This window comes from Streptomyces sp. ICC4 (assembly GCF_003287915.1).
Classification (GTDB): Bacteria; Actinomycetota; Actinomycetes; order Streptomycetales; family Streptomycetaceae; genus Streptomyces; species Streptomyces tritrimontium.
This window is the reverse complement of sequence record NZ_CP030286.1, coordinates 6,037,725-6,094,308: the sequence shown is the minus strand read 5'-3', so window position 1 is coordinate 6,094,308 and position 56,584 is coordinate 6,037,725. Positions and strand designations below refer to the sequence as shown.

Genomic DNA, 56,584 nt, shown 5'->3' with positions numbered 1-56,584 from the left:
GGCACCGCACACGGACGTACCGCGGAGCGGGCCTCACCCGTTCTGCGGTACGTCCGTTTCCACGCCGCCACCGGCCCGCGGACTACCAGTAGTGGCGCCGGCCGCCGACCGCGTGTCCCACCGAGCCGAGGATCCACAGCACTGCCCCCACCACGAGCAGGATGATCCCGATGGTCCACAGGATGGAGATTCCGGTCAGGAATCCGATGAGCAAGAGGATGAGTCCGGCGAAAATCATGATGCCCTCACTCGTCTGTCTGGATACGGCGGAACGGGTTGTTCCGCCGCGGTGCCTCCGCTGGCGTCTACCCGCGAGTCCCGTCCTTATCTCTGCCGCGACGCTGTTCTTCGGGACCGCCCCGGTGGACCTTTCCGGTCGAAGCACTACGCTCGGGCCATGGGCAGAACCGACCGCGCCGGCCGGACGATCGCGGCGCCACCGGCGGACGTCTACGGCGCCCTCCTCGACCGGGAGGCCCTGGAGGCCTGGCTGCCGCCGGACGGCATGAGCGGGCGGGTCGAGCGGTGGGACCCCCGGCCCGGCGGCGGGTTCCGGATGGTGCTGACCCACCTCGACCCCGCCGACGGCCCCGGCAAGACCACGGCCGCGACGGACGTCGTCGAGGTCGGCTTCGCCGAGCTGGTGCCGGCGGAACGCGTGGTGCACCGGGCGGTGTTCGAGGCCGACGACCCCTCGTACGCGGGCACCATGACGATGACCTGGGACCTCGCCGCCACCGGCGACGGGACCCGGGTGACCGTCACCGCCACGGACGTGCCGCCCGGCATCGACCAGGCGGTCCACGAGGCCGGGATCGCCTCCTCGCTCGCGCACCTGGCCTCCCACGTCGAGACCACCGCGCACCTGGCGTGACGGGACCGGCCGACGCCCGGCCCGATGGACTTCAGCGGGTGCGCGGGGCCTCTACACGGCCCGGGAGAAGGGCAACATCTCGGGATGGGCCGAGGGCGCGGCGGGCGAGCGGGACCGCGGCAGGGCCCACGGGGAGTGGGACGAGGTGATCTCGCCGGCCCCCGCGGTCCTCCACCCGGACACGCCCGTCTCGTTCCGCTTCGGCTGACGGGCCCGCCGGCGCCGGTCACGGCCGGGCGAACCGCGCCCGGGCCGCTTCCACGATGTCGTGGCCGCCGCCGGTCGCACCCGGCCGAGCGGCGACCGTCCACGTCCCGCTGTCGAACGCTTCGAGGAACACGAGGCACCGGGAGTAGTCCTCGGCCTGGAGTTCGGCGCCGACGAGGTCGTCGGCCGAGGCCGCGGCGACGACGGTGAGCCAGTGGTTCTGCTCCAGGTGCACGGCGAGGTCCTTCAGCCCGGGCCAGCCCTGGACGTACCCCGTCGGGCTCGCCCGCACCAGGTCCTCGAATGCCGAGGCACTCATACCGTCCGGCGGCGCGACGACTCCGTCGGCTCCGGGGACGCTCCAGATTCCGTCGATCTCCAGGATGCTCCAGGTCCAGTCGTTGTCCGGGATCAGGGGCAGGAGGTCCGCCAGCCGGATGTAGCGGCCCGGGCCCTGCATCCGAAACTCCGTGGAATCCATCGCGCCGAGGTCCTTCCGCTCGCACCGGCCGGCCCCCGCACCGCGCGGCCGGATTCTTCCGGGACACCCGCCGGCGCCCCGTCGAAGGTATCGGTGAACCGGGCTCCCGCCCTCGGGTCCTCGGGTCAGCCCAGGTGGGCGGCGACGAGTTCGGCGAAGGCTTCCGGGGTGAGGACCGTGACGCCCAGTTCCTCGGCCTTGACGGCCTTGGAGCTCGGCTTCCCGCTCGCGGAGGCCGCGCAGACCAGGTAGGTGGTCTTGGAGTTGACGCTGCCGCCCGCCCTGCCGCCGGCCTTCTCGATCAGGGTGTTCATCTCCGAGCGGCCCATGTTCTCGAGCGGGCCGCTCATCTTCCCGGTGACCACGACGGTCTTGCCGGAAAGGGGGCCTTCCGCGGCCGTCCGGGGCTGCTGCGGCTCCGTCATGTTGACTCCGGCCGCGGCCAGTTTGTCGATGACCTGGGCCAGGGAGGCGACCTGTTCGACGATGACCGGGGCCTTCTCCCCGCCGATGCCGTCGACCTCCTGCATGGCGGAGGCATCCGCCTGCCGGACGGCGTCCATCGTGCCGAAGTGCGCGGCGATGCGGCGGGACATGCTGCGCCCGGTGCCGAGCACGCCCAGGGCGCAGAAGACGCGGCTCAGGGGGCGGGACTTGGCGGCCGCGATCTGCTCGGCCAGCTTGGCCCCGCGCTTGGCGCTGCCGGAGGCGGCGGCGAGCTGTCCCTCGGTCAGGGTGAACAGGTCGGCGACGTCGGCGACGTCACCGGACTCGATCAGGGCGTTGACGTACGTCTTGCCCAGGCCGTCGATGTCGAGGATGTCGCGGCCGGCGGCGTACTCGATCAGGGCGGGCAGCGCGCAGCCGGTTCCCTTCGCGCAGCGCCAGCGCTCCTGGTCCTTGTTGATCTCCCCGCCGCAGTTGGGGCACCGCGTGGGCAGCGGCACCTCGAGCGCGCCGGCCGGGCGGTGGCCCACGAGGGCGGCCTGGACGCGGGGGATGATGTCGCCGGCCTTGTACACCGTCACGGTGTCGCCGAGGTGGAGGTCGCGTCGGCGGATGTCCGCGGGGTTGTGGAGGGTGGCCCGGGTGACGGTGGATCCGTCGATGTCGACCGGTTCGAGGATGGCCGTCGGGGCGAGCACCCCGGTACGGCCCACGTCCCACACCACGTCCTTCAGTACGGTCTGGCGCTCGACGGCCGGCAGCTTGAAGGCGATCGCCCAGTACGGGAATCTGCTGCCGAGCCCGGCCGCGGCCTGCTCGGCCGCGTCGTTCGCCTTGATCACGACCCCGTCGATGCCGAACGGCAGGTCCGCGCGCTGCGCGGCGATCGCGTCGACCTCGCGCTGGGCCTCGGCGAGGGTCGGGACCACGTGCAGGCCGGCGGGCGTGTCGGCCGTGGTCCGTACGCCGGCCCCGGAGACGGCGGCCAGGACCTCGGCGTGGGTGGCCCCGGACGGCGCGAAGGCGACGCCGTCGAGCTCGACCGCTCCGTACGCCCAGAACGTCATCGCGAGCCGGTAGGGGCGGTCCTTCGCGCGCAGGGTGCCGGCCGTCCCGTTGCGCGGGTTCGCGAAGGGCTGCGCGCCGTGCGCGACGCGGACCTCGTTCGCGGCTTCGAACTGGCTCTGCGTGAACAGGACCTCCCCGCGGACTTCGAAGGTGGCCGGCACGGGCAGCTGCTCGGGCAGGCCCTCGATGGCGCCGATGACGTGGCTGACGTCCTCGCCGTGGGTGCCGTTGCCGCGGGTGATGACCTGCTCCAGCCGACCGGCGCGGTAGCGGGCGGCGACGGCCGCTCCGTCCATCTTCGGCTCGACGGTGAACCCTCCGGCGGGCTCGTGGCCCAGACGGCGCTGGAGCGAGGCGCCCCAGGCGACCAGGCCGGCCGGGTCGAAGACGTTGTCGAGGCTGAGCAGCCGGACGGTGTGCTCCATGTCGCCGACCGGGGCCGCGCCGTCCGCGACCAGGCCGGTCACGGAGTCCGGGGCGGCCTCGTCCGGGTGCTCCGCTTCCCAGGCGAGCACGGACAGGCGCAGCCGGTCGTAGGCGGCGTCGTCCAGCGCGCTGTCGGCGCCGCCGTAGTACGCCCGGGAGGCCTCGCGGAGCCGCCGGAGCGCGGCGCTGTAGTCGGCACGGCTGAACACGCTGGACAACGCCTCATCGGCGGAAAGGATCGTCATGTCAGTGATCCTCTCCCGGACCACTGACAATGCCCGGCGGCCCGTTCCCGGGCGCCGCGCCCGTTCTCGGGCGCCCGCCGGTCCGTGGGAGACCGCCCGGCCGGGAGGCCGGCGCACCCATCGGCGGGTCTGTCAAGTGACGAACAGCCGGGGCTACGGCTCCGGGGCTCCTGCGGGCACCGTGGAAAAACGGCCGCCGACCGTCCGCGGCACCACGCCAGGGAGAGTCTCATGACTGACATCGCCATCACCGGGCTCGGCTGCCGCTTTCCCGGCGCCCCCGACATCCGCGGCTACTGGGACCTCCTGCTGAGCGGGGAACGGCAGTTCTCCACCGTGCCGCGCGAGCGCTGGAACCACGAGACGTTCCACGAGCCCGGCAACCGGTCGGCGCCCAACGCCGCCTACACCGACCAGGTCGCGTTCCTGGCCGACGTGGACCGCTTCGACGCCGTGCACTACGGGGTGCCGCCGGCCCGCGCCCGGGCCATGGACCCGCAGCACCGGCTGATGCTCGACGTCACCCGTGAGGCCCTCGACGACGCGGGGCTGGGCCGCGGGGACTTCGACCGGGAGAACACCGGGGTCTTCTTCGGGTTGTCGGTGTCCGACTACAAGGACCTCATGACGGCCCACATGCGGGCCATTTCCCTGGCCGACGCCTCGCAGGCGGCCGACCGCCGCGAGGTGCTCGACGCCGCCAAGGAGCGGGCGGGACGGCTCGGCACCATCGAGGCCTTCACCCTGCCCGGGAGCCTGCTCAACATGGCGTCCGGCACCGTCAGCCGGCACTTCGACCTCGGCGGCCCCAGCTTCGCCGTCGACGCCGCCTGCTCCGGCTCGCTGGTCGCCCTCGACCAGGCGATGGCCCACCTGCGCCAGGGCACCTGCCGGATCGCCCTCGTCGGCGGGGTGTACCTCAACCTCACTCCCGACAGCCTGGTCGGCTTCTCCCGGCTCCGCGCGCTGTCCCCGACCGGGGTGTGCCGCCCCTTCGACGAGGAGGCCGACGGCTTCGTCCTCGGCGAGGGCGCCGGTGTCGTCGTCCTGCGGCCGCTCGCCGACGCGCTCGCGGACGGCGACCGCGTCTACGCCGTGATCAAGGGCATCGGCTCGGCCAACGACGGCGCGTCCCCCGGCCCGCTGGTTCCCACCTCCGAAGGCCAGCTGCGCGCCATGCGCCGGGCCTATGAGGACGCGGGGGTCGCCCCCTCGTCCGTGGGCTTCCTCGAGGCGCACGGCACCGGGACCGCCGCCGGCGACCGTGCCGAGGCCGAAGCGTTGCGCCGGCTGCGCACCGAGTTCCCCGACGACGACCCCGGCCTGTGCTACGTCGCCTCGGGCAAGGCCCTCATCGGGCACTCCCTGGCCGCGGCGGGCGTCGCCGGGCTGATCAAGACGGCCCTGGTCGTCCACCACCGCACGATCGTGCCGCAGCCGGCCACCACCCCCCACCCGGACCACGGCATGTCCGCCGCGGGGCTGCGCTTCGCCGACACCGCACGGCCCTTTCGCAGCTCCGGCACCCCGCTGCGCGCCGCGGTCAGCTCGTTCGGGTTCGGCGGCACGAACGTCCACGTGGTCCTGGAGGAGCAGCGGCCCGAACCCGCCGAAGCCCCCGCGGGCACCGAGGGCGGCGGCCCCCATCTCGTCCTCCTCTCGGCCGGCAGCCCCAAGCTGCTGGACCGGCACATCGGCGAGGTACTCGAAGCACTCGACACGGCGCACCGCCCCCCGTTGGCCGCCGTGGCCCACACCCTGGGCTCCCGCAAGCCGCTGACGACCCGGCTAGCCGTCGTGGCCACCGACACGGACGGGTTCCTCCGGCGCCTGCGCCACGCCCGCGAGCAGCTCCTCGCCGGCACCCGGGGCGACCTCGGCGACGGCGCCTTCGCCGCCGACGCGCCCCTGCCGGCGGCCCGGCGCCGCATCGCCTTCGTCTACCCCGGCCAGGGCAGTCAGCGACCGGGCATGATGCGGGACCTCCACGAGCGGTTCACCGGCTTCCGGTCGGCCGTCGGCGTCCTCAGCGCCGTGGCCCGGCGGGACCTCGGCTTCGACCTCGCCGACCTGCTGTACGGCGAGGCGGCGTCCCGGGGCGACGCGGAGGCGCTCAGGCAGCGGCTCGCCGCCACCGACGTGTGCCAGCCGCTGCTCGGTACCGTCCAGATCGCCGCCACCCGCGTCCTCGCCGACTGCGGCGTCGCTCCCGACCTCGCCCTCGGCCACAGCGCCGGCGAGTTCGCCGCGGCCGCTGCCGCCGGAGCCCTCACCCACGTGGACACCATCAGGCTGCTGGTCCACCGGGGGGCGGTCCTCCGGCGGGCCGAGAACGGCTCCGGGGGCGGGATGCTCGCCGTGCAGAGCGACCAGGAGACCTGCCGCCGGCTCGTCGAGGGCATCGAGGACGTGTGGCTCGCCTGCTTCAACCAGCCGCGGCAGGTCGTGGTCAGCGGTACGCCGCAAGGCCTCGCCGCCCTGCGGCAGGCCTGCGCCGAGGCCGGGGTCGTCACCGCGGCGCTCGACGTGTCCAACGCCTTCCACTCCCCCCGGCTGGCCTCCGCCGAGGAGAGCATGCGCTCGGGTCTCGCCACGCGCCGCATCAGCGGTCCCGTCCTGCCGTTCGTCTCCTCCGTGAACGGGGAGGTCTGCACCGACCCCGACCGGCTGCGCGCGCTCTGGGTCCGCCACGCGTCCACGCCGGTCCACTTCAGCGATGCCGTCCGCACCGCCTACGACCAGGGGGCCCGCGTCTTCCTCCAGGTGTCCGGCGGCAGCTCGCTCCTCACCTCGGTCCGCCGCAACCTGACCGGCCACGGCGACGTCCATGTCGTCCCCCTCGGCGGGGAGGCGCCCGACGGCGGGCGCGGCTTCGTACTGGCCCTGGCCCGTCTCGCGGTCCTGGGCGCCCCGGTCGATCCGCGCGCGCTGGTTCCCCAGGAGGACCGCCGTCTGCTGGACCTGCCGGTGGCGAGGCTGGACACCCAGTCGTACTGGGTGGCCGGCGGGCGCCCCGCACAGCGCGGCCCCTCGGCCGCCTCCGCCTCGTCCTCCGCCTCGTCCTCCGCCACTCCTTCTCGGCCTTGCGCAGCCGGCCGAGCTCCGCCCGCAGCCGAACCAGCTCCTCATCCCGGCCTTCGGCCGCCTCGCCGCCAAGGGCGGGCCCGCGGCCGGCCTGCTCGTCGGCCTGCCGCACCCAGCTCCGCAGCGTCTCGCCGGTCACCCCGACATCCGCCGCGACCGCCGAGTACGTACGCCGGCCAACGGCCGCACGCCACAACGCGACCGCGTCGTTCCTGAACTCCTCCGGATACGGAGACCTACGTCCCACCAGGACACCCTTCCTCGGACCCACAAGATCCATTGTCAGAGTGTCCACACCCCAGGGGTCACCTCATCAGGCTCGTGCACCAGCGCGTAGGACCAGCAGCCCATCTCCCGGCACATCGCCTCGGTCGCCGAGAACTTCACCGCGTCCTCCGGGCCGACCCGGTCCGCCGGCCGGACATCGACGACCAGGCCCGAGCCGTCCTCCAGCCGTGCGAAGTAGTCCGGCGTATGCGAGATCCGGCGCGTCGCCCCCGGCCATGTCACCCGGAACGGCTGCGAGGCCAGCCCCACCACCCTCCGGTCGTGATCGAGGAGCATGGCCCGGTCCCGCTCCAGCCACGACTCGAACCCCACCAGCGACTCCGTCGTCGCCGCCCAGTACCAGCCCGTGAAGTGCCGCTGCCCGCGGTACGACGTGAACCGCCGCACCGGGAGCACCGACTCGAACGGAACCCGCGATGCCGCCTCCAGCATGGACTTCCGCAGCCCACTGCCCTCACCCTCAGCCCACTCGACATCGACCAGACCCAGATCCATCGCCACCCCCGGCTCCGCGTACCTGCCGAAACGACCGTGACAGGTACAGCGAGAACCGGACCAGAGAAATGAGATCAAACCCCACGTACGGGGCAAACGCCGCCGCTCACCACTTGGTGCAGTGAGAATCCGACAGCTCAAACGAGAAGCACTGAGAATCCGACAGCCTCAGTGCGACAGGACAACGCCTTCACCTCGGCAGGGGGAAGGACGACCGCTCTGCCCGCCAACTCAAGCGCCCCTTCGCCAACTGAGATACTCAGTCACACATGTGCCGAAGCATGAAAGCTGTCACCCAGGTCGGTAGCGACCTGGGTTTCACCTGCTCGAAGCACGGCAGGTTTCACCAACTCGGCATACTGCTTGTCACTTCGCCCGGGACAGCACGCTTGGTGTCACTCGAAGTTCGGCTGAGTGTGCGGATTCCGCTACCCCGTCGTGAGGGCAGCACTCAGAGGCGGGGGCACCCCGTACGTTCCAACGCCTTGCGGGCGGCAAGATAGCCAGCGATCTTGAACGCCAGTTCGTGAGAGCCGAACGTCGCGGCGCGGGCGCGCCGCAGCACCACCCGAGTGGCAATCACGACTCCGTGCTCGGGCAAGCTCAGCTGCTCCTCGATCCCCACAGCGGCAGCCGCGAAGAAGCGCGACACAGCCTCGGCGGGTTCGTAGTCCACCGTCAGGTCTTGAGCCACCTCGAAGGCGAAGCCCTCAGCTGCGGGCTCGAAATCGACCTCAATCTCGGCGAAATGCGGCGCGCAGTTCTGCTTCTGATGCAGTATCCGTACGCCCCGGATCGGATGCGGCGGGAACCGGGGCGGCGCTGACGTCATACGGGAACGCTACCCCTGCCTGGCACCTCGCTCGCTTCCGCCGTCGGCTTGGTGACAGCAGACCTGCACATCGCCCATCACCGCGAGAGGTGCGCACCCCGGCACGGCCACGCGCTGCACGGTCATCCCGCAGACGCCCTACCCCAGTTCGCCCAGCGTCTCGGCATCGTCCGCCAGGCAGAGCAGCGGGTCATCGACCCCGCCGGGGTGCGCCCACCCACGCCCCGGGCGCGCACGTTGGCGGCGGGCGGGGTCGTGGGGATGTGGAGCTTGCCGTGCTCCAGGCGCCAGGCGACCACCGCGCGCCGGTCGAACACCGGACTCCGCGTGCCGCCCGCCAGGGCCGGGAAGCCGGGCAGGCTCCTGCGCCAGGACGCGTGCTTCTCGGCCCCCCGCGGCGCGCAGGGCAACGCCACCGGCAGGACCCGGGAAGCCGTCACCCACGCCTTCGAACTCCTCGAACACGGCTGGACGGCAACCCGGCCCGGCGCCTGAAGGGGTCGTGCGTGGCACGACGCGTCACGTGCTCAGCAGGTGATGGTGACTTCGTGGGCCACCGGGTTGGCCGGGCGGGGGAACGAGGCCGCGCCGAAGGTGCCGTGGATGGTCGAGCCGCACGGGACGGTGGTGACCAGACCGTGCACCTCGAGGTTCGACAAGGTGAAGATGACCGACTTGGTCTGGGTGCTGGGCGTGGCGGTGCTGCCGACGACCTCCGCGGACAGGGTCGTGATCAGTTCCTTCGGGGCGGGCGCCGGGCTGCCCGGGGAGGGCGGGCCGGCGAGGCCGACCGTGCCGTAGAACTCGACGGAGTTGCCGGTGACCGCGGCACACACCCGCGTGGACAGGCCTGCCTGGAGACCCGAGTGGCCGCAGGAGATGACGGTCGCGACGGTGGAGGCCGACTGCGCGGTGGCGCTGGCGGGGGTGATCGCGAAAACGGCCAGACCTGCGGTGCCGGCGGCGAGCAGAGCTAAGCGGTTCATGGTGGTCCTCCTTGAGGTGAAGCGCCGTCCAGGGGTTCCCGGACGATGTGCATGACATGTGATATTTCACATGTCATCAAAACGCAAGTTGATCAAGACCTGAACTCTCCCCGTCCACCCCATGGCCATCTCGCCCCGGGGCACGGCGACTTGGGCCCGTGCCCTCAGTCGTGCGTCAACACCCCATGCTCCACCCACGAGATTCCCACGCACGGGCTGCGGCCACCACAGAAGCGCCTGGAGCTCCATCCGGACACCTCCCACGAACACCGACAGCACGGGGTAGAAGTCGCCGTCATCTACGGCCCTGGCGGTCACGTGGACGGTGACGGGTGCGCCGGGCGTTTTTCGCCGCATCGGTCAGAGCTTCCTGGACAGTGCGGTGCCCGCGGCCTGGCGTACCGGCTCCGCCAGCCCGCGGGTACCGCCGGTGGCGGTGTAGGAGATGGGGCTGCCGCACGCCCTGCGGGTGGCCTCGATCAGGTCGGGGAAGCCGTCGGTGCCGACCGGCACTTCGCAGGGGTCTGTACCGCTGTCGGTGCGAGGCCCGGTGAGGACGCCGAGGATCTGCCGCAGCTCCAGCAGCGCGTGCCGGCTGGTTCGGTGGATCAGCTCCACGTCCCCGGCAATGTCAGGCCGGCCGGCCATCAGGGCGTCGGCGGTGATCGAGACCTGCCCCACCCGGGCGCGCGACCGTGTCGTGCACCTCCCGGGCGATCCGGCCCCGCTCAGGAATCCGCGCCCGCCCCACCCGCAGCTCCGCCTCACGCACCAGCGCCGCCTGCGATCTCCCGCGTTCCTGTCAGTACGTGACCTGCACGTCCACCGCCCCATGACAGTGACGACCGCCCCGAACACCACCCCCGTGTCAGTGGCGACCACGCCTCCTCGCCCGGTGAATGGTAGGCCGCTGCCCGCGACACCCGCGAGCGGTTCTTCACCTACTACAACACCGTCCACCGGCACTTCGGCATCGAGCTGCACATCCCCGCATTCCTCCACGACTACTCGGGCGCCGCCCGTACGGGCGGTGCGTTCAGCGGTGTCCATGAAGACGGGCCCCGGCTCCAGCAGCCGTAACGGCAGCGGTCACAGGACGGTGACGTGCAGCTGGCCGCGCTGCTCGAGGCGGTCTCGCACTGGGCGGCCCGCTGCGGGACCCCGCGCTGATGATCGCGGCCTTCCCCCCGCCCGCCGGACTGGGGGATGCTTGTGAGGGGTGGCGTCGGACGGCGGGGAGGACCGGGCATGGGCACAGAGGAGCGGCAGCGGGCACACGGCCGGCACACCCCGCGTACCTGGCTGGCCAATCGGCGCTTCCGGCATCTGGATCGGCCGGACTCCCTGTCCGGGGCGCGGGCTCAGCAGCAGATCGACTACCTGGCCCGGAAGCTGGGCTCCAGGCATCCGGACACGCTTCGGGCCCGGGAGACACTGGCGTTCTGGCTCTCCCGGGAGGGCTTCCCAGCCGTCGCGTTGAGCCTCACCGAAGCGGAGGTGGCGGACCGCACCGCGGAATCCGGTCCCGGGCACCCGGACACCTTGCGGGCACGCGGCAACCTCGTCCGGTACCGCCGTGCGACCGGGGACCTGCCCGGAGCGATCGCGGACTTACAGGCCCTGCTCGAGGACACGACCCGGTTCCTGGGCGCCGACGACCAGGAGACGCACCGGCATCGGCGCCATCTCGCCGAACTCCTGGGCGAGGCCGGGGACACGGACGAGGAGATCGGGCGGTTGAGAACCCTGCTCGCCGAGGAGGAGACGCTCGGTGCGGCCTGGGAGGAGGCGGCCCGGATCACCCGGAGCCCGCTGGCCAGGGCGCTGGAGCGGCGCGGCGACTTCGTTGAGGCCCTCGCCCTCGTGGAGCAGCTCGTCGCGGCCGAGCGAGTGAAGATCTACGGCATCGACGAGAACCTCACCCAAGCCCCGCTCCGCTGGCTGATCGAGTGGCGGGACCGACTCGCCGCCCTCGTGCGCCGCGCCGGGCAGTCACCGTGACCGTACGTCCGCTCCGATCGTCCAACCGGCGGCACTCCCTGCACCGGGCCGGCCAGGCGCTCTCAGGCTGGCGGGTGCAGGGCCGCCGGCGCCCAGCGGTGAGCGACCCGGCCCCAAAGGCGGCGCCCGCCCGGGGAGGCCGTCGCCGTCGCTCTCCGCCAGCAGCGGCGAGGCGTCGGCGAGCAGGGCGGGCGGGGGTCCCGTACCGTCTCGACGGGGTTCTCCGCCCTGCTCTTACAGCCATGTGGGATACCGGGCGCTCGGAGCGGTAGCCGAGGGGATCGCGGAGGAACGGCGGGAGCGGGTACCGACCTAGACCGTCGCAGCGCAGAACTGACCGCCTTCGTCTTCCTCGCCGCCTGCACGAACTTCTGCCTCAGGTTCCCGCACGGCACCTCGTACGTGGCGGTATCCGCTGCCGCGGGCGCCGGGTCGGTCAAGGCGTCAGCCAGTACCGCCATCGGCGCCCCCACGAGAACAGGACGCATGGCTGTTCCTGTCCGCTCACCCCGACCCCGGCGGGGGTCGGGACCCGAGTTCAGGATCCGATGAAGCGGGTGGCACCCACGAACGGGCGGTTCGCCATGGGCTCCTCCCTCACGCTTTCCCCTGTCCTGGGCGAGTTGATCATCATCGGTTCGCCCTTGTCGTTCCTCCCGATGTAGATGCCCACATGGCTGACGTTCGAGGTGCTGCTGCCGAAGCCCAGGACGTCGCCGGGCAGGAGGTCGGTCGGCGAGGTGATCCGCTCGCCCTCGGCCGAGCCCTCGGGCGCCGCGCCGCCGCCCGCGTCGAACTGCGGCTGGCTGTCGCGCGGGATGGTGATGCCGAGGGCGGAGTACACCTGGCTCGTCAGGCCGGAGCAGTCGTAGCCGAACCCGGCCGTGCCGGACCACAGGTACTCCAGACCGAGGAACCTGCGGGCTTCGGCGACCACGTCGTCGCCGGTCACCCCGGACGCCGGGACCTTCGCGAGGTCGCCGCGCTTGAAGTAGAGCGGGCTGCCGTCGTTGGCACGGGCCTCCACCACGGAAGGGGCGCCCACGACGGGCTTCACGGCGAACTCCGTGTTGAAGGAGTACTCGGTGCCGCCCTTGGACGGCGCCCCCGCCGCCAGTGCCTGACGAGAGCCGTAGCCCCGGGCCGTCGGGTTGGTGACTCGCTCCGCGGTCGTGCCGGGCGGGGCCTTCTTACGGAGCTTGGTCAACTGCCGGTCGGGCACCCAGCCGGGGTAGCCGGCCGTATCCCTGGGCGTGGGCTGGCCGTGGACCGTCACCTTGTCCCAGAGCACACCGTCCTTGGTCATCGTGTCCACCACGGTGACCCGGCCCCCGTACAGGGCCTGCGTCTCACCCGGAACGTCGCGGCGCAGGTTGATGTCGTGGGCCATCGCGGCGAACCAGCCCCGGATGTCGACCGGGTTGGTGAGCGCCTTCGCGTCCACCGTCCGCACCTTGTCGGGGCTCTCCCAGATCTGGGCGACGGACACGTCCACGTAGCAGGTCCTGGCGCCCTTGCAGGCTGCCGAGGCCGTCGAAGGGGAGCCCTCCGAGGCGGAGACGTCATGCGCCGGGGGAATCAAGGCGAAGACTGCGCTGACGGCGACGGGAAACGCCAATTTCGAGAGGGGCATACGACGATTGTCCTGCGCGAGCCGCAAGGAACCAGGGACCGATCGGCCGACCATGCGGCTGATATCGGACATGCCGGTCGCCCTGCCGCGCCCGCAAAGGCTGCCGACGGGCCCGCGCTTCACCCTCGTCACTGGACTCCGGGCGGCATCCGGCCCGACCGCAGCACCGGTCCCCGCCTTCGCGGTCGCGGTCCGGCGTCCGCGCCGGGCAGGGGGCGGGCGCCGCAGCGGATACGCCGGCGAGCCTTCAGCCATCCGCTGGAACCGACCGTCACGAGGCCCGGACGGCTCAACGGCCACCTGCCACGGCTGCCAGCCGTCCCCGCGGGCATCTCGCAACTACCTGACCCAGTGGCCTCAAACCCGAGGCGGCAGGACCTCGATGATCTCGGCGATGCCGCTGACAAGTTGGCCTTCGTGCATGAAGATCACGTCACCGGGCCGCAGCCGCTGCCACTGCGCGGGCTTCACGGGAGCAAGGCGAACGTCGGCTGTCTCTCCAGGGCCGAGCTGCGGCTCGAACTCCACCCACAGCCTTGCGATGCTGAGCGCTCGTTCTTCGTCCGTGGTGTGACTGCCGATGTCCCACATCGGTCTGAGCCGACCGTCACCGGAAACGACGGTTCGACGTCCGCCGTCCGCCGTCCGCCGTCCGCCGGATCCAGCAGACTCAACGTTGCCCGGACCGTGCCGTGCTGGACTTCCCAGCCCCGCCACTGACACCAACGGCGGCTGCGGTCGAGCCTCATCTGCCGAGCGGCTTCGGCGAGAAGCTCCCAGAAATCCACGGACACCGGATGGACGTCCCCGATCTCTTCGAGAACGCCGAGCACCATCTCCCACTCCTGGCGCCTGACGTCCTCGCGGACATCCCCGACCGTCTGACCGTTCTCTGCCACGGCGTCCTCGGGCAGCAGACCGACAGCTCGCCGAAGGGGTGTGAACGCATCATCCATGCCCACAGTCTCCTTTGCCGCGTGCGCCCCGCTCACGGGAGCCCCGGCAGGCCACGGCGGCGTGACGGGCCCGGATGCACGTAATGCCCGTCATGCCCGTCGGGCCGAGCGCGCTTCCCAAGTCCGCCCTGCGTCTGTCGAAGCGCGTCAGGAACGGCTGGGGAGGACAGGACCATGTCCTCGGCGGAGCCCGCTCCTGGTGGAGTCGGGTGCGAGACGTCGTCGGCAGGGCGGCCTGGGGTCCGTTGCGTGTTACCCGGCAGGGGCGTCGGGGTGTTTCCGGAAGTACCGGAGCATCCGGTGCCGGTAGTAGAACCGGACGCCCAGGACGCTGATTGCCACGGCCGAGCCCGTCAGGAGGACGATCAGCCACGCTGGATGGATGTCGAGGAAGGACATCGCACTCCACGGCGCCACGGCGGCCACGACGACGATCCACACAGTCGGTTTCCCCTCAGGAGGAGTCTGAGGTGTCACGTGTCCTCCCTCGCGAGCCGATGGTGACGGACTGGCACCACCGTGGTCAGCAGTTCTTCATCCCGACCACGGTGCCGGCCACAGCTCCGCCTACGGCTCCGGGGCCGATGGCCTCAGGGCCGGCCAGGGCTCCGCCCGCAGCTCCGTAGATCGCCCCGTCCTGGCTCTGGCCGGCGACGCACTTGATGGTGTCCCAGCTTTCCCACGAGGAGGGTCGTACCAGGGGTCGGCGACAACGGGGAAGGCGGTGGACCCAGTGGTCTGCACCGACTGGACGAGGACATTGCCCTCGATCCGGTAGTCGGTGGGCAGCTCCCTGCCGTCCGCGCCCTTGGCCCACGGGGCGGCGAAGGCGCCGAGGACCTTGCCGTCCCTTCCGACCGCGGCGACGGCCCCGGTGCCGGCCTTCACCAGGCGGGTGCCGTCGGGCAGTCCGATGGCGTACCGCTGCTCGCGCGGTGCGGTCTTGTCCTTGAGGACGGCCAGAGCGCGCACGCCGCCTTCGGGGGTGGCTTGTACGGCCAGGTCCGTGGAGGGGGCGGCGCCCGGGTAGACGGTGGTTCCCCTGCCCGCCTTCGCACCCGGAACGTTCTTCGTCTGAGGCAGGCCGATCGAGACCGACCCCCCGTCGGCCGTCCTCGCCTTCACGGCGCCGGCCGCGCTGGGCGGGACGCTCACGCCCTTCCCCGGGGCCCGGGCCACGGCCCCGGTACCCGTGGCGGACTCCACCACCTGCGCGGTCCGATCCGCATCCGTCGCTTCACTCGCCGAGGCGGCGCCTGCCATGCCGAGCACGACCGCGCCTGCGGTCGTGCTCGCGCAGACAGGCAGAGCGGTGGATATTCGCTGACATACGTTCATGGAGTCCTCCCGAGAACTGTGTTCAGGTATCGGCGCAGGCACCGGCTTTCCGGTGCGCGACGCCTGGAATGACTCTGTCAGCGAGATCGGCGATACAAGGCGCACCATATGGATCTTGTCGTGAATCCCGGGTGATACGTCCTTATCGGCAGCCGATGTTCCCCGGCCTGACCAGCCCGCCGGGAAGCACGTCAGTACACACAGCGAGCCGTTCAAAAACCAGACCGGTGGAAACTCCCCCGAGGAAAGAGGCCCCGGCCTGTTTCGGAGTACGGCCCCATCCGCGCTTTGGCCCGCCGCCGCGGGACACCTCCCCCACCGCGCCAGCGTCCACACCTGGCGGCTTCGGCGGACACGGCGGCCGGCCGGTGGGCGGGGCCGGCTTGTTCCGCGGGCGGCGCCTACGACGTCCATGTCGGAGAGGGGCGCAGCGGATTCCAGGCCAGCGTTGAAGCCCTCGCGCAGCACCGCTTTCGATCGCCGTCCGGTTCACGGGCACGGGTAGCCGTGACCGGCAGGCGGGCGCACCGCGTGGCGAGGGGCTGAACCAGGTCGCGTACGGATGGCCTGCGTGGAGTTCCGTGGTGGTCTTCGAGCGCTGCTCGGGACCACCTGCCAGAGGTCGGGCGGGTCAATCGGAGGAGCCGAAGCCGGCTGACTGGTCGAGGTGGAACGGTGAGCCGGGGCTGCCGGGCATCCAACCGGTGGTGAGTGCGGTGCGGATGCTGTCAGCCACTTGGGCGGGCACGATCGGGCTGCCTTGTGCTCCCACCCAGTTGCTCGGGTGCGGTTGGTTGGTGGTGATCACCAGTGTGGTGCCGGGAGTCTCGGCGTGTTCGACCGCGTAGGAGAGGGGGGACCAGCCCAGCGCCTGGCCGTAGGTCGGCCGTCCGCGGAGCCGCCACCGGTAGGTTGTGTCGCCCACCGTGATGAGCCGCGATCCCCTTTTGGCCAGTGCCATGTCCACACCCCTTCCTATGTGACGGTAGTAAACCGTGGTCAGCCGGTGCGCAGTACCGTGTGGGTCGGGTCGTCCGCCAGGGCGAAGACGACGGTGTGCGTTCCGTCGGCCAGCAGGTAGGCGCGCAACTGGTCGCGGGCGTCGGCGATGGCCGCTTTGCCGGCCAGTTGATCCACGATCAGGCAGCTGAACGGGGAGGCCGCGCGCAGCTGATCTTCGGACAGTTCGTAACCGGCCTCCACCAGGGCGGCGTGGCGGTTCTGCTGGAACAGCTCGCGGAAGGCGTCGTCGGTCGCGAGCAGATCGAGCAGCCGATCGGCGACCCTCGGCGGGATCTGCAGCTTGGTTTCGGACATGGTTGACGGCATGGTGTCCCCTCCCCCAGCAAGTAAGTGCGGCGCGTCAGTTGTGGCGTAGCACCGCGTGCATCGATCCGGCCTCCAGGGCGTGCGGATTGCTGTACGCCGCGTCGGCGAGCAGGTGCGCGCGCAGTTCTGCGCGCGCACCGGCGATGGCTTCCTTGCCGGCCAGCCGATTCACGGCAAGACAGCTGAACGGCGAGGCCGCGCGCAGTTGGTCCTCGGACAGCGCGCAACCGGCCTGGGCCAAGGCCGCGTGGCGGTTCTGCGTGAACAGCCCGCGGAAATGGTCGTCGGTGCTCAGCAGATCGAGCAGACGATCGACGACGTCGGCCGGAAGGTGCAGCTTCTCGTTCCCCAGTACCTGAGTCTGCATGGTAAAAACCATAGCTGCCCATCGTGTGACACGGGGAGCCTTTCCGTGGCGCCGTCGATACCGGATCCCGCACTCCGGATCCGCCATCCGCCGAAGGGATCCCGATGCGTATTCGCCGTTGCGCCGTGCTGTTTCTGGAGCCTCGCGAAGATGTGGACTTCGACTTCGACTCGCTGCTGACCGGCGGTGCCGGCCTGAGCCGCACCCGGCGTTGGCTGGCCTTGGCCGCGCATCTCGACGCGGAGGTCGAGGTCGACGCGGCGCACCGCGAGTTGCTCGGCCGGCTGAGCCCCGGCGAATGGCACGAGACCGACGCGCTGGACGCCGAAGAGTCGCTCCTGGTGGCCGAGTTGATCGACAGCGGCCTGGTGATCACCGACGACGAACGCCACACCGCTCATCGTGAACGCGACGACGTACTGCGCGCCGGTCACTGGTGGCCGCCCGCAGCGATGATGCACCGGCTCGCGCGGTGGGAGGGCCTGGACAGCGTCAACAGCATGGAGGCCAACGAGATGACCACCGCCGCCGATCTGCGGCGCAAGCTCGGCCCGCCGCCCACGCATGCCTTCGAGCGCGGGGACGCACCGGACCGGGTGCCGTTGCCGCGCGTCGACGGCAACGAGTTCGACGCGATGCTGGCGCGGCGTACTACCTGCCGCAACTTCGACGGCGAGCGGGCGCTGCCCCTGGCGTTGTGCGCGCACATGCTGCAACGCGTCTTCGCCGCACAGTCGCAGGTGCGCGTCGACGACGACACCGTGTTCCTGAAGAAGCATTCGCCTTCCGGGGGCGGTCTGCATCCGACCGAGGCCTACCTGATCGTGCAGAACGTCGACGGTCTCGCGCCCGGGCTGTATCACTACCACGCGGTCGATCACGCCCTGGAGCACTTGCCCGCCCCGGACGAACCACTGGAGCAGTTCGCGCGCCGCGCCCTGGCCGGTCAGCACTGGTTCTCCAACGCGCCCGTGCTGGCGGTCCTGGCGCCGCGGTACGCGCGCAGCTTCTGGAAGTACCGTCAGCACGCCAAGGCCTACCGCGCCCTAGTGCTCGACAGCGGGCACCTGTCCCAGACCTTGTACCTGAGCGCGACCGAACTCGGCCTCGGCGCCTTCGTGACCTCGGCGATCAACGAGATCGACATCGAGCACGGCTTCGGCCTGGACCCGCTGGCCGAAGGACCGCTGGCGATCTGTGGCTTCGGCTGGCGCGCACACGAGATGACCACCAGCGAATTCGATCCGGCCGAGGAGGTCTGGCTGCGGACGCGGGACGCGGCCAGAGAGAGCTGAGTCCGCCCGACCCCCCGTGAGCACGGCATCCGCACTCCATCCCGGACCCTTGCGAACGGCTCGTCAGTGCCTGCCCCGGCCACCCTCACTTCCACTGCGCCCAGGGCGACCGTCCAGGCCCGGCAGGCTCGGTCGGCCCGCCCTCCCCGGCACCATCCACCCGGCCGGGACCCCTGCCCAGGGCGCACGCCCAGGGCGCGTGGAGCGGCCGGCACGACGGGGCGAGCGCCGGAGCGCCGTAGCGCCACACGAAGGAGCGAGTGCCGTGGCACGAGCCGAGGGGTGACGCCGGTCGCCGTCGCCACCGTGTGATCGACCCTGATTTCCCCATCCGCCGGCTTCGGGTCCGAGATGGTGGACGTGCGACGGGGATGCGGGCGCGGTGATCGGCAGCAGGGTCATACCGGCATCCCCTCCCCCGCCACCGACCGTCCGTGATCCGGCGATGAATCGGCCGGCGGTCCACGGTCGGTGCTCCCGGCTCGCCTCGTCCGTGACCCAGGCCTTGCCGTTCCTGGGGTTGCGTTGTCCGGCTGGCGATCCGTATCGCCAGGTGCTCGCTGGGCGTCTGCCCGGGGGCGGGGGCGGGGGCGGAGCCGTTCCCCTGCCGTACGCCGCCGCAGACCGCTACCGTGGTCGGTATGGCCCGGGAAATCAGGATTGAGATCAGCGACGAAGCGTACGAGCAGCTGCAGCGTGCGGCGGCGGAGAGCCGTGTGCCGGCGGAGGCGTATGCCGGGCGGGTGCTGGATGCCGACCTGACGCGGGTGCGGTTCATGGAGGGTGCGGACGCATTCGTCGCGATGCATGCCGAGGGCCTGGCGGAGCGCTTCGGCGGCCCGGCCGGCCGCAGCGCCACTGCGGCCTGACCCGGCGCGACTCATGATCCTTACGATCGATCTGACGTGGCTGCTCGAGATTGCGCACCGGAAGATCCCTGGGGATCCCGAGGTCTGGGACTGGGGTTCGCTGGAGGCGGCCAGGGCGCGCCACGGTTTCCAGGTGATGGACACCCTGGTCTATGACCAGCCGCACCACCGGGCCGCTTCCCTCCTGCAGCAGCTCGTCCGCATCCCCGCTCTGGAGCATTCCAACGAGCTCTACGCCGCCACGGTGGCGGCAGCGTACCTGCAGGGCTCGGGGCTGCCGGTGAACGTGACGACCAAGGAGGTCGGGGACCTCCTGGAGCAGGTTTCCGGCGGCCTGGTCGACGTCCGCCAGATCGCGGTCGTGCTGAAGGAATGGACCCGGTAGTGCTGTGACCGGCAAGGTTTGCCGGGTCGCGGTGTCCGGTGCGGTGCATCGCAAGGCGGAGGACCACGCCTCGTACCGGACGTACCGCCGTGGTCCGACAACGCGGCGAGGTGCCGTGCCGGGCGCCGCGACCCGGTGGACCTTCCCGGTCACAGCACTAGCCACCCGGGCGCATCCGCAGCGGCAGGCCTTCGAAGGGGTCGAAGCCGAGCAGCTCGATCTTGCGCCGACGGGTGGACCACTTGGTTCGGAACTCTTCGTGCACGGGGTGGGTGAGGGCCGGGGCGGCCGCGGGCGGGCACCGCATGTAGTCCGCGTTCGGGCGGTCGGTGAGGTGCGGACAGTCCTCGAGGGTGCGGTTGCAGAACCGGCGGAGCAGGCCTCGGCAATGGCCGGTCCCGTGGTCGTGGTCGACCATCGTGCCGGGGTAGGGCCCACAGATCTGGCAGTCCGGACCGTAGGCGGCGACCAGCGCTTCGCGTAGCGGGCGGATGGACCGGGTGCGTACCGACGCCGGTGGCCGACTGGCGCTCACCATGTGGCCGCCGCCCGGGCACCGCTCCCCCGGCGTCACGTCGGCCGGCGCTCGCCTCCGGCAGGTCCTGGTGTCCGGTGTCGCCCTCCGGGCCGGCTCCCGTGTCACCCGCACCCGTACCCGCGGTTCAGTGCTCGCAGAGCGAGAACTCCCGTTCGTAGAGCTGCTCGTTGTGTTCGTCGACGAAGAACTTCCTTTCCCGCATGAGTTCTTCGCGGTACGCCTTGGCCTGCTCGAGCGTCATGGTCGACGTGTCGGACCAGGGCTGCTGCGGCGGTACGTCGGAGGTCGAGACGATCCGCTCCGCCGGGTCGACCAGGAAGAACGCGAGGATCTTGCGGTGTCCCGGGCGAGTGGGGTCCGCGAGGCGGAACGCGTCCACGCGGTGCTGCAGGACGTTGGGAAACGCCAGGCAGCGGCCCGCCGGGGTCGGTACCGAGCCCAGCACCTGGTTCAGCGCGCCTTCGTCCTCGAGGCCGTAGACCTCGCGCAGCCCGCCATCGTCGTTCTGTTCATAGTCCGGGTCGTCGAGTGCGGCCCGGAATCCCAGCCGGCTCTCGGTGATGTTCTCGCTGTCCCAGTAGTAGATGCCGGTCGAGACGATCCGCTCGTTCAGCATGCCCTCGACGTGCCAGGAACCGCCGGGGTACTCGGGCTGGTCCGGGGTGAGGTGGACGGTGGCGAGCTTGACGATGACCTGGAGCCGGCGGCCGCGCAGGTCGACTCGGGCGGAGGCGTCCGGGAGTGCGGGCGGGCTGAAGGCCGGAGCGTCGGGGACGATCGGGCGGCGGTTCTCCCACCAGTCCTCACAGGCCTCGTCCCAGGCAGTGCAGGCATCCCTGTAGGCCGCGTCGTCACTGTAGGACGACTGGCGCGGACGCTCCGGTTGCGGGTCGTACCATCCGTAGGGATCGGCCTCGATCCGCAGGGGCCGCGGGTGGCGCAGATCGGTGAGCACGTTCTCGAACAGCGGGCGCAGGCGCGCGAACACGTCCGGCAGGACGGACTCCAGTGCACGATGCGCCTCGGGGTGGACGTTGTTGACGTACGAGCGGAAGGCGACGGCGCCGTCGTCACTGACGTCCACGTCCGTGGGCAGCCACTGGAACCTCTCCGAGAACTCGTACTTCGCGTAGTGGTTCGTCGCGTTCTGCCAGGCCTGCTCGGGCCCTCCGCTCACCTCCCGCACCAGGCAGAACAGTGAGGGGTGCACGAGATCCAACACCTGGCCGCCGGATCCGGGATGCCAGTCCAGCTCCGATTCGGGAACCTCTTCAAGGACCCGGACCGCCTCGCGCAACCGGGACCCGAGCTGCTCGTCGACGAGTACGTCCGACTGCCAGACCCCGTCGACCGCGGACACCTCGATGCCCGTGCGCGCGTCCCGCAACGCGGCGTAGTGCGCCAGCTCGGCGCGAACGTAGCGCACCTGCGCTTCGGTCAGGCCCTGCGCCAGCGCCTCCCGCGTCCACTTGGCGACGATGTCGGCGTCGTTCATCTTGTCGAACCACGCGGGCTTGGCACGAAGGTGCGAGCTGCACTGCATGATCTGCAGCTCCCGCAGTGTCCGGGGCGTCGCGAACGCCGGGGAACGGGAGCTCTGGAAGGGCAGCGGGAAGGCGGACAGGCCGGTCACTTCTGGTGGTCCTCACGGTCGGTGTGCGGTGCCCGGAACGATAGCCCGGCCCACTGACACCACGTCCGCGACCCGACGGGGGTGAGGTGCCAGATGGGGGCGCTCTGCTGGTGGTAGTCACGGGCCAGCAGGCTGAACTGGCGTTCCGTCACCACGCCCGGGTGGGCGTGGAGGGCGGTGACGCAGCGGTCCCACGGCCAGTCCTCCTCCACCGGGGGGACGATGCCGTGCGCGGTCAGTGCCGACATCAGGTCGCCGATCGTCACGGGAGTGGGGTGGCTCGCGTGGTGGATCCCGGCCGGGAAGGGGTCCGAGGTGGTCGCCAGGGCCTCGATCAGGCGGGCCAGTTCCGTGACGCCGACCACCGACAGCAGCGCGCGGCCGCCGTCCCAGCGGGCCGGGACGCGGCTGACCAGTTCGGCCAGGGCCGGGACCACCCAGCGGTCGCCCGCGCCGAGCACCAGGCCCGGGCGCAGAACGACCCCGCCGGCGGCCAGGGCGGGGGCCTCCGCGGCCAGGCGGGTGCGGCTCGCGGGGGACACCGGATCCGGGACGATGCCGTCGACCTCGATGTCCCGGTGCGGCCGGTTGCCGTAGACCGCGGCGGTCGAGAGGTGGACCACGCGTTTCACGCCCGCCCGCGCGACCTCCGCCAACAGGGAAGCGGTACCCGCGACGTTGACCGCGCGGCACCGTTCCTCGTCCCGCCCGATGTAGGAGGCCAGGTGCACCAGCGCGGACGCGTCCTCGCAGACCCCCCGCAGCGAGCCGGGGTCGGTCAGGTCGGCGCGCACCCACTCCACGCCTTCGCGTTCGGCGCCGGGGACCCGCGCGAGGGCCCGTACACGGACACCGGGGCGGCCGGCCAGGGCCTCCAGCGTGGCGGAGCCGATGAAACCGGTGGCTCCCGTCAGAACGATCACGCTGGGCACGCCGGATATCTGCATGCCGCCGATTTTATCTAGGTGATCATCTGGGTATCTGCTGGGGTCCTCAACTGGGGCGCGTGTGACGGGAGTTGATGAATGTGTTCAACCGCGGCAGCGTTGCGGTTGAACACGTTGACCCGGATCGGGAGGTCCGGGCATTCTTCTGCCATCGCCGGGGAAAACCCCGGTGGGAATGACCAGGCAGATGGGAAGTGAATCTCATGGAGAACGTCGACTTCGACGACATCGAGTTCATCGAGACCGCCGAGGAGCTCCTCGCGACCTCGTACTACAAGAACATCCAGTAATTCCTGTTCTTGCAGTAATGCCTGCGTGAAGGGCGGCGTCGATTCAGACGCCGCCCCTTCGCGGTTGTGTGGACCGATGCGTTGGATCAGTGGGATGGGTGGTGTTCCGTGATGGTGGGATCGGTTGGATCGGATTGGGAAGAGCGTGTCGGTGCTCTCTGGGAGCAGCTGGACGAGCATGAGGAAGAGAAATTCATCGCCGCGGTGGAAGCGCTCGTCGGCGAGCTGCCCGCCGGGGACGCGCGGGGCCCCTTCGAGCGGGCCTGCGCCTATGACTCGACCGGGTACAGCGACCTGGCCGCGCCCCTGTACCGCGAGGCGCTCGCCGCCGGGCTGACCGGGGTGCGGCGCCGGCGTGCCGTCATCCAGCTGGCCAGCTCGATCCGCAACCTCGGCCGGGCGGCCGAGAGCGCAGCCCTGCTGGAGGACGAGCGAGCGGCGGGGACGGACCTCCTCGACGACGCCGTGACCGGGTTCCTCGCCCTCGCGCTGGCCGACACCGGGCGGGAGCGCGAGGCGCTGTCGCTCGCGCTCGTCGCGCTCGCCCGCCACCTCCCGCGCTACAACCGCTCGCTCGCCAACTACGCCCGCGAGCTGTCCGAGCCGGAGACCGGCCCGACCCCCTCCTGAGGAGCCCGCGGGCGCCCGGGCGCCCGCTCCGCTGCCCCCGTGCGGCCCCGACCCACCGGTCGGGGCCGCTCTGCTTTTGCCGGTCCGTTCAACCGCGTTGGCGTGCAGTTGAACGCCGTTGACCCTTTTCCCGGGTGCGGGCATTCTCATTTCACCGGCCGGGAAAACCCGGACGGTGGGAGAAGGAAACCGAAGGGAAGTGAATCTCATGGAGAACGTCGACTTCGACGACATCGAGTTCATCGAGACGGCCGAGGAGCTGCTCGCCACCTCCTACTACAAGAACATCCAGTAATTGTTCTTGAAGTAGCGCTGTGGCGGAGGGCGGCGCCGGAAGGCGCCGCCCCTCCCCCGGCCTGATTTTCTTTCGAGGAGAGCTCGGTATGGCGAACTACGCATTCGCAGATCTGGTGGGAGACGAGCAGGTCTTCTTCACCGAATACTTCAACAAGAAGCCCATGCTGCGGAAGAGCGCCGTGCCGGGGGACCCGCGCGACATCCTCTCGCACCGCAAACTGGACCAGCTGGTCAACCTGGAGGTCGTCCGGCCGCCCTACATCAAGGTCAACCTCAAGGGCAACGGCGTCCCCGAGCAGGGGTACACCCGCAACGTGGTCGTCCAGGGCCAGACCATCACCGACGTGGTCGACCCCGAGAAGATCTACGAGCTGTTCCGGGCCGGCGCGACCGTCACCTGGTGCTCGCTCAACCAGATCGTCCCGGAACTGCGCGACTTCACCCGCGTCATCAGCGAGCGCATGGCGGTGCGCACCGACTCGGTGGCGTTCCTGACGCCCACCGGCAAGAAGGGCTACCCGCCGCACCACGACCCGGTCGACCTCTTCATCGTCCAGCTCGAGGGCACCAAGCACTGGAAGCTGTGGAACCCGCCGGCCGAGCGCCTCGGGGACAACGCCCAGTACACCCTCGAAGGACTGGGGGAGCCGGACATCGAGGTCTCGCTGCAGCCCGGCGACGTCCTCTACCTCCCCTACGGCACCCCGCACGCCGCGGCCGCCGAGGGCAAGGCCTCGCTGCACCTGTCCGTCATGATGCGCCCGCGCATGTGGAAGGACCTGCTGCGCCAGACCGTCGAGGAGCTCATCGCCGCCGACGAGTTCAATGCGTACCCCTACATCGGGGAACTGCGCTCGTCCGACGTGGAGACCGGCTTCGGCGAGAAGGTCGCCGCCCTCGCCGCGCGGCTGCAGACCGTGGCCGCCGGCGCAGAACTGGACCGCCTCGCCGACCTCGGCCGGCACATGGAGGGCAGCTCCGAGGGCCACACCTTCCAGTCCATCGCGGACATGGACGAACTCGGCCCGGACGCCCGCCTGCGGCGCGGCAGCGCGCCCCTGGAGTTCGGTGTCAGCGACAACGGCCGGACCCAGATGACCGTCAACGGTCACAAGATCGCGGTACCCACACCGATCGCCGAAACCCTGGCCGCGCTCGGCCCGGACGCGTCGATCGCGGCGTCCCTCATCTTCCCCGGAGTGGACGCGCTCCGTTCGACGAAGGCCGCGCAAGGACTCACCCGCCTGGGTGTGTTCGAACTGGCCGCGGCCGGCTGACGAGCTGCCGGTACCGGACCTGTCCCGTCGCGGACCACCGGACCATCCCCCCGGTGGTCCGCGACGGGCGTCCCCGTGCACGACTGGAGGCAAGAGACGGTGGAGACGTACTCCTTCGAGGATTTCGTCGGCGACCGGGACGTGTTCCTCGCCGAGCATTTCGACAAGAAGCCGCTGCTGCGCAAGGGGGCACTGGCGGGCCGGCTCGACGGCCTCCCCTCCGTGCGGCAGCTCGACGACGTACTGGCCCTGGAGACGACTCCGCCCTCCTACCTCCGGGTGACCAAGGGCGGCAAAGGCGTGCCCAGCGGCGCCTACACGCGGACGGTGGCGCGCGGAGCCGCGCTCGCCGAGGCGGTCAACCCGGAGAAGGTCTACGAGCTGTTCCGCTCGGGCTCCACCGTCACCTGGAACTCCCTGCACCACGTGCTGCCCTCGGCCCGCCGGCTGCTCGCGCCGTTCACCGACACCTTCGCCTGCGAGGGCGAAGTGGTCCTCTTCGTCACGCCCGCGCGCAACGACGGCTTCTCCCCGCACCACGACTCGATCGACGTGTACGTCGTCCAGGTCGACGGCACCAAGACCTGGCGGGTGTGGGCCACCCCCGAGGTCCGCCGGGGCGACGAGGGCTCGTACACGCCCGAGGAGCTCGGCGAGCCCGTCATCGAGGTGACGCTGGCCCCCGGCGACGTGCTGTACGTGCCGCACGGCACCCCGCACGCGGCCGCCGCGAAGAGCGAGCTGTCCCTGCACCTGTCCGTCGGGGTCGAACCCCGGCGCTGGCGCGACCTGCTGAAGGACACCGTCGCGGCCGTGGTCGAGGACGAGGCCTTCCACGCCTTCCCGTACCTCGCCGACGGGGAGGACGGCACGGCCGCCGCCGGCCTGGGCCGGCAGATCGAACTCCTCCGGGACCGGCTCGCCCACCTGGAGCCCGTCTCGGAGGCCAAGCGCCTCGCACGGGTGGGGCGCGAGCGGTCCGGAGGCGGCCGCACCCGGGAGTTCGCCCGGCTGCACGCCGTCGACGCGCTGACCACCGACTCGCTGGTGCGGCGCAGCGACGCCCCCGTGGAGATCGGCGACAGCGACGGGACGAAGACCGGGATCCGGGTGGGCGGGCGCCGGCTCGCGGTGCCCGACGCCGTCGCCCGTTCGCTGCGCGACCTCGACGGCGGGCGCCCGGTCGCCACCTCCGAGTTCTTCCCCGGCGTGGACCCCGCCCGCTCGCTGAGCGCGGCCCGGGGGCTGGCCCGGATCGGGGTCCTCGAAGCCGCCGAGCACGCCGTGTTCCCCGTACCGCGGGAGAACGGCCCACCGCCGGGCCAACCGGGCAACCCGAGCAGCCCGAGCAGCCCGACCAACCCGAGCGTCCCGCACACCGCCACCCACACCGACGACCAGGGGAAGTGAGCCACGAGATGGCCATCGACACCCGAACTCCGGCCACCACCGAGGCCTCCCCGCCCCCCTCCCGGCGGGCCTGGCGCGAGGTGTACATCCTCGCCGGGATGCGCGGCCTGTCCTTCGCGGGCGACATCGCCGCCGAGACGGCCATCGCCCTCCAGCTCCAGGCCCAGGGCGCCGGCTCCTACGCCATCATGGCGCTGCTGCTGTCCGCGACCGTCCCGCCCGTCCTGCTGTCGCCGCTGACCGGCCGGTTCGCCGACCGCTTCGACAGCCGCAACCTCATCGTGGTCGTCGGCGCGCTGCAGGCCCTGATCTGCGTGGCCATGACGATCTGGACCTCGCCGGTGGTCCTCATCGGGCTCTCCGCGCTGCTGTCCTCCGGACTCGCCTTCACCCACCCGGTGTTCGGCGCCCTGCCCAGCGCGATCGTCGGCAAGGAGAACGTGCCGCGCGCCTCCTCGATCTCGCAGACCACCGCCATGGCGGGCATGGTCGCCGCGCCCGGCATCGCCGGCATCCTCATCGGCCGCTTCGGGATCTCCATCCCGCTGCTGATCGACGCCCTGAGCTTCGGGGCGGTCGTCGTCGGCGGACTGCTGATCAAGACCCGGCTGCACAAGGACCGGGGCTCCGCGAAGTCCGCCGCCGGGGACGGCGACGAACCCGCGAAGGCCCCGTACAAGGTGACGTCCGACCGCTTCCTGACCGCCGTGCTCATCCTCAGCGGCGCCGTGATGGCGGCCGCGAGCATCATCAACGTCCTCATCGTCTTCTACGTCCGCGAGGACTTCGGGGCCTCCGAGGAGACCTTCGGGCTGATCATGTCGGCCTGGATGCTGGGCCTGATCCCGGGCGGGATGCTGGTGCGCCGCGCGAAGAACCTGCGCCACGAGACCGTCCTGATCGGCACGTTCGTGTGCATCGCCGTGGCCATCCTGGGCACGGGCCTCGCGCCGGGCGTCTGGTGGATCGTCCCCTTCTACGTCCTCGGCGGCATCGGCAACGGCGCCCAGGCCACCGTGACGCACATCCTGCTCAACGTCCGGGTCCCCGACACGCACCGCGGCCGCGCCTTCGCCGCGCTGGGCGCCGTCTCCAACACCGGTCCCGCCATCGGCTACGTGGTCGGCGGCGCGGCGATGACCCTGATGGCCCCGCGCTACGGGTTCCTCGCCGCCGGGGTGTTCTGCCTGATCGCGCTGGCCCTCTTCAGCGGGCGGGTCCTGAAGTCGGCCGACGCGGACCGGGCCGACGCGGACCGGGCCGACGCCGACCGGGCCGACGCGGGCCTCAAGGCGGAGACCGTCTGATGACGGTGGTCTCGGAACCGGCCGCGGGCGCCCCCGCCCTCCCGGACGACGTGGAACTCGACCTCTCCGTACGACCCCAGGACGACTTCTACCGGTTCGTGAACGGGCACTGGACGGACCACCACGTCCTGCCCGCCCACCGGGCCGAGGCCACCACCCTGACCCTCCTGTCCGACCGGGCGGAGGCCGACGCGGAGGCCGTGATCCTGCGCGCGGCCTCCCGCGCCGGGTCCGCCGCCGACCCGGCCGGCCGCCGCATCGCCGCCCTGTACGCGAGCTTCATGGACGAGGACCGCATCGAGGACCTCGGCGCCGCCGGGGCTTTCGCCGCCGACCTCCGGGCGGTCGAAGCGGCCGCCACCCCGGCCGGACTCGCCGCGGTACTGGGCCGGCTGCAGGCCCAGGGCATCGGCGGGGCGGTGGACTTCACGGTCGCCGTGGACACCGCCGACGCCCACGGCCACGTCCTGGTCCTCTCCCAGGCCGGGCTCGGCCTGCCCGCCGCCGCCTACGGCGACGACCGGGACGGCGGGGAGCTGCGCGGGCGCTACCTCGGCCACCTCGCGGTGATGTGGGCGCACGCGGGACTCCCCGAGCCCGCCCGCGCGGCCGCCTCGGTCCTGGCGGCGGAGACCGGGCTCGCCGCCGGGCACACCGCGCCCCGGCCGGGCGCCGCGCCGCGACCGCTGTCGCTGACCGCCGCCGAACTGGCGTGCCGGGCCGGCGGGTTCCCGTGGGGGGCGTGGCTGGCCGGGCTGGGCGGCGTACCCCGGGAGGCGACCGTACGGATGCGCCAGCCGGGATTCCTCGACGCGCTCGACGCGTGGTGGACCGGGCACGGCCTGGACGAGCTCAAGCGGTGGGTGTGCTGGCGCTACGTGCACGAGATGGTGCCCTTCGGGCCGCGCCGGGTGTTCGCCGACAACTTCGCCTTCTACGGGCAGCTGCTCAACGGGTTCACCGAGCCGAGGCCGCGCCGCATCCGGGCCGTCTCCTTCGTCGAGACCTTCGCCGGCGACGCGGTGGGCGAGCGGTACGTCGCCGAACACCTGGCCCCGGGCACCGTGGCGGCCGTGCGCGAGCTGGCCGGGGAGCTGGCCGACGCCTACCGGCGGCGCCTGGAGCGGGCCGACTGGATGTCCCGGGCCACCCGGGACGCGGCCCTGGCCAAGCTCGACGCGATGGTGTTCGAGATCGGCGCCCCGCGCGGGAGCGCGGACGGCGCGGGCCCGGACCGCGAGCCGTTCGACCCGGCCGACCTGGCCGGCAACGTCAAGCGCGGACGGGCCCGGCGCATCGCCGGGGAACTGGCCCGCCTCGGCGGCCCCGTCGACCGCTCCGAGTGGAAGATCCACCCGCACCAGGTCACCGCGTACTACCGGCACGGGCTCAACCAGGTCGTCGTCCCCGCCGGACTGCTGCGGCCGCCTGTCTTCGACCCGGCGGGCGATCCGGCCCGCAACTTCGCGGTGCTCGGCTCGATCATCGGCCACGAGATGTCGCACGCCTTCGACAGCAAGGGCTCGCGCTACGACGGGCGGGGCCGGCTGCGCGACTGGTGGGCGCCGGCCGACCGGGCCGAATTCACCCGGCGCACCGCGCTCCTGGTCGCGCAGTACGACGGCTACGAGCCGGCCGGCCTGCCCGGACGGCGGGTCAGCGGCGCACGCACGGTCGGCGAGAACATGGCCGACATCGCCGGAGTCACCGTCGCCCTCGATGCGTTCGCCGCGCACGCGGGCGGCACCCCCGACACCGCCCGGACCAGGGAGTTCCTCCTGCACTGGGCCACGATGTGGCGGGCCCGGACCACCCCCGCCCGGCTCGCCGAGCGGCTCGCCTCGCCCCGGCACCCGCACCCGCCCGCCGAGTTCCGCTGCAACGGGGTCCTCGGCCACCTCGAAGCCTTCTACGAGGCGTTCGACGTGCGGCCCGGCGACGCGCTGTTCATCGACCCCGCTTCCCGCTTCTTCCTCCTGTGACTCTGTGAGGCCACGCCATGCTTCCTGCTGACATCGAGCTGCTGCCCGTGCTCGGGCCGCCCGCCCTCTCGCCCGACGGCCGCCACGTCGTCTTCGAGGTCACCCGCCCCGTCCTGGAGGCGGACGACTACACGACCGAGCTGCTGATCGCGGACACCGCCGGGGCGAGCGCGCCGCGCCGCCTCACCCAGGGCGCCTACGACGGCTGCCCGGCCTTCTCGCCCGACGGCCGCTTCCTCGCCTTCCAGCGCCCGGGCGCGCACGGCCGGGCCCAGATCCACCTCCTCCCGATGGACGGCGCCGGCGAGGCCTTCCCGGTCACCGACCACCCGATGGGCGCGGGCCAGCCCGTGTGGAGCCCCGACTCCACCCGGATCGCCTACACCAGTCGGATCCCCGAAGCGGGCCGTTACCAGGGCCCGGCCGAGGCGGAGGCACCGCGCCGGATCACCACGCTGCTCTACCAGATGGACGGGTTCGGCTACACGGCCGACCGGCCCCGGCAGGTCTTCGTGACGGACCCGTTCGCTCCGGCGGCCCCCGCCGTCCAGGTCACCGAAGGCCCGTACGACCACATGGACCTGGCGTGGAGCCCCGCCGGCGACCAGCTGGTCTTCGTCTGCGCCCGGCACGAGGAGGCGGGCGACGACTCCCGCAACGACATCTGGGCGTCGGCGCCCGACGGGAGCGGCCTGCGGCCCCTGACGCACGGCGGGATGTACCTGTTCACCCCGCGCTTCGCCGCCGACGGAGCCTCCGTGGTCTTCGTCGGCTCCGAGCTCGACAAGTTCAACCACTCCTGCGCCACCGCCACCTACGGCCTGTGGACGGTTCCGGTCAGCGCCCCCGGCGCCCTGCTCCCCGCCGCCGACGGGTCCGGCGCCCCGCGCCGGCTCACCGGCGGCGCCCACCACCTCAGCTTCGCCAGCCAGATGATCCGCCCGGCCGCCGACGGCGTGTACTTCGCGGGCGACCGGCGCGGCGAGGTCAACCTGGTCCTCGTCCCCTACGACGGCTCCGAGCCCGCGCCGGTCATCACCGGCCCCCGCCAGGTCAACGGCTACGCGGTCGCCGAGACCCCGGCGGGCCCCGTCATCGCGGCCGTGGTCACCAGCGCCGCGAGCGCCGGCGACCTGGTGGTGCTGAGCGGCGGCACCGAGCGCACGCTGACCTCCTACGGACGCGAGCTGACCGAGCGGACCTCCCTGCTGCCGATGCGGGAGTTCACCGCGACGGCGCCCGACGGCTACGAGCCCCAGGGCTGGGTGGTGCGCCCCGAGGGCCCCGGCCCGCACCCGGTGGTCTTCCAGGTCAAGGGCGGCCCCTTCACCCAGTGGGGCCACACCCTCAACGGCCCGGCCGCCTTCGACGAGGCGCAGGTGTACGCGGGCGCCGGCTACGCGGTCGTGCTCGGCAACCCGCGCGGCACCTCCGGATACGGCGCCGAGCACGGCGCGTACGTACGGGACGACCTGCCCGGCAAGTCCGCCGTCGACCTCCTCGCCCTGCTGGACGCCGCGCTGGCCCAGCCCGAACTGGACGCCTCCCGCGTCGGGGTGATGGGCGGCTCCTTCGGCGGCTACATGGCGGCCTGGTTCAACGCCCACCACGGCGACCGCTTCAAGGCGATGATCGGCGAGCGCGGCCTGTACGCCATCGACAGCTACGCGGCCACCAGCGACGACGGCGTCGACCTCGCGGTCGCCCTGTACGGGGCGGACCGCGAAGGCTGGGCGCGCCAGTCCCCGCTCACCTACGCGGACCGGATGAGCACCCCGATGCTGATCATCCAGTCCGAGGAGGACCGGCACTGCCCGCCGGAGCAGGCGCAGCGCCTGTTCACCGAGCTGCGCATGCGCGGGGTCCCCGCCGAGATGCTCCTCTTCCCCGGCGAGGGGCACGACATGTCCCGCTCCGGACTGCCCAGCCACCGCCTCGCCCGCTTCGCGGCGGTCCTGGAGTGGTGGGGGCGGCACCTGTGAGCGGCGTCGTCGACCTGGCCGTACTCGAAGACCTCCGAACGGACCGGAAGGACACTGCCATGACCAGCACGCTCGCCCAGCGGGCCGGCGGCCTGCGCGCCGACATCGACGGCGACCGGCTGCTGCGGCGCATCGCCCGGCTCGGCCGGATCGGGCTCGACCCCGAGACGGGCGGGATCACCCGCGAGGGCTTCGGAGCGGCCGACCGCGAGGCGCGCGCGTACCTGATGGACGAGGCGCGCGACGCGGGCCTCGTCCCGTCCGTGGACGCGGCGGGCAACATCGTCATCCGGCCGCGCCACACCCCGTACGGCGAGGGGCGCCAGGCCCTGATGATGGGCTCGCACCTCGACACCGTGGTCAACGCGGGCCGCCTCGACGGCGCGTACGGGGTGCTCGCCGCGCTGGAGGTGCTGCAGACCTTCGAGGAGTGCGGGATCGAATCCCCCTACGAGCCCGTGGCCGTGGCCTTCGCCAACGAGGAGGGTGCGCTCTTCCCGCAGCCCTTCTGGGGCTCGATGGCGGTCGCCGGCCGCCTCGCGGGGCTGCCGCGCGAACCCCGCGACCACCAGGGGCGCCGGCTGCGCGAGGAGCTGCGCCTGGCCGGCGGGGACCTCGACGCGCTGGGCAGCGCGTGCTGGCCGCACGGATCGATCGCCGCCTACCTCGAACTGCACGTGGAGCAGGGCCCGGTGCTGGAGCGCAGCGGCCGCCGGATCGGAGTCGTCGACGCCATCACCGGCCGCACCGTGCTGACCCTGGAGGTGCGCGGCGCCGCCGGGCACTCCGGGACCAGCCCGATGAAGGGCCGGCGCGACGCGATGGCCGCGGCGGCCCGGGTGGTGCTGGCCGCCGAGCACGTCGCCGGCGAGCGCGGGCTGTGCCGGGTGGCGACGGTCGGACGGATCGACCCCCACCCGAACACCCCGAACACGATCGCCGGATCGGTCCGGATGACCGTGGACCTGCGGGACACGGACGTGTGGAAGGCCGCGGCCGCCGAGGAGACCCTGCGGCGGATGCTGGACGCGATCGCGCGGAGCACCGGCACCGAGATCGAGGTGGTCGCCGAGACCCGCTCCGACCCGGTCTCCACGAGCGAGGTGCTGCGCGCCGCGATCGAGCGGAGCGCGGACGAACTGGGCCTGGCGCACGAGGTGCTGCCCAGCGGCGCCGGACACGACGCGCAGATGGTCGCGGACATCGCGCCCATCGGCATGATCTTCGTGCCGAGCCTGGGCGGCATCAGCCACGTGCCCGAGGAGGACACGGCTCCCGAGGACCTCGTCGCCGGGGCCCGCGTGCTCTTCCGTACGGCGCTGCGCACCATCGGGATCAGCCCGCAGGCGCGGCCGGCGGAGCAGGACCTGGCGCCGTCAAGGCCGTCACCGTCGCGGCCGTCGCGGCCGTCGAACGAGCTCAATACCACCGGGAGTTGAGGAGCCATGGAGACACTGGTCAAGAAGAGCGAGCGCATCGCGGTGTTCTGCGGCGCGCGGCCCGGGGTCCGTCAGGACCACGTGGACTTCGCGCACGGCTTCGGCCGGGCGCTCGCCGGGCGCGGTCTCGACCTGGTCTACGGCGCCGGCGGCGTCGGGGTCATGGGTGCCGTCGCGGACGGGGTGCTGAGCGGGGGCGGGGCGGTGACCGGGGTCGTGCCGCGCGCGCTGCACGAGCGGGAGCGGGCCGACCGGGCGCGCGGGGCGATTTTCATCGTGCGGTCCATGCACGAGCGCAAGGCGCTCATGTACCGGCTGTCGAACGGCTTCGCCGTGCTGCCGGGCGGGATCGGGACGCTGGACGAGCTGATGGAGGTGGCCACGTGGAACCAGCTCTCCCTGATGGAGAAGCCGATCGTGGTGGTCAACCACGCCGGCTTCTACGACCCGATGCTCGCGATGCTCGACCACCTCGTGGCCGAGGGGTTCCTGACGGCGGCCGAGCGCCGGCTGATCCGGTGCGCGGACAGTGCCGAGGAGGCCCTGGACCTGCTGGGCGCGCCCGGGGTGCTGGCCGCGGCATGACCGGCCGGGCCGGCCGGCGGGCCCCCGGACTATTCGGGGGCGGTCGGCAGGTAGCCGCGCTGCACCGCGTGGACCCCGGCCTGGAAGCGGCTCTGCGCGCCGAGGTAGGTCATCAGCCCGGAGGCGATGCGCCGGGCGGTGCGCGAGGAGACGCCCAGGCGGTGGGCGATGGTCTCGTCCGTGCAGCCCTGCGCGAGCAGCTTCAGCGCCTCGGCCTGCTGGCGGGTGAGCTCGCCCGGATCCGGCCTGGCCCGGGTGTCGAGGCAGTCGCCGGACTGCCAGACGCTCTCGAAGAGCGTGTACAAGGTGGCCACCATCCCCTGGGAGGTGACCTCGACCGCGCCGGCCGCGGTGTTGCCGGTGTCCGCCGCGATGATCGCCGAGGTGCGGTCGTAGATGATCATCCGGTTGGGCAGCGAGGGGACGGTACGGACCTGCGAGCCCTGGGCGACGAGCCAGCGCGCGTACTCCATGGTCTGCAGACAGCCGCGGATGGAGTCCAGGTAGACCGTGCGCATCTGCACGCCGCGCTCCAGCAACTGCTGGTTGAGCGGTCTGGAGGCGTTCATGTTCTCCGCGGTCTGGGGGCCGCCGGGCGCGAAGGTCAGGAGCTCCTGGGTGACCTGGCCGCGCAGGTTGGCGAGGTGGTCGCGGATGGAGTCGAGCCCGTCGAGGTAGCGCACCCCCGGGTCGACGGCGCTGCCCGTGTCCCGGCCGTCGTACTCCAGGATGAGCTGCGCCGCGGCCGCCCGGCTCGCCTCCAGCCGCTGCTGGCGGCTCGCGAGGTCCGCCTGCTGGCGGGCGAGCAGGATCTCCATGCCGACGTGCGGGCTGACCGCGTGCAGCCGGCTGCCGCCCTCCGTGGAGGCGCGCACGAGCGCCATCTCGCTGAGCCGGTCCAGGGCGGCGCGGACCGCGTCCGGCGTCAGATCGAGCTGACGGCTCAGATCTGCGACGTCCCGGGGTTTGGCGAGAATTCCCCGGTAGACGGATTCGGCGACTGCGTCGAGGCCGAGGAGATCAAGCATCGATGGCAACTCCGGTTCAGAGCCCGGATCCCGCGGGGATTTCAGGCACTGGTGGGGGCACTGGGCTGCGTAATTGCCCTGACGGTACGGGTCGATCGGACCCTCGGCAAGACGGCATCCGGAATCTCTCGGATCACGTTCCCCAGGGCCTTTTCCTGACCCTCGTTTTCGGAAAACTCATTCCACTACGGATCCGGACTCCCTCCCATGTATCTGGTTCACGTCCACCTGCGGCCCCCGCGCTCCGGCGCCCGCCTGCCCGCGCCGACGGCGGCGGCCATCGCCCGCAGCGCGGCGGGGCACGACGGCCTGGTCCACGTCAGCGTCCACCCGGATCCCGAAGCGGCTCCCGTGGTCGGGCTGTACGTACGGGCTCCGTCGCTGGCCGCGGCGGAAGCGGCCGCCCGGCGGCTGTGGCTGCACGCGGCCTCGGCGCACTCATCGCTGGGGGAGTGGGAACTGGAGCGGGCCGAGGTGCCGCTGCTGCCCGGCAGCGACCCGTGGAGCACGATCTGACGCCGCCCGCAGCCGAATGGCGAGCTGTTTGCCGGGATCTGACGGTTCCGTGGACGAAGCTGGACTGAGTATGCCAAGGCCGGATTGCCCGTCCCGGCGCCCCTTTCCCCGCCGCTCGCACCGGCCGCAGACTCCTGCCTGTCAGCGAAACACAGGCCGGCTGAAAAGGCGGAAACCACATGTCTTTCGAAAACGCTCGCAGAATCGTCCGGGGCGCGATCCTCTCCGGAATTCTCGCCGCCTGCACCACCGTCGGAGCGGCCGCCGCCCACGCCGACACCACCACCCCCGCCGGCGGCCCGGCCTCCGCCGCCGTCCAGAACGCGCCCGGCCGGGCCGGACTGGACGACCTCGGCTGGCAGTGACCCCACCCCCTCATCCGCACCCGATCACCGAGGGGAAGACGATGGACGCAGAGAGCGCCGACCACCTGATCAGGTTCCGCGACCGGGGATATCTCGACCAGCCCGTGGAAAGCGTGGCCACGGACCGGATCACGGCCGGATTCTCGCCCCGCACGGGCGGCGAGGACGGGGAGTACGCGAAGACCCTCGCGGAAGCCGACGGCGAATTGCCGCCCATCCTGGTCCACCTGCAGACCATGCGCGTGATCGACGGCGCCCACCGGCTCCGCGCCGCGGCCCTCCGTGGCGAAACCCACATCCTCGTACGGTACTTCGACGGAGACCAGGGCGAGGCCGAGCTCCTGGCGGTCGCGGCCAACGTCACCCACGGGCGGCCCCTGACCGCCGCCGAGCGCACCGCCGCCGCGGGACGCGTCTTCGCCGCCCACCCCCACTGGTCGGACCGCGCGGTCGCGGCCGTCACCGGACTCTCCGCCCGGAGGATCTCCCAGCTCCGCAAGGGCACCGCCGCGGCCGAGACCGGCCACCGCGTCGGCCGCGACGGCCGGGCCCGGCCCGTCGATCCCTCCCGCGGCCGTGAACTGGCCGGCGAACTGCTGCGCAGCAACCCCGGCGCCTCGCTGCGCCGGATCGCAGCCGAGGCCGGGCTGTCCCCGGCGACCGTGGCCGACGTACGCGACCGGATCCGGCGCGGGGAGGATCCCGTACCGGCCCGTCGCACGGACGCCGCGACCGTCCGCCGGCGCCCTTCCGCCGCCTCCGCGTCCCCTTCTTCTCCGGCCCCGTTCCCGGCCGCCGACCCGATCTCGCTCGCCGCCCGGCGCGGCGCCTCTCCGCGCCGCCCCGCCGCCGACCAGCAGCACGCCCCCGACCGGCTGCTGCGCATCTTCGAATCGCTGCGCCGGGACCCCTCCCTGCGGCTGAGCGAGTCCGGCCGCGACGTGCTGCGGATGCTCGGGGCCTGCGCGCTGGTCGCCCAGCACCGGGAGAAGATCGCGGCGAGCCTGCCGACGCACTGCAAGGAGCCGATGGCCCAGCTCGTCCAGGGCTACGCGGGTCTGTGGGGGCTGCTGGCCGACGAACTGGCCTGCGCGGGGGCGGCCGAGGCCTCCTCCAACCTCGCCCGCTTCGACGCCCTGCGCTACGGCCTGCGCCTCGGCGACGACACCGCGCTGTCCGCCGAGGAGGTCACCTCGCTGACCCGCGGGGCCGGCTTCGGACCGGAGGTGCTCCGCCCGGCCCCTGGTCGTACCCGACACGCCCACCGCGTGATCGTTGTCGGTGCCGGAGCTGACACCCTCCACGCCCGTGAAGAGGCTCGTGCCCTTCACGCCCGGGCCCATGACGTTCGCGACTCCCCGAACGCCCGGGCCGCCGCCGGTGTTCACTCCGTAGACGCCCGCCTCGTTGTCGTCGGCGAAGCCGTGGGTCTCGCCGTAGACGCCCGTTCCGTTGTTGTCGTGCTTCCCGAAGACCGCCGGCTCGCTCTGGACCTGGGAGTCGCCTACGACCTGTCCCACCTGGAACGTCCTTCCTGTTGCGCCCGCCCTGGAATCGGCACCCCCTCGACTCTGCGGCTTTCGACCGCCTCCGACGCCCGCGCGCCACGGCCCGGAAGGCAAAGGTCCCGCCGGAGTTCACCCGGTCAGGCTTGCGCGGCCCTCGCGCACCGGCCCCGGCCGGGCCTCAGTGCCCGGTCGCGGGGGGCGGGCACCCCGGCAGTTCCGGGCGGTCCTTCGTGCGGACGGCGGGGAGCCAGGCCGTGGGGGGTGTGGAGCCGGTCGGGAGGCGGACGTGGAACCAGCGGGTGGACTGCAGGTCCGCCTCGTCGATGATCGGCCGCCCGTCGGGCAGCTGGCAGTCGGCGGCGAGGACGTCACCGTGCCACACCCGGGTCGGTACGACGTTGTCCGCGGCGTACGGCCGCATCGGGTCGATCGCCAGGCCCAGACTGCACTGCGGGTCCCGGTCGGCCCGCTCCTGGCAGCCCTTCTCCGCGTTGAACACCCGGATCGTGCCGGCCGCCGCACCCTCACGGCCGTCCAGTACGGATGAGCTCGCCCGTGCCGCGTCCGACCACAACACCGTACCGGCGACCCCGCAGAGCGCGGTGGTGAGGACCGCGGCGCGGGCCCGGCCCCACAGCCGTCCCGCGCCCCTCCCGCGCGCCCCCTGTTCGGCGACGATGCGGGCGAGGAGGCCCTCGGCGGTGTGCGGGGCGCGCGCCGCGTGGGTCGGGGCGAGGCAGTCGGCGGCCAGTGCACGCCAGAACGGCGGCACGGCCTGGTCCATGCGCAGCGGCGCACGCCCTTCGCCGTACTCCTGGACGGCGGCGCCCCGCGCCATGGGGGTGGCGCCGGAGAACGGGGAGGCGCCGGAGCCGAACACCTCGTGGATGACGATGCCCAGGGCCCAGATGTCGGCGCTCGGCCTGACCTTCACCCCCAGTTCCCCCAGGGGTGCCCGCCAGCGCTCGGGCGGCAGGTAGTCCAGGGTGCCCATGGGCGGCGCGTACCCGTACGTCCCCGTCATCTGGGTGGCGAGGCCGAAGTCCGAGAGCTTCACGGAGCGGCCGGCGTCCAGCAGGACGTTCTCCGGCTTGAGATCGGCGTGGACCCAGCCCGAGCGGTGGAGATGGGCGAGTCCCTCGCAGATCCCCGCGATCAGCCGGGCGCGGTCGGCCTCGGGCACCCCCGCGTCGAGGAGGTCCCGCAGGCTGCCCGCGGCCCGCTCCATGACCAGCACGATCGCGCCGTCCAGGGCGGGGCGGTCCGGTGCCTCCAGGACGAAGGAGTCCAGGAGGCGGATCAGCCGCGCGTGCCCGGCCCTGCGCCCCAGTTCGACTTCCCGGCGGGCGGACTCCACGATCCTGCGCGTCTGGCGTGGCGCATACCCGGCGGTCGGCATGATTTTGAGCGCGATGTCGGCGGGCGCCGCTGGCCCGGGGGCCGCTTGCCCGGGGGCCGCTTGCCCGGGGGCCGCTTGCCCGGGGGCCGCTTGCGCAGTTGCCGCGTGCGCAGTTGCCTCCGACGCGTGCGCGGGGGCCCGGCCGCTCCTGTCCGGGTACCGGTCGGCCGGCCGGGCGGCGTAGACCGTGGACCAGCCTCCGGCCCCGATCAGGTCGGTGATCGTCCAGCCCTGCACCCGGAATCCGGGCGGGAGCACGTCCGTGCCGTCGCGTTCCGTGAGGTCGCGCAGGGCGTGCGGCGTCGTCATCGCGCGGTCTGCCGCTCCCGCCCGCCGGCCCCCGTCAGGGGCGGCAGCAGCGTCAGGTGGTCCTCCCGTACGAGCCCGAACCGCAGCGCGAGTCCGACGATCTCCTCCCGCTTGCCGTTGCGGCGCTCGCCCTTGCCGGGTTCGCGCGGGTCCGGGCCGCCGATGCGCAGCTTCTCCTCGGCGAGGTAGTCGATGTGCGAGCTGACCGCACGCGCGGTCAGCGTGCCGCAGGCGACGTGGCCCTTGAGCCGTTCGACGATCTGCGGGGTCGTGGGGACCGCGACGCGGGACTGGTCGCGCAGGCGCGGTTCGCAGAGCGCGACGAGGACGAGGAAGTAGGTCGCCGTCTCGTCCAGGGAGTACGCGGTGACCGTGAGGCGGCCCCAGGGGGCGCCCATGGCTTCCGGGTCCAGATAGATGTGGTCGGGCGCGAACACCTGGAAGGAGACGGGGACGTCGCTGCGGGTGGGCAGCACCACGCGCGAGAACTCGAAGGGGACGGGCGCCCCGACCCGTCGTGGCGGAACCCTCAGGTACTCCCCGGCGCCCTCCGGGTTCTCCACCAGGTAGCTGTGGGTGGTGCTGTGGTTCGTCAGCTGCCAGTGGTCATCGGTCACGCGGATCTCCCCGGCGAGCCGGGAGATCGCCGCGTCGGCGAGGCGGAGCTCGACGGGGACCGTCGCGGAGCCGCGTCCGAAGCGGGCGGCCTCGCCCGGTCCGAGCCGCAACGTGACGGCGTCACCGTACGGTTCGCCGCCTTCGGCGCCACTACACCCCTGCGGCAGATGGACGACTACGCCGCTCACCGCTCCCCCCGTTCCACGCGTCGTGCCGGACCGACGAGTGGAACAATACTCATCTCTCAAGGGAGTTCATCGGCGCACTTCAGCCACTTCGGCCGGGACCGCCCGCCGGGCCGGACAGCCCGCCCCAGCTGCCCCGGGAGGCCCCCGAAGTCCCTTGCCGAGAAGGTCGCCGGCCCTCTCCGCGAGGGCGGCTCGCGCTGTGTCCCGGGTCACCTCGACTCTGTGGCGGCGGTGGTGGTTTGGGGTTGTTTTCGACTCTCTGCCGAGCGGATCGGCGGAAGTTGTCGTGCCGCGCCGCGGGTGGACGGCGTACCGGCGCCGCGGCTCCCCGCGCGGGATCGGCCCCCGCGCCCCGGTCGCGGACGCCCCGCTGCGCACCGGCGGAGGTGGGGAACGTCACCGTGTCCGGGGGATCACGGAGCCGTCGGACCGCCCGTTTCCCTCTTTCAGGTGGCGGGATCCGCACTCCGGGCTCAGCCCGGCCGTCCAGTGGGACGGCCCGATACGACGGGTGCGACCGCGCGGTCGCCGAAGGCGGTCCACGGCCGCCACCCGCCGCTCGGCCGGTCCTGGACCCGGGTGCGCACCCGGCCCTCGGTGGTGACGGCGAAGACGTGCGTGCGCCCGGTGGCGTCGAGCGCGGCCGAGGGCGTGGCGGCGAGCCTGATGCCGGGCTCGCCGAACTCCCGTGCGGAATCCCAGCTTCCGCCCGGGGTGGTCTGCCAGCGGTGGCTGAGCCGGGCGCCACCGGGCGTCAGCGAGAACGCCTCGAGGCGGCCGTCCGCGTTGGCGGCGAACGCGGGGGCGGCGGCGCTCCAGTCGAACATCGGCAGCCACTCGTCCCAGCCCCCGCTGGGCACGGACTGCCGCCGGCGGAAGGTTCCCATGCCCGAGGGTCCGATCGCGGCAACGGTGAGCCGGCCGCTGCCGTCCCCGGCCACCCGCGGTGCGGCGCCGGCCGCGGTGCCGAAGCGGTGCCAGGCGGAGGTCCAGGCACCGCCCGGGGTCTCCTGCCACCGGTGGTCGATCGCGGCGCCGCCGGGCGCGAGGACGAACACCTCGAGGCGGCCGTCGGCGTTCGCCGCGACCACCGGCGGCGCGCCCGCGGCCCCGCCGAAGCCGGTCTCCCACGGGTCCCAGGCCAGGGATCCGGGTGCCGCTTGGCGTCGCCGGGCGACGGAGGCGCCGCCGGGGCTCAGCGCGAACACCTCCAGCCGGCCGTCGGCGTCGCGGGCGACGGCGGGTGCGGCGCCGGCCGGGCCGCCGAACTCCTCCCAGTCGTACCAGCCGCCGTCCGGCCGCTGCACCCGGTGGTGCAGGTTGGCGCCCTCCGGGGCGAGCGAGAAGACCTCCAGCCCGCCGAGGGCGTTGCGGCCGAGCGTGGGAACGGCGCCGGCCGGCCCTCCGAACGTCTCCCACGGCGACCAGGTGTCGGTGTCCGGGTCGAGCTGGACGCGCCGCAGCATCGAGCGGTCGGAGGCGTCGAGCGCGAACACCGTGAGGCGGCCGACGACGTCGAGGGAGGCCACCGGGTTCTCCGCGCTCTGCCACGGCGGCGGTGTGTCCCGCCACTCGAGGGGCGCCACGTGCAGCCCGCCCCGGAACCAGCCCGCGGCGCTCGCGTACCAGGCGTCCCCGTCGGAGACCACTTCCACGGCGTGACCGGCCACGTGGCCCGCGTAGCCGACGAGGTCGAAGCGGAACGGGTCCCGGGACGCCAGCACGTCCGTGCCCTCGTAGCCGCCCCGCGGTCCGATGAACAGGTAGTACCAGCCGTCGCGCTCCACGACGTACGGCGACTCGGTGACCGAGACGGTCGTCTCCGTGGTCGTGTCGGTGAACACGACGGCCGGCTCGCTCCAGTGCACCAGATCGACGGACCGACGGCAGGCCACGACGTGGTGGCCGCCCGGACCGGAGAGTTCCGTGTAGTACATGACCCACTCGCCGCCGACCCGCAGCACCATCGGGTCACGCGCCACGAACCCGCGGAAGAGCGGCCCGGAGGGCTCGCGCGTCCAGGTGAACAGGTCGGTCGAGGTGGCGAGACTGATCGCGGCGCCGCTCTCGCCGCCGGCGGCGTAGAACATCCAGAACCTGCCGCCGGCGGCTACGACGTGGGGCGCCCACAGGTGCTCCTCGCCGAAGTGGGACGGATCGACGGTGAGCGCGTCGGCGTGGGTGGTCCACGGCCCGTTCGGGCTCGGCGCGGAGGCATGGGCGAAGGAGGTCTCCCCCGTGCTGTCCGGGGATTCGCCGCGCGGCGCGCTGCGCCCGACGATGCTGAACAGGTGCCAGCGGTCCCGGGCCTTGATCAGCGTGTGGTCGTTGAGATAGCGCGGACCCTCCGAGGTGGAGGGGTCGTAGACGTACGTGAAGGGTCCCGCGCCGACCCACCGAGGGGGCGGCACGGTGTCGGCGGCCCGGGCCGCGGCCGGGCCGGCACCCAGGAGCGGGAGCGCGCCCGCCCCGGCGGCGCCCCGCAACAGGTTCCGTCTGCTGATCGGAAGCATGGGTCTCTCCAGGGATGCCTCGTGGTCGGCCGGGCCTCTGCGGGCTCGGCCGACCACGGGTCGGGTGGGGGCGGTCGCAGGAGGGTCAGTCGAGGCCGGGGCCGGCGGTGTTGTTGAGCCAGATCCAGTCGGACCAGCTGGAGAAGCCGGTCTGCCATCGGTGGTAGGTCCCCGCGCGGCTGGTCCCGAAGACCTCGATCCGTCCGTCGGCGTTCACGGCCGCCGTGACTTCGGTGCCGCCGCCCCCGAAGACGGACCAGTCTTCGTAGGGCGCGTTGACGGCGGTCTGCCAGGTGTGCATGGCCGTACTGCCGTTCATGGCGAAGACCTCGATCCGCCCGTCCGCCGTGCGCGTGCTGGTGAGCTGCGAGTCGACGGGCCCCCCGGTCGGCTCCCATTCCGACCAAGCGGTGGGACTCGACTGGTACTTGTGGAACACCCCGCGCGGACCGGAGGCGAAGACCTCCAGGCGGCCGTCGGCGTTGTGGTCGACGGTGAGGTCGTGGCCGCCGCCTCCGAAGGCGTCCCAGTTCGACCAGCCGCCGTTGGGGGCCGTCTGGTACTTGTGCTGGAAGGTGTCGCCGGACAGGGCGAACACCTCGAGCCGGCCGTCGGGCGACTTCTCCATCTCCACCCGGCCGTTGGCGGGGCCTCCGCCGGTGGACTCCCAGTCCGACCAGCCGCCGTTGGGGGCGACCTGGTACCGGTGGAAGAGGCCGGACGGGTTGGAGGCGAAGACCTCCATGCGGCCGTCGGCGTTCACCCCGGCCGCCGTGTCGTGCCCGCCGCCGCCGAAGGTCTCCCAGTTCGACCAGCCGCCGGAGGGAGAGAGCTGCCAGCGGTGCTGGAAGGTGTTGCCGGACAGGGCGAACATTTCCAGGCGGCCGTCGGCATTGGGTGCGATCGCCAGTTCGGCGTTGCCCGGCCCGCCCAGCTGCTCCCAGGCCGACCAGTTGCCGTTCGCTTCCTGCTGCCAGGCGTGCTGCACGCCGTCGGCGCCGGCGGCGAACACCTCGAGGCGTCCGTCCGCCGACCGCGCCGACACCACCCGGCCCGACTCCGCCGGATACTCCAGCGGCTTGGGACGCGGACCGCTGCCGGGGGTGCAGGGCAGCACGATGCCGCGCTCCGCGAGGTAGGCCTCGGGGTCGATGCCGTAGGAGGCGGACTGGTCCCCCCAGATCCGCAGATGGAGGTGGGGGCCGTCGACGTTGGTGCCCTCGGCGCCCACCAGGGCGATCTGCTGGCCGGCCACGACGTGGTCGCCCTCGAAGACGTCGCGCCTGGACATGTGCCCGTACTCGGAGATCCTCCCGTCGGGGTGCAGGATGCGGATCCACTGGCCGTAGTCCCCGATGTATCCGGAGATGGTCACCACTCCGTCACCCACGGCGTAGATCGGTGTCCCGAGGCCGGCCGCGATGTCGACGCCGTTGTGGCCGCTGTGGTAGTGCTGGGACACGGGTCCGGTGGTGGGACAGGCCGCGGTGAGATCGGCGGTCCGGGCCTCGGCCGGCCCCGAGGCTGCCAGCGCCGACAGCGCCGACAGGAGGACGGCCGTCGCCGCGAGTACGCGGCTCAACGGGCCGTTCACGCCTTGCGCAGCCGGTCGATGATGCCGTTGATGTCGCGGTCCAGCATGTCGTGGCGGATGAAGTGCCCGCCGGGCAGCTCGTACCACTCGTGCGGGATCCCCGCATTGCCGAGGACGGCGCGGAACTCGCGCTGTGTGGCTAGCACTTGGCGCTCGTTGATGGAGTCGAACCAGTCGAGCGGCTGGGGGCTGGTGCCCGCGACGAGGAAGACCCGCTTGTTGCGGTAGCTCTCGATCCGCTGCACCGGGTTGTCCGCGGTCACCCGGGCCTCGTCCCAGAACGGCGCCCCGTAGATGGTCCCGCCGTTCAGGTCCAGGGCCGCGGAGGAGGCGTTGGCCCAGTGGGCCACGAGGCCGTTGTCCCTGCGCAGGCTCGCCGGGCCGGAGTGGGCGCTCACCGAGGCGAAGTGGCCCCAGTACTTGGCGGCGTACTTCAGCGCGCCGAAGCCGCCCATCGAGAAACCGGACACGGCACGGCCGTCGTACTCCGCGAACGTGCGGAAGTTCGCGTCGATCCACGGGATCAGCTGGTGGATGTGGAAATCCTCCCAGTTGCGCGGACCGACGTTGGAGCTCACGGGGTTGGAGTACCAGCCCGCGTGGCCGCCGTCCGGCATCACGGCGATGATCGGCTTGCCCGCGGTCCAGTCCTTGATCCGCTCGCGGTCGAACGTGATGAAGTCCTGCCCCGTACCGCCGCCGTGGAGGAGGTAGACCACGGGGTAGGTGCGTCCGCTCCAGTGGTAGTCGTCGGGGAGGAGCACGTTGACGGCGGGGGTCCAGCCGATCGCGTTCGTCTGGAACCGGTAGTACCGCATGCGGGGGTCGTCCTCCCAGCGCTCGACGATGCGCAGGCCGTGGCCGTCACCGACGGCGGAGGCGGTCGACGCGCCGGCGAGGACTCCCGCACCTCCCATGGCCATGGCGGCGGAGATGCCTCCGGCCGTTTTGAGGATGCTCCTGCGGGTGGGGTTCTGCGCGCTCAATGTGTCCTCCTGGTCGGGAGCCTGACGATGCGTCCGGGCGCAGCGGAATCCCCCGTCGCGCCGCGTCGTGCGCCGTGCCGGCCTTCTGGAGAGAGCGGGCCGCACGGACGATCTGGAAGGTAGCAACGCTCCGCGGGCCCGCAGACCCCGGAAGATTCCGGACTGACAGGCGAGCGCGCGTCGGCTAGGCGGTGGGAGGCACCGCGGGTGGCACCGCCGGGGCCGCGGGGGTGTCACCGGGATTTCATCGCTCCTCCCTAGCGTGGCCCCGTTCGGGCACGGGCCTGGACCACAGGGGAAGGACGGCTCGATGGCGCGGTGGAGATTCACAGCGAGGCTGCCGATGGTGCTCACGGCCGCGGTCGCGGTCATGAGCACGTTGGCGGCCACCGGATCACAGGCTCCGGCACAGGCATCGCCACAGGCATCGGCACCGGACAAGCCGACGATCCGCTACACCGAATACGGGATCCCGCACATCATCGCCTCGAACTGGGAGGGGCTGGGCACGGGCTACGGGTACGCCGCCGCCAAGGACAACATCTGCACCTTGGCCGACACCTATCTGATGGTCAACGCCCAGAGGTCCCGCTTCCTGGGGCCCGACGGCAGGGCGAGCCCCGGCGAGCACCAGAACACCACCAGCAATCTCAACAGCGACATCTACTTCCAACGGATGAACGACAACCGGGTGGTGGAGCGGCTGATCGACCTGCCCGCGCCCAACGGGCCGGAGCCGGAGGTGAAGGAGGCCATTCGCGGCTACGTCCAGGGATACAACCGCTACCTGGCCGAGACGGGCGCCGACAACATCACCGACCCGGCCTGCCGCGGCAAGGCCTGGGTGCGGCCGATCACGGAGCTGGACGTCTACCGGCACGCGCACGCCGAGATCATCATGGGCAGCGCCGACGTACTGCTCGACGGTCAGGTCAACGCCGCGCCCCCGGGGGCTTCGGCCGCCGCCGCTCCGCCGGCCTCCTCGCCCGCGGAGACCGCGACGAAGATCCGCGACGCGCTGGCGGTCAACCGTCAGCAGAGCATGGGCAGCAACGCGCTGGCGGTCGGTTCCCAGGGAGTGTCCGGGGGCACCAGCATGCTGCTCGCGAACCCGCACTTCCCCTGGCAGGGCAAGAACCGGATGTGGCAGAGCCAGCTGACGATCCCGGGAAAGATCAATGTCTCCGGGGCCAGCCTGCTCGGCTTCCCCGCGGTGAACATCGGGCACAACGACGACGTCGCCTGGAGCCACACCGTCGCCACGGTGGCTCCCTTCGGACTGTTCGACGTACAGGTCGATCTGCTGAACCCGACCAACTACCTGGTCGACGGCGCCTGGCAGGCGATGACCTCACAGCAGGTCGGTGTCGACGTGCTGAACGCGGACGGTTCCATCGGCAGGGTCAACAGGACGTTGTGGGCCACCCGTTACGGCCCGATCACCACACAGGTGCTGACCGTGGGACTGCCCTGGGTGGTCAGCGCGCACGCGGTGCGCGACGTGAACATGGACAATCTGCGGGCGCTGAACACCTGGTTCCACCTCGACCAGGCCAAGGACGTCAACGAGGTGGTGAACACCTTGGAGACCACGCAGGGCGTCCCCTTCTTCAACACCGTCGCCTCCGACCGCAAGGGCAACGCGCTGTACGCGGACATCCAGGCCACCCCGAACATCACCGACGAGCACGCCCAGTCGTGCCTGACCCTGACCGGCCAGGCGCTGTTCAACCAGGTGCTGCGGCTGCCGAACGTACCGCCGGTCTCCATCTTCGACGGCAAGCGCAGCGCGTGCGACTGGCCCGACGACCCGAACGCGGTCGCGCCGGGACTGCTGGACCCGCGCAAGCAGCCGCGGCTGATCCGCAAGGACTTCGTGGGCAACGCCAACGACAGCGCCTGGCTGGCCAACCCCGAGCAGCCGCTGTTCTTCCCGCGGGTGATGGGCGACACGCGGACGCCCCGGTCGCTGCGCACCCAGGAGCTGATCCAGACCGCGCAGAAGCGGATCAACGGCACCGACGGCCTGCCCGGCCGGGGGTTCACGCCGGAGAACATGCGGCAGTTGCTGTTCGCCGACAACAGCCGGGCCGCCGATCTGGCCCTCGACGCCACGGTGACGATGTGCCGGAGCCTGCTCTTCGGGCTCATCCTGGTGGACGGCCAGCTGGTCAACGTGAGCGAGGCCTGCCCGATCCTGGCCGCCTGGAAGAGCCACGACTTCACGGCGGACAGCCGAGGGTCCTGGCTGTTCGAGAACTACTGGTACTCCCTGGTCGGCGGTCAGTCGATCGAGAAGCTGCCGTGGCGGGTTCCGTTCGACCCCAACGACCCGGTGCACACGCCCAACTCGCTGGACTCCGGAAGTTCCGCCGTCCGCGACGCGCTCGGCCGGGCGGTCATCGCCCTGCGCAACGCGGGAATTCCGCTGAACGCGCCGTTGTCGGACGTCCAGAAGATCACGCGGGGCGGTGAGCAGATCCCGATCCACGGGGCCGTCCACGAGATGGGCGTGCTGAACGTGATCACCCCCGGCTCGATCGACGGAAAGATGGACATCACCTTCGGGTCCAGCTTCATCCAGGTGGTGCGCTTCACCGCCGAGGGTCCGCCGCAGACCTCCTCCGTGCTGGCCTACTCCCAGTCGGCCAACCCCAATTCGCCGCACTACGCGGATCAGACCAAGTTGTTCTCGGCGGGCCAGTGGGTGACCGAACGGTTCACGGAGGAGCAGATCGCGGCCTCACCGGCATTGGAGGTCAAGGTCCTGAACTGAGACCGGTCCCCCGATCGGTCTCGCAACCGCGCAACGACAAGGCTCACGAGGGAGCATGCTGTGATGAGGAAGACAAGCCGGTGGCGCATGGTGGTGGCCTTGATGGCCGCCGTGGTGGGAATGGCGGTGCCGGCCGGTTCGGCACAGGCCGCCGACGACACCGCGCCGCCGAGGATGGCGGACGGGTTCGGCCTGACCCAGGTCGACACGGCGGTGGGCGGCCCCACCAACTTCTACATCACCGTGACCACACCCGAGGTCGCGGGCAAGCACCACATCAAGATCATCCTGCCGAGCGGCTACCACGCCGACCCGACCCGGCGCTACCCGGTGCTGTACTTCCTGCACGGTTCGCCCGACGATCCGATCCAGCAGAACTATCCGGCGCTGACCACCTCCACCGAGATGATCACGGTCATCCCGGACGGCGGCGCCCGCGGCTGGTACGCCAACTGGCTCAACCAGCGGACCGCGGCCGGTGTCCAGAACTGGGAGAACTTCCACCTCAAGCAGGTGATTCCGTTCATCGACGCGAACCTGCGGACCATCGCCGCCAAGAAGGCCAGGGCGGTCGCCGGCGTCTCCATGGGCGGGTTCGGGGCCCTGCACTACGCCCAGGTCCGCCCGGACCTGTTCAGCCAGACCGCGTCCCTGTCGGGGGACATCGACCTGTCGGTCAGGTCCATGGACCTGCGGATGGCCGTCGTCGCCTCCCTCGTCGGCTACGCGCCCAGCGTGGACAGTGACGCCGTGTTCGGCTCGCCCTACCCGGTGTTCAACGCCGACTGGCGGTTCAACGAGGTGAACCCCTCCGCGCACATGAACAAGCTCGCGGGGGTCGGGGTGTCCATCTACGTCGGCAACGGGCGCGGAGACGTCACCGACCTGGAGTTCTGGGTCGAGAGCGCGTCCAAGCACGTCAAGGCCAGCATGGACGCCCTGGGCATGCCCTACTACTACGTCGACTACGGCGACGGTGCCGGTTGGGGCACCCTGTGCAACGGCGGCCACAACGCCGGCTGCTGGGAAGAGGACCTCCGGGACCTGATCCCCCGTCTGGAGAGGTCCTTCGCCGCCTGATCGCGCGGTGACCGGGCCGGGCCGGGCCGTAACCCGGCACCGGCCCGGTCACCGTGCGTCGCGGGCCGGTTCGAGTCCGGCATCGTCCCCGAGCAGGACCATCTGCCGGGTCCGCCGCAGCAGGCGGCCGGGAGAGACGCCGAGGTCGTCGTCCAGACGGCGGCGGGCGCGCTCGAACACGGTCAGCGCGTCGGCCTGCCGGCCGCCGCGGTACAGCGCGCGCATCAGCATCGCCGCCACCGGCTCGTGCAGGGGGTGGGCCGCGGACAGGGCGAACAGCCCGGTGACCGCCTCGGAGTGCCGGCCCAGCCGCAGCTGCCCCTGCGACATCCGCTGCGCGACGGTGATCCTGAGCTCGGTGAGCCGCAGCCGCTCCAGCTCGGCGAGGGGCCCGGGCAGTCCGGCCAAGGGCTCCCCGCGAAAGAGGTCCAGCGCCCGGGAGCACAGACGGACCACCTCCTCCGGCTCATCCGCCCGGTCGGCGGCCTCCGCGCGGGCGGCCAGTCGCTCCATGCGCGCCACGTCCACGTCGACCGCGCCGGAGACCAGCCGGTAGCCGCAGCGGTCGTGCTCGATCACCGGGTCCGGGCGGCCGTCCCCGGCGTGCAGGGACTTGCGCAGCCGGTAGACGTACACCGGCACCACGTTCGTGACGGGCGGCTCCGTCCCCCATACCCCGTCGAGCAGTTCCTGCCGGCTGGCCGTCCGTCCCGCGCACAGCGCCAGCGCCGCCAGTACGGCCTGCTGGCGCAGGTGCCCCAGCTTCAGGGGCCGCCCGTCCTGCCGTGCCCGCACCGGTCCGAGCAGGGAGATCTCCACCTTCGGTCCGGACGCCCGGCCGGCGGCGGTCCGCGGCGCCGGGTCCGCCGCCCTCGTACGGGGGCCGCTGCCGGGGACCACGAGGCCGCAGTCGAAGGCGTGGACGATGGCCGCGGCCCGGTCGCGCAGCCCGAGCTTCACGAGGATCCGCGCGAGGTGTCCGGCGACGGCCTCCTCGGGCATGGCGAGGGCGGCCGCGATCTCGTCGTCCCGCAGGCCGCAGCCGATCGCGTGGAGCACCTTGCGCTCCCCCTGCACGAGGGCGGCGGCGGTTGGCCGGCGGGTGGTGGCGGTCGTCGTCATCACTGCTCCCCGGGCTCCAGGCTGCTCGGCCGGTCCGGCCGATGCGGTGGACAAGGTAGTGCCGGGAGCGCCGGGCAAGGCATCCGGAACGATCCGGAGTGACACGGGCGACGGTGCCCGGTGAACTCTGTGTGCCCGGACTCCTCCGGCCGGTGCCCCGATTCGTCCCGCGCAGGTCAGCCGCCGCGAACGGCGGCCGGACACCGAGCGGATCGTGCGCACGCCACTTCACGACAGAAGGGAACACGATGGCGATATCCGGTTTACGCCGCATGTTCACCAGACTGGCCTTGTCGGCCGGCACATGGGCTCTGGTCGTCGGAATGACGGCCTCGGCCGCCTCCGCCGCACCCGCACCCGTTCCGGGCCCGGGCGGCGACCGCTCCGGCGTCGCCCGGTACTTCAGCGGCCCGCAGGGCTTCGCCATTCCGACCGTGCCGTGCGATCCGGCCGGCCCGTCGGCCACCGACGGCATCCTGGCCGACCAGCTCAACCCGCAGTTGCAGGCGAAGATGGCCGGCTACATGAACGCCTACAAGGTGTCCTGCGCCCGGATGGTGACCCAGGCGGTGAAGGACCGGGGGCTCAACCAGCGGGCCGCGACCATCGCCATCGCCACGGTCATCGTGGAGTCCAGCCTCAACAACTACGCCCAGGCCGTCGACTACACCAGCCTCGGGCTGTTCCAGCAGCAGGACTGGTGGGGCAGCCGGGAGGAGCGGCTGAACCCGGCCTACGCCACCAACGCCTTCTTCGACGAGGTGGAACGGATGTATCCCGGCGGCTCGTGGAACAACGAGGCGATCGGCGAGGTGTGCTGGAACGTTCAGCGGCCGAGGGAGGACCTGCGCGGCCTGTACGCCGTCGAGGCGGACGACGCGATGCTCATCGCCAACGCGCTGTGGTCCGGCACGGGCGCCACGGGCCCCAAGCACCCGTACGCCTCGGGCCGGGTGACGACCGGGCGGTCCGCGGACGGCCGGCTCGAGGCCTTCGCCGCCGGCGCCGACGGCGTCTACCACGCGTGGCAGACCGCGGTGAACGGCGGCTGGTCGCAGTGGCGGTTCGAAGGGGGGCCGCGCAACGCGCAGTTGGCCGTGGCGGCGAACGCGGACGGCCGGCTGGAGGTGTTCGCCCTGTCGGACAGCACCTTCGACCACATGTGGCAGACCGCACCCGGCGGGAGCTGGTCGGCCTGGGGGAACTTCGGCGGCGGCGGGTACCGACTGGCCGCGGGCAACAACGCCGACGGCCGCATCGAGGTGTTCGCCTCCAACGCCACCGGGGTGTTCCACCGCTGGCAGACCGCGCCCAGCGGCGGCTGGGCCAACTGGGAGGGCGTCGGCGGCGGACCGGCGAACTCGCGGCTCGCCGTGGAGACCGCGCCCGACGGGCGTCTCGAGGTCTTCGCGCTGTCGGACTCGACCTTCGAGCACCTCTACCAGACCGGGGTCAACGGCGGCTGGTCCGCCTGGGAGAACTTCGGCGGCGGCGGTCACGACCTGGCCGCCGGCTACAACCAGGACGGCAGGCTCGAGGTGTTCGCGTCCAACGCCAACGGCGTGTTCCACCGCTGGCAGACCGGCCCCGGCTCATGGTCGGACTGGGCCGGCATGGGCGGGATCTCCAACGCCGAACTGACGGTCTCGCGGTCGGCCGACGGCCGGGTCGAGGTGTACGCGATCAACGCCAACGCGGCGGGCCACGCCTGGCAGACCCGCCCGAACGCGGCGTTCTCCGAGTGGGCGACCTTCGGTGGCGGCGGCACCGAGATCGCCGCGGGCAACAACGCCGACGGCCGCATCGAGGTGTTCGCCACCAGCCACGCCGGCGTTTACCACAAGTGGCAGACCGGCTTCGCCACGTGGTCGGACTGGGCCTGGCTCAACGACGGCGGCCCCGCGGTGAACTAGGCCGCCTCTTTCGAATCCTGTCGGGCCCGCGGCACTCTCCTTGCCGGGGCGGGCGAAGTCGCCGACGATGCTCTGAGGCCCCCGCCGGCCGGACTCCACCGGATTCGGTCGGGACATCGCAGGACAGGGGAAACAGTGAAGAAGGACCGTGTTGTGAAGAGGTTCCCGGTACCGTCGGCGACTTCGGCGCTCTTGCCGCTCCTCGTGGTCGCCGGGCTGCTGCTGGGCCCCGCGGCGACCGCCGCGGCAGCGGCCGTGCCGGCCGTCCGCCAGGCGCCGGCCGCGACGGCGGCGCTCGCGCCGGGCGCGCTGCCCGCCGGGGGCACCGGATCGACGGCCGCCCTCGGTACGTCGGCGTCCTCCCCGGTCCAGGTCGTCGCCGAAGGCAAGAAGAAGAAGTCGAAGAAGAGCAAGAGGAGCGGCGGGCTCCTCAAGAAGATCGTGATCATCGCGGTCGTCGTCATCGTCCTGATCGTGGTCGTCTACGGGGTCCGCCGCGTTCTGCGCCGCAGGTCCGCCTAGTGCTGTGACCGGGAAGGTTCGCCGGGTTGCTCGTGGTGCTGGTTGGAAAGGAGTTCTCCAATCAGCGTGGGGAGGCGGGATGGCGCAACCGGTCCGGGTTCGCGGGCTGACCGAGCAGGAGGGAGGTGCGAGGACGACAGGGGTCGAGCCAGCGTAGGTCGTCGGCACCGTCAGATGGGTATAAGAGACGGGGACATGACCGGGGCCCCCACGAGTCCAAGCCCGACCGAGCCCACCCCGCCGGCATCAGCCGCCGGGAGGCCAGGCCACCAAAGGAATGAGCACACGATGATCGTCGTCATGGGAGCGACCGGAGCGACCGGGAACGCCCTGCTCCACAGCCTCCTCGCGCTCGGTGCCCCCGTTCGCGCGCTGACCCGCACCCCGCACATCGCGATCCCCGGCCTGGGCGGCGTACACCGACCGCCCGTCGAGGTCCAGTACGCCGATGCCACTGACCCCCACTCCCTGCGTACCGCCTTCAATGGCGCCGACCAGCTCTTCCTCGCCATGGCCAACAGCCCCGTACAGGTCGAACTCGAAACCCGCGTCATCGACACGGCCGCCCGCGCCGGCATCGGACACATCGTCAAGATCTCCGCACCCGCCGCCGAGCCCGACTCCCCGGTCGCCGTCTCCCGCGGACACCACGCCATCGAGGAACACCTGCGCGCCGCCGGCCTCACCCACACCATCCTGCGCCCCTACGCGTTCACGCAGAACCTCCTGCGCCTGGCCCCCACCGTCGCCCAGGGCGTCATCCTCGGCACGACGGGCGACGCACCCTGCAACCACGTCGACTGCCGGGACATAGGCGATGTCGCCGCCGCCGCCCTCACCAGGCCCGACGTCGCGGGCGGCACCTACACCCTGACCGGCCCCGAAGCCGTCTCGTACCCCGAACTCGCCTCGCGACTGACCGCCCTGACCGGCAACCGGATCCGCCACGTCAACCTCACCCCGGACGAACTGCGCGCCCACCTCGTCCGCGACGCCCACATGCCCGCCTGGCTCGCCGACCACGTGACGGAGATCCAGCAACTCGCCGTCACCCGACCCGAAACCCCCACCACCACCGTCACTGACATCCTCGGCCGCCCGCCCCGCACCGTCGACGCCTTCCTCCACGAACACCGCGCCCACTTCGGCGGCTAAGGGCTGTCCCGTAATCCCCGGCGGGCGCACGACGACAGCTACGGCGCCTCGCCGCGTTGTCGGAACGCCCGGATACGCCCAGTATGCGGACGCTCCTCCGCCTTGCGATGCACCGCATCTGACGCCGCGCGCTGATCCACCGGGGATTACGGGACAGCCCTTAGGCCACCGCACGCCCGGTGGCGCACTTCGCGGAGCGACTGCTTCCCACGGCGCCCGTGGAGGGATGAGAGAAGATGCTGACATGCCAGACAATCCGAAGCGTCCCCTCAGCGAGCTCCACCCGGGCGATCCCGTCCGAGCGACCGTCACGAGCCACCAGCCGTGGGGCATCACGGCGCAGCTGACCGACTACGAGCCGGTCGGCGCCTCACTCGACACCATCCGCCGTGGCGGCGAGCCAGGAGTGAGGATGCTGGCGCGGGACCTCCCGCCGGTGGGAGCGACCGTTGAACTGGTGGTCGGCGCAGTGCGCTCGTGGCACCACGAACCGTGGGTGTGGGTGGATCTCACGAGCATCTGACAGCCGCACGGGCCAACCGTCGCGCCGGACCGCGCGGTGACGGTCGGTGGGACTTTGGTCGTAGGCCCTGGTCGGAGCGGAGATCCGACCAGGGCCCGATGGGGAAACCGCGCCACGGCGCTAGCGTGCTCGGCATGGACACGCACGACGAAAGCGGCGTACTCGACGAAGCGCTGGAACGGCTGCACGCCTCCGGCCCCGAACGGCTGGGCAGGCTCACCAATCACGCCCCGATGGTGGTCGAGACGCTCGCCTCGCGCGGGCAGCCGGGCGCCGTGCACCGCTGGTTGGACCTCTACGAGACGAAGCTCGAGGAGTTCCCCGCCCCCGTGGCTCCCATCGCGGAGGCCGACCGGCACACCGCGCTGGGGGACCCGAGCCGGGCAGCCGACTGGATCGCGTACTTCTCACGAGAGCTCGCCGACCACCCTTGGAGGCAGCTCCTGGCGCTGTGGTGGCCACGGCTGCTGCCCGGGATGTACGGAGGGTCCACCCACCCCGTGATCCGGGTGGGCCACGCGGTGCGCACCCTCATGGAGGGCGGGGAGAGCGCGCCGCGCGTCACCGAACTCGCCCATGGGCTCGGCTACTGGGCCGCCAGGCACCGCCCGCTCTCCGGGATCACCGGGCTCCCCGATGCCGCCGGCGTCGCCGACGGCGCCGACGCCGGCCAAGCCCTGGCCGCGGTCCCGCCGATCAGGGACCCCCGAGGCGGTTTCCCCGACAGGCTGGCCCGCGTCGACCGGCTGCCGGCCTGGGCGGCGGAGGTGTCCGACCCCGACGAGGCGCGACGGAAGCTGGCAGAGCTGGTGCGCGCCGCGACCCACCGCTACGCCACCCACGGCCACGGCGAGGAGACCATGCTGGTCCACGCGGCGACGGCACCCAACGCCGTGCTGCGCACCCTTCCCGCCCTGCCGCGCACCCTCTGGGTCCCGAGCCTGCACGCGGCGTGGACGGCCTCCGCTGCGGTGACCGCGATGTACGCCACGCACGCCCCGATCCCCTACGCGTCGCCGGGGCGCGTCACCGCCGACGAGGTCCTCGAACGCGCCCTCGCCCACGGCGATGAGCACGTCATCAAACTGGCCGACACCGCGATGGACGTGGCCGACGGGCAAGCGTTCGCCGCAGCGCTCCGCGCCATCGAACTCACGGCTCCGAGACGCTAATGCGCTGAACCGACGCGCGGTGCGCCCTGAGGTGCCGGATGGGTCGGCGCGCGGGCGGGAGACTTCCGGGCATGGACGTGGAATCGGTGGCGGTGGAGTTGTACGGGCTGCGGCCGGCGGAGTTCACCGCGGCCCGCGACGCGTACGCGGCCCAGGCCCGCGAGGCTGGCGACAAGCAGCTCGCGGCCCTGATCGCGGCGTTGCGGAAACCGACGGTCGCGGTGTGGACGGCCGGGCTGCTGGCCCGTCGGCGGCCGGAGGAGGCGCGCGGCCTCGTCCAACTCGGCGAGGCGCTCCGCAGTGCGCACCGGACCCTGGACGCGGGGGAGTTGCGGAAGCTGTCGCATGATCAGCACGTGGTGATCGGCGAGCTCGCCCGTACGGCGCGTGCGCTGGCCGCCGAGGCCGGGCAGCCGGTGAGCGGGCCGGTGCTGTACGAGGTCGAGCAGATCCTCCACGCGGTCCTCGCGGATGCCGGCGTTGCCGAGCGGTGGGCGGCGGGCCGGCTGGCGAAGGCCCCGGACGCCGTCTCGGGCTTCGCCGGCCTGGAACCGCTGCCCGCAGCCGCTCTCGCGCGGCGGGAGCAGGCCGCCCGGCCGGCCGGAGCCGCGGCGGAGCGGGTACGGCCCCCGCGACCGGATGCGGACGACGGCCGAGCGGGGGCGGTACGCCGTGAGCGTGCGGAGGCGGTACGCCGTGAGCGTGCGGAGGCGGCCCGGGCGGAGTTGGCCGGGGCCAGGGCGGAGGCGGAGCGCCTGGAGGCGGCGCGGTCCGCCGCGCAGGAGTTGGCGGACCGCGCGGCCGCGGTCGTGGAGGCGGCCGAGGAAGACGTACGGGCAGCGGGGGAGCGGCTGGAGGCGGCGCGGGCCGCCGGCGCGGATGCGGTGGCCGGCCACCGGGAGGCCGGGCGAGCGGCCGAGCAGGCGAAGGCGCGGGTGCGGGAGGCGGCCAGGAAGGCCGAGAAGCTCACCAGCCCCGAGAGGTGAGACGCGGCGCACCCCCTTCGCGCCTCCGCTCCCCGCCTCCGCCCCCGGCCCCGGCGCCAGAGCGGAGCGGAGCGGAGCAAGCTGCGGGATCCACCCGACGGGGGCCGCATTTCTCGCTATTGGTCCAGACCTATTGACCAGCCTCCCCGTCCCTCCTACGATCCGGTCCGGCACAGCCCCACATGTCCCCACCTCACCCAGAGCCGGGCGTCACGCCCCCACGCGCCGGTCCTGTCCATGGCGCTCGGCGGGAAAGGGAGCACACCATGTTCCGTCGGAAGGCACGTAGTCCGCGTCCACGCCCGCAAAGAGCGATCGTGGAACGCATAGCGCAGGTGTACCGGACCGGCCGCGGCAAGCGCGGAACCACCGTCCTGGGCCGCTCCCT

Annotated in this window: 48 protein-coding genes and 4 pseudogenes (1 of these 52 running past the window's edge); 27 read left to right on the top strand and 25 right to left on the bottom strand. The window is 72.1% G+C overall.

Features of this window, described 5'->3' with window-relative positions; genetic code table 11:
• Positions 1–82: 82 nt before the first annotated feature.
• Positions 83–238: a DUF6131 family protein gene (locus DRB89_RS43815; protein WP_204357835.1), complete on the bottom strand. Its 156-nt coding sequence runs from the start codon at positions 236–238 to the stop codon at positions 83–85.
• A gap of 159 nt (positions 239–397) precedes the next feature.
• On the opposite strand from DRB89_RS43815, the gene DRB89_RS28425 reads away from it, so the two are divergent.
• Positions 398–874 carry an SRPBCC family protein gene (locus tag DRB89_RS28425; protein ID WP_112451081.1) on the top strand — a complete coding sequence of 159 codons (477 nt, stop codon included), beginning with the start codon at positions 398–400 and terminating at the stop codon, positions 872–874.
• 226 nt (positions 875–1,100) lie between these two features.
• Here DRB89_RS28425 and DRB89_RS28420 read toward each other — a convergent pair whose 3' ends face one another.
• Together DRB89_RS28420 and ligA are read right to left on the bottom strand one after the other, a co-directional pair.
• Entirely contained in the window at positions 1,101–1,562 is a 462-nt protein-coding gene (locus DRB89_RS28420) for a hypothetical protein (protein ID WP_162688762.1), read from the bottom strand.
• A gap of 125 nt (positions 1,563–1,687) precedes the next feature.
• Positions 1,688–3,748 carry an NAD-dependent DNA ligase LigA gene (gene ligA / locus DRB89_RS28415; RefSeq protein WP_112451079.1) on the bottom strand — a complete coding sequence of 687 codons (2,061 nt, stop codon included), beginning with the start codon at positions 3,746–3,748 and terminating at the stop codon, positions 1,688–1,690.
• Between the two features lie 231 nt (positions 3,749–3,979).
• Between ligA and DRB89_RS28410 the strand changes: the two are divergent.
• Positions 3,980–6,583, top strand: a pseudogene (locus tag DRB89_RS28410) (type I polyketide synthase); the annotation flags it as partial.
• A gap of 238 nt (positions 6,584–6,821) precedes the next feature.
• Here the strand turns inward: DRB89_RS28410 and DRB89_RS44980 are convergent.
• The 3 genes and pseudogenes from DRB89_RS44980 to DRB89_RS28395 all read right to left on the bottom strand — a co-directional run.
• Positions 6,822–7,079, bottom strand: a pseudogene (locus DRB89_RS44980) (transposase); the annotation flags it as partial.
• A 35-nt stretch (positions 7,080–7,114) separates the two neighbouring features.
• Positions 7,115–7,615 (bottom strand): TnsA-like heteromeric transposase endonuclease subunit, encoded by a 501-nt coding sequence (locus DRB89_RS28405; protein ID WP_239516876.1) that lies wholly within the window; start codon positions 7,613–7,615, stop codon positions 7,115–7,117.
• Between the two features lie 451 nt (positions 7,616–8,066).
• Positions 8,067–8,447 carry a hypothetical protein gene (locus DRB89_RS28395; protein ID WP_112451035.1) on the bottom strand — a complete coding sequence of 127 codons (381 nt, stop codon included), beginning with the start codon at positions 8,445–8,447 and terminating at the stop codon, positions 8,067–8,069.
• 51 nt (positions 8,448–8,498) lie between these two features.
• On the opposite strand from DRB89_RS28395, the gene DRB89_RS43200 reads away from it, so the two are divergent.
• Positions 8,499–8,942, top strand: coding sequence for a hypothetical protein (locus tag DRB89_RS43200; RefSeq protein ID WP_162688761.1), 444 nt, complete (start codon positions 8,499–8,501; stop codon positions 8,940–8,942).
• 32 nt (positions 8,943–8,974) lie between these two features.
• Here the strand turns inward: DRB89_RS43200 and DRB89_RS28385 are convergent, their stop codons facing one another.
• Together DRB89_RS28385 and DRB89_RS28375 are read right to left on the bottom strand one after the other, a co-directional pair.
• Positions 8,975–9,433 carry a hypothetical protein gene (locus DRB89_RS28385; protein WP_112451034.1) on the bottom strand — a complete coding sequence of 153 codons (459 nt, stop codon included), beginning with the start codon at positions 9,431–9,433 and terminating at the stop codon, positions 8,975–8,977.
• A gap of 360 nt (positions 9,434–9,793) precedes the next feature.
• Positions 9,794–10,114, bottom strand: coding sequence for a hypothetical protein (locus DRB89_RS28375; protein ID WP_112451032.1), 321 nt, complete (start codon positions 10,112–10,114; stop codon positions 9,794–9,796).
• 567 nt (positions 10,115–10,681) lie between these two features.
• Here DRB89_RS28375 and DRB89_RS28370 point away from each other — a divergent pair.
• Positions 10,682–11,434, top strand: coding sequence for a hypothetical protein (locus tag DRB89_RS28370; RefSeq protein WP_162688760.1), 753 nt, complete (start codon positions 10,682–10,684; stop codon positions 11,432–11,434).
• A 538-nt stretch (positions 11,435–11,972) separates the two neighbouring features.
• Here DRB89_RS28370 and DRB89_RS28365 read toward each other — a convergent pair.
• The 7 genes from DRB89_RS28365 to DRB89_RS28335 all read right to left on the bottom strand — a co-directional run bounded on the left by DRB89_RS28365 (position 11,973) and on the right by DRB89_RS28335 (position 17,057).
• The gene (locus DRB89_RS28365) at positions 11,973–13,067 is read right to left on the bottom strand and encodes a C40 family peptidase (protein WP_162688759.1); all 1,095 of its coding nucleotides are present in this window, start codon (positions 13,065–13,067) and stop codon (positions 11,973–11,975) included.
• A gap of 467 nt (positions 13,068–13,534) precedes the next feature.
• The gene (locus tag DRB89_RS28360; RefSeq protein WP_239516367.1) at positions 13,535–14,023 is read right to left on the bottom strand and encodes a hypothetical protein; all 489 of its coding nucleotides are present in this window, start codon (positions 14,021–14,023) and stop codon (positions 13,535–13,537) included.
• Between the two features lie 252 nt (positions 14,024–14,275).
• Positions 14,276–14,464 (bottom strand): hypothetical protein, encoded by a 189-nt coding sequence (locus DRB89_RS28355; protein ID WP_112451029.1) that lies wholly within the window; start codon positions 14,462–14,464, stop codon positions 14,276–14,278.
• Positions 14,465–14,590: 126 nt separating this feature from the next.
• Positions 14,591–15,178: a hypothetical protein gene (locus DRB89_RS28350; protein ID WP_162688758.1), complete on the bottom strand. Its 588-nt coding sequence runs from the start codon at positions 15,176–15,178 to the stop codon at positions 14,591–14,593.
• 814 nt (positions 15,179–15,992) lie between these two features.
• Positions 15,993–16,322 carry a hypothetical protein gene (locus DRB89_RS28345; RefSeq protein WP_112453771.1) on the bottom strand — a complete coding sequence of 110 codons (330 nt, stop codon included), beginning with the start codon at positions 16,320–16,322 and terminating at the stop codon, positions 15,993–15,995.
• 38 nt (positions 16,323–16,360) lie between these two features.
• Entirely contained in the window at positions 16,361–16,678 is a 318-nt protein-coding gene (locus DRB89_RS28340; RefSeq protein WP_162688757.1) for an NHLP-related RiPP peptide, read from the bottom strand.
• 46 nt (positions 16,679–16,724) lie between these two features.
• Entirely contained in the window at positions 16,725–17,057 is a 333-nt protein-coding gene (locus DRB89_RS28335) for an NHLP-related RiPP peptide (RefSeq protein WP_162688756.1), read from the bottom strand.
• A gap of 104 nt (positions 17,058–17,161) precedes the next feature.
• Between DRB89_RS28335 and DRB89_RS28330 the strand changes: the two genes are divergently transcribed.
• From DRB89_RS28330 to DRB89_RS28320, 3 genes are all read left to right on the top strand, one after another.
• Positions 17,162–18,352 carry a putative peptide maturation dehydrogenase gene (locus DRB89_RS28330; protein WP_112451025.1) on the top strand — a complete coding sequence of 397 codons (1,191 nt, stop codon included), beginning with the start codon at positions 17,162–17,164 and terminating at the stop codon, positions 18,350–18,352.
• A gap of 641 nt (positions 18,353–18,993) precedes the next feature.
• Entirely contained in the window at positions 18,994–19,221 is a 228-nt protein-coding gene (locus DRB89_RS28325; RefSeq protein ID WP_112451024.1) for a hypothetical protein, read from the top strand.
• 13 nt (positions 19,222–19,234) lie between these two features.
• The gene (locus tag DRB89_RS28320; protein WP_112451023.1) at positions 19,235–19,606 is read left to right on the top strand and encodes a fic family toxin-antitoxin system, toxin component; all 372 of its coding nucleotides are present in this window, start codon (positions 19,235–19,237) and stop codon (positions 19,604–19,606) included.
• A 157-nt stretch (positions 19,607–19,763) separates the two neighbouring features.
• On the opposite strand, the gene DRB89_RS28315 is transcribed toward DRB89_RS28320, so the two are convergent.
• From DRB89_RS28315 to DRB89_RS28305, 3 genes are all read right to left on the bottom strand, one after another.
• Complete coding sequence (locus DRB89_RS28315; protein ID WP_112451022.1) at positions 19,764–20,144, bottom strand: endonuclease domain-containing protein; 381 nt, start codon at positions 20,142–20,144, stop codon at positions 19,764–19,766.
• Between the two features lie 124 nt (positions 20,145–20,268).
• Complete coding sequence (locus tag DRB89_RS28310; protein ID WP_112451021.1) at positions 20,269–21,777, bottom strand: DUF4246 domain-containing protein; 1,509 nt, start codon at positions 21,775–21,777, stop codon at positions 20,269–20,271.
• Positions 21,774–22,724, bottom strand: coding sequence for an NAD-dependent epimerase/dehydratase family protein (locus DRB89_RS28305; protein ID WP_112463469.1), 951 nt, complete (start codon positions 22,722–22,724; stop codon positions 21,774–21,776). Before DRB89_RS28305 ends, DRB89_RS28310 begins: the two co-directional genes overlap by 4 nt.
• A gap of 401 nt (positions 22,725–23,125) precedes the next feature.
• On the opposite strand from DRB89_RS28305, the gene DRB89_RS28300 reads away from it, so the two are divergent.
• From DRB89_RS28300 to DRB89_RS28265, 8 genes are all read left to right on the top strand, one after another.
• Positions 23,126–23,644: a tetratricopeptide repeat protein gene (locus tag DRB89_RS28300; RefSeq protein ID WP_112448239.1), complete on the top strand. Its 519-nt coding sequence runs from the start codon at positions 23,126–23,128 to the stop codon at positions 23,642–23,644.
• Positions 23,645–24,027: 383 nt separating this feature from the next.
• Complete coding sequence (locus DRB89_RS28295) at positions 24,028–25,218, top strand: cupin domain-containing protein (protein WP_112448240.1); 1,191 nt, start codon at positions 24,028–24,030, stop codon at positions 25,216–25,218.
• Between the two features lie 99 nt (positions 25,219–25,317).
• The gene (locus tag DRB89_RS28290) at positions 25,318–26,628 is read left to right on the top strand and encodes a cupin domain-containing protein (protein ID WP_162688755.1); all 1,311 of its coding nucleotides are present in this window, start codon (positions 25,318–25,320) and stop codon (positions 26,626–26,628) included.
• Positions 26,629–26,636: 8 nt separating this feature from the next.
• Entirely contained in the window at positions 26,637–27,935 is a 1,299-nt protein-coding gene (locus DRB89_RS28285) for an MFS transporter (protein ID WP_162688754.1), read from the top strand.
• Entirely contained in the window at positions 27,935–29,917 is a 1,983-nt protein-coding gene (locus DRB89_RS28280) for a M13 family metallopeptidase (RefSeq protein ID WP_112463468.1), read from the top strand. Before DRB89_RS28285 ends, DRB89_RS28280 begins: the two co-directional genes overlap by 1 nt.
• Before the next feature lie 17 nt (positions 29,918–29,934).
• The gene (locus DRB89_RS28275) at positions 29,935–31,899 is read left to right on the top strand and encodes a S9 family peptidase (RefSeq protein WP_112463467.1); all 1,965 of its coding nucleotides are present in this window, start codon (positions 29,935–29,937) and stop codon (positions 31,897–31,899) included.
• A 59-nt stretch (positions 31,900–31,958) separates the two neighbouring features.
• Positions 31,959–33,338 (top strand): Zn-dependent hydrolase, encoded by a 1,380-nt coding sequence (locus DRB89_RS28270; protein ID WP_112453331.1) that lies wholly within the window; start codon positions 31,959–31,961, stop codon positions 33,336–33,338.
• Positions 33,339–33,344: 6 nt separating this feature from the next.
• A complete protein-coding gene (locus DRB89_RS28265; protein WP_112448245.1) occupies positions 33,345–33,923 on the top strand; it encodes a TIGR00730 family Rossman fold protein in 579 nt (192 codons plus the stop codon).
• 29 nt (positions 33,924–33,952) lie between these two features.
• Here DRB89_RS28265 and DRB89_RS28260 read toward each other — a convergent pair whose 3' ends face one another.
• Positions 33,953–34,951, bottom strand: coding sequence for a helix-turn-helix transcriptional regulator (locus DRB89_RS28260; RefSeq protein ID WP_112448246.1), 999 nt, complete (start codon positions 34,949–34,951; stop codon positions 33,953–33,955).
• Positions 34,952–35,158: 207 nt separating this feature from the next.
• On the opposite strand from DRB89_RS28260, the gene DRB89_RS28255 reads away from it, so the two are divergent.
• From DRB89_RS28255 to DRB89_RS46405, 3 genes and pseudogenes are all read left to right on the top strand, one after another.
• Positions 35,159–35,467, top strand: a complete 309-nt coding sequence (locus DRB89_RS28255) for a hypothetical protein (RefSeq protein WP_112448247.1) — start codon at positions 35,159–35,161, stop codon at positions 35,465–35,467.
• Between the two features lie 179 nt (positions 35,468–35,646).
• Positions 35,647–35,832 (top strand): hypothetical protein, encoded by a 186-nt coding sequence (locus tag DRB89_RS28250; protein WP_112448248.1) that lies wholly within the window; start codon positions 35,647–35,649, stop codon positions 35,830–35,832.
• A 41-nt stretch (positions 35,833–35,873) separates the two neighbouring features.
• Positions 35,874–37,067: pseudogene (locus tag DRB89_RS46405) on the top strand (ParB N-terminal domain-containing protein); the annotation flags it as partial.
• A 451-nt stretch (positions 37,068–37,518) separates the two neighbouring features.
• On the opposite strand, the gene DRB89_RS44970 reads toward DRB89_RS46405, so the two are convergent.
• The 5 genes from DRB89_RS44970 to DRB89_RS28220 form a co-directional block, all read right to left on the bottom strand.
• Positions 37,519–39,048, bottom strand: a complete 1,530-nt coding sequence (locus DRB89_RS44970; RefSeq protein WP_112463465.1) for a serine/threonine-protein kinase — start codon at positions 39,046–39,048, stop codon at positions 37,519–37,521.
• Positions 39,045–39,854 (bottom strand): serine/threonine protein kinase, encoded by an 810-nt coding sequence (locus DRB89_RS28235; RefSeq protein ID WP_112463464.1) that lies wholly within the window; start codon positions 39,852–39,854, stop codon positions 39,045–39,047. Before DRB89_RS28235 ends, DRB89_RS44970 begins: the two co-directional genes overlap by 4 nt.
• Positions 39,855–40,327: 473 nt before the next feature.
• Positions 40,328–42,367: a family 43 glycosylhydrolase gene (locus tag DRB89_RS28230; RefSeq protein ID WP_112450955.1), complete on the bottom strand. Its 2,040-nt coding sequence runs from the start codon at positions 42,365–42,367 to the stop codon at positions 40,328–40,330.
• Between the two features lie 85 nt (positions 42,368–42,452).
• Positions 42,453–43,949: a peptidoglycan DD-metalloendopeptidase family protein gene (locus tag DRB89_RS28225; protein WP_239516366.1), complete on the bottom strand. Its 1,497-nt coding sequence runs from the start codon at positions 43,947–43,949 to the stop codon at positions 42,453–42,455.
• Positions 43,950–43,957: 8 nt separating this feature from the next.
• Positions 43,958–44,947 carry an alpha/beta hydrolase family protein gene (locus DRB89_RS28220; RefSeq protein ID WP_204358159.1) on the bottom strand — a complete coding sequence of 330 codons (990 nt, stop codon included), beginning with the start codon at positions 44,945–44,947 and terminating at the stop codon, positions 43,958–43,960.
• Positions 44,948–45,257: 310 nt separating this feature from the next.
• Here DRB89_RS28220 and DRB89_RS28215 point away from each other — a divergent pair, with 310 nt between their 5' ends.
• Positions 45,258–47,723 carry a penicillin acylase family protein gene (locus tag DRB89_RS28215; RefSeq protein ID WP_112450957.1) on the top strand — a complete coding sequence of 822 codons (2,466 nt, stop codon included), beginning with the start codon at positions 45,258–45,260 and terminating at the stop codon, positions 47,721–47,723.
• A 60-nt stretch (positions 47,724–47,783) separates the two neighbouring features.
• The gene (locus DRB89_RS28210; protein WP_112450958.1) at positions 47,784–48,803 is read left to right on the top strand and encodes an alpha/beta hydrolase-fold protein; all 1,020 of its coding nucleotides are present in this window, start codon (positions 47,784–47,786) and stop codon (positions 48,801–48,803) included.
• A 48-nt stretch (positions 48,804–48,851) separates the two neighbouring features.
• On the opposite strand, the gene DRB89_RS28205 is transcribed toward DRB89_RS28210, so the two are convergent.
• Positions 48,852–49,925, bottom strand: coding sequence for a BTAD domain-containing putative transcriptional regulator (locus tag DRB89_RS28205; RefSeq protein ID WP_112450959.1), 1,074 nt, complete (start codon positions 49,923–49,925; stop codon positions 48,852–48,854).
• A 248-nt stretch (positions 49,926–50,173) separates the two neighbouring features.
• Between DRB89_RS28205 and DRB89_RS28200 the strand changes: the two genes are divergently transcribed.
• The 7 genes and pseudogenes from DRB89_RS28200 to DRB89_RS46400 all read left to right on the top strand — a co-directional run.
• Positions 50,174–51,838, top strand: a complete 1,665-nt coding sequence (locus DRB89_RS28200) for a peptidase M23 (protein WP_112450960.1) — start codon at positions 50,174–50,176, stop codon at positions 51,836–51,838.
• A gap of 153 nt (positions 51,839–51,991) precedes the next feature.
• A complete protein-coding gene (locus DRB89_RS28195; RefSeq protein ID WP_112450961.1) occupies positions 51,992–52,360 on the top strand; it encodes a hypothetical protein in 369 nt (122 codons plus the stop codon).
• 300 nt (positions 52,361–52,660) lie between these two features.
• On the top strand, positions 52,661–53,515 hold the full coding sequence (locus DRB89_RS28190) for an NmrA family NAD(P)-binding protein (RefSeq protein ID WP_343234520.1): 855 nt from the start codon (positions 52,661–52,663) through the stop codon (positions 53,513–53,515).
• A gap of 244 nt (positions 53,516–53,759) precedes the next feature.
• The gene (locus DRB89_RS28185) at positions 53,760–54,038 is read left to right on the top strand and encodes a hypothetical protein (protein WP_112448978.1); all 279 of its coding nucleotides are present in this window, start codon (positions 53,760–53,762) and stop codon (positions 54,036–54,038) included.
• Positions 54,039–54,172: 134 nt separating this feature from the next.
• The gene (locus DRB89_RS28180; RefSeq protein ID WP_112453435.1) at positions 54,173–55,210 is read left to right on the top strand and encodes a questin oxidase family protein; all 1,038 of its coding nucleotides are present in this window, start codon (positions 54,173–54,175) and stop codon (positions 55,208–55,210) included.
• A gap of 71 nt (positions 55,211–55,281) precedes the next feature.
• Positions 55,282–56,196 carry a hypothetical protein gene (locus DRB89_RS28175; protein WP_112463463.1) on the top strand — a complete coding sequence of 305 codons (915 nt, stop codon included), beginning with the start codon at positions 55,282–55,284 and terminating at the stop codon, positions 56,194–56,196.
• Between the two features lie 182 nt (positions 56,197–56,378).
• Positions 56,379–56,584 (top strand): annotated as a pseudogene (locus DRB89_RS46400) (carbohydrate binding domain-containing protein); its annotated part runs 418 nt beyond the window's last position; the annotation flags it as partial.

Excerpts from the sequence above, each read along its gene's own strand:
- DRB89_RS43815 (WP_204357835.1), bottom strand. The coding sequence starts at position 238 with ATGATTTTCGCCGGACTCATCCTCTTGCTCATCGGATTCCTGACCGGA.
- DRB89_RS28425 (WP_112451081.1), top strand. The coding sequence starts at position 398 with ATGGGCAGAACCGACCGCGCCGGCCGGACGATCGCGGCGCCACCGGCG.
- DRB89_RS28420 (WP_162688762.1), bottom strand. The coding sequence starts at position 1,562 with ATGGATTCCACGGAGTTTCGGATGCAGGGCCCGGGCCGCTACATCCGG.
- ligA (WP_112451079.1), bottom strand. The coding sequence starts at position 3,748 with ATGACGATCCTTTCCGCCGATGAGGCGTTGTCCAGCGTGTTCAGCCGT.
- DRB89_RS28405 (WP_239516876.1), bottom strand. The coding sequence starts at position 7,615 with ATGGATCTGGGTCTGGTCGATGTCGAGTGGGCTGAGGGTGAGGGCAGT.
- DRB89_RS28395 (WP_112451035.1), bottom strand. The coding sequence starts at position 8,447 with ATGACGTCAGCGCCGCCCCGGTTCCCGCCGCATCCGATCCGGGGCGTA.
- DRB89_RS28385 (WP_112451034.1), bottom strand. The coding sequence starts at position 9,433 with ATGAACCGCTTAGCTCTGCTCGCCGCCGGCACCGCAGGTCTGGCCGTT.
- DRB89_RS28370 (WP_162688760.1), top strand. The coding sequence starts at position 10,682 with ATGGGCACAGAGGAGCGGCAGCGGGCACACGGCCGGCACACCCCGCGT.
- DRB89_RS28365 (WP_162688759.1), bottom strand. The coding sequence starts at position 13,067 with ATGCCCCTCTCGAAATTGGCGTTTCCCGTCGCCGTCAGCGCAGTCTTC.
- DRB89_RS28360 (WP_239516367.1), bottom strand. The coding sequence starts at position 14,023 with ATGGATGATGCGTTCACACCCCTTCGGCGAGCTGTCGGTCTGCTGCCC.
- DRB89_RS28345 (WP_112453771.1), bottom strand. The coding sequence starts at position 16,322 with ATGGCACTGGCCAAAAGGGGATCGCGGCTCATCACGGTGGGCGACACA.
- DRB89_RS28340 (WP_162688757.1), bottom strand. The coding sequence starts at position 16,678 with ATGTCCGAAACCAAGCTGCAGATCCCGCCGAGGGTCGCCGATCGGCTG.
- DRB89_RS28335 (WP_162688756.1), bottom strand. The coding sequence starts at position 17,057 with ATGCAGACTCAGGTACTGGGGAACGAGAAGCTGCACCTTCCGGCCGAC.
- DRB89_RS28330 (WP_112451025.1), top strand. The coding sequence starts at position 17,162 with ATGCGTATTCGCCGTTGCGCCGTGCTGTTTCTGGAGCCTCGCGAAGAT.
- DRB89_RS28325 (WP_112451024.1), top strand. The coding sequence starts at position 18,994 with ATGGCCCGGGAAATCAGGATTGAGATCAGCGACGAAGCGTACGAGCAG.
- DRB89_RS28320 (WP_112451023.1), top strand. The coding sequence starts at position 19,235 with ATGATCCTTACGATCGATCTGACGTGGCTGCTCGAGATTGCGCACCGG.
- DRB89_RS28315 (WP_112451022.1), bottom strand. The coding sequence starts at position 20,144 with ATGGTGAGCGCCAGTCGGCCACCGGCGTCGGTACGCACCCGGTCCATC.
- DRB89_RS28305 (WP_112463469.1), bottom strand. The coding sequence starts at position 22,724 with ATGCAGATATCCGGCGTGCCCAGCGTGATCGTTCTGACGGGAGCCACC.
- DRB89_RS28300 (WP_112448239.1), top strand. The coding sequence starts at position 23,126 with ATGGTGGGATCGGTTGGATCGGATTGGGAAGAGCGTGTCGGTGCTCTC.
- DRB89_RS28295 (WP_112448240.1), top strand. The coding sequence starts at position 24,028 with ATGGCGAACTACGCATTCGCAGATCTGGTGGGAGACGAGCAGGTCTTC.
- DRB89_RS28285 (WP_162688754.1), top strand. The coding sequence starts at position 26,637 with ATGGCCATCGACACCCGAACTCCGGCCACCACCGAGGCCTCCCCGCCC.
- DRB89_RS28280 (WP_112463468.1), top strand. The coding sequence starts at position 27,935 with ATGACGGTGGTCTCGGAACCGGCCGCGGGCGCCCCCGCCCTCCCGGAC.
- DRB89_RS28275 (WP_112463467.1), top strand. The coding sequence starts at position 29,935 with ATGCTTCCTGCTGACATCGAGCTGCTGCCCGTGCTCGGGCCGCCCGCC.
- DRB89_RS28270 (WP_112453331.1), top strand. The coding sequence starts at position 31,959 with ATGACCAGCACGCTCGCCCAGCGGGCCGGCGGCCTGCGCGCCGACATC.
- DRB89_RS28265 (WP_112448245.1), top strand. The coding sequence starts at position 33,345 with ATGGAGACACTGGTCAAGAAGAGCGAGCGCATCGCGGTGTTCTGCGGC.
- DRB89_RS28260 (WP_112448246.1), bottom strand. The coding sequence starts at position 34,951 with ATGCTTGATCTCCTCGGCCTCGACGCAGTCGCCGAATCCGTCTACCGG.
- DRB89_RS28255 (WP_112448247.1), top strand. The coding sequence starts at position 35,159 with ATGTATCTGGTTCACGTCCACCTGCGGCCCCCGCGCTCCGGCGCCCGC.
- DRB89_RS28250 (WP_112448248.1), top strand. The coding sequence starts at position 35,647 with ATGTCTTTCGAAAACGCTCGCAGAATCGTCCGGGGCGCGATCCTCTCC.
- DRB89_RS44970 (WP_112463465.1), bottom strand. The coding sequence starts at position 39,048 with ATGACGACGCCGCACGCCCTGCGCGACCTCACGGAACGCGACGGCACG.
- DRB89_RS28230 (WP_112450955.1), bottom strand. The coding sequence starts at position 42,367 with ATGCTTCCGATCAGCAGACGGAACCTGTTGCGGGGCGCCGCCGGGGCG.
- DRB89_RS28215 (WP_112450957.1), top strand. The coding sequence starts at position 45,258 with ATGGCGCGGTGGAGATTCACAGCGAGGCTGCCGATGGTGCTCACGGCC.
- DRB89_RS28205 (WP_112450959.1), bottom strand. The coding sequence starts at position 49,925 with ATGACGACGACCGCCACCACCCGCCGGCCAACCGCCGCCGCCCTCGTG.
- DRB89_RS28200 (WP_112450960.1), top strand. The coding sequence starts at position 50,174 with ATGGCGATATCCGGTTTACGCCGCATGTTCACCAGACTGGCCTTGTCG.
- DRB89_RS28190 (WP_343234520.1), top strand. The coding sequence starts at position 52,661 with ATGGGAGCGACCGGAGCGACCGGGAACGCCCTGCTCCACAGCCTCCTC.
- DRB89_RS28185 (WP_112448978.1), top strand. The coding sequence starts at position 53,760 with ATGCCAGACAATCCGAAGCGTCCCCTCAGCGAGCTCCACCCGGGCGAT.
- DRB89_RS28180 (WP_112453435.1), top strand. The coding sequence starts at position 54,173 with ATGGACACGCACGACGAAAGCGGCGTACTCGACGAAGCGCTGGAACGG.
- DRB89_RS28175 (WP_112463463.1), top strand. The coding sequence starts at position 55,282 with ATGGACGTGGAATCGGTGGCGGTGGAGTTGTACGGGCTGCGGCCGGCG.